Source organism: Bacteroides timonensis (assembly GCF_000513195.1).
Taxonomy (GTDB): domain Bacteria; phylum Bacteroidota; class Bacteroidia; order Bacteroidales; family Bacteroidaceae; genus Bacteroides; species Bacteroides timonensis.
The window spans coordinates 57672-115342 of record NZ_CBVI010000007.1 but is presented as its reverse complement, the minus strand read 5'-3'; the positions used below and the strand labels follow the sequence as shown (position 1 = coordinate 115342).

At 40.5% G+C, this 57671-nt stretch carries 37 protein-coding genes (2 of these 37 cut by a window edge); 19 read left to right on the top strand and 18 right to left on the bottom strand.

Annotated features, from left to right (window positions below; genetic code table 11):
- Together BN161_RS02520 and BN161_RS02515 are read right to left on the bottom strand one after the other, a co-directional pair.
- Positions 1-598 carry the 5' portion of a sensor histidine kinase gene (locus BN161_RS02520; protein ID WP_044262761.1) on the bottom strand. Its footprint begins 1628 nt before the window's first position, so only the first 598 of its 2226 coding nucleotides appear in the window; its start codon is at positions 596-598; the stop codon falls past the left edge of the window.
- A gap of 4 nt (positions 599-602) precedes the next feature.
- Entirely contained in the window at positions 603-1925 is a 1323-nt protein-coding gene (locus tag BN161_RS02515; RefSeq protein ID WP_044262759.1) for an ATP-binding protein, read from the bottom strand.
- A 306-nt stretch (positions 1926-2231) separates the two neighbouring features.
- On the opposite strand from BN161_RS02515, the gene BN161_RS02510 reads away from it, so the two are divergent.
- Complete coding sequence (locus BN161_RS02510; protein WP_081743614.1) at positions 2232-2717, top strand: DUF3836 domain-containing protein; 486 nt, start codon at positions 2232-2234, stop codon at positions 2715-2717.
- 22 nt (positions 2718-2739) lie between these two features.
- On the opposite strand, the gene BN161_RS02505 is transcribed toward BN161_RS02510, so the two are convergent.
- Complete coding sequence (locus tag BN161_RS02505) at positions 2740-3618, bottom strand: DMT family transporter (RefSeq protein ID WP_044262755.1); 879 nt, start codon at positions 3616-3618, stop codon at positions 2740-2742.
- A 656-nt stretch (positions 3619-4274) separates the two neighbouring features.
- Between BN161_RS02505 and leuS the strand changes: the two genes are divergently transcribed.
- Both leuS and BN161_RS02495 read left to right on the top strand, forming a co-directional pair.
- On the top strand, positions 4275-7112 hold the full coding sequence (leuS, locus tag BN161_RS02500; protein WP_044262753.1) for a leucine--tRNA ligase: 2838 nt from the start codon (positions 4275-4277) through the stop codon (positions 7110-7112).
- Positions 7113-7205: 93 nt separating this feature from the next.
- Complete coding sequence (locus BN161_RS02495) at positions 7206-8108, top strand: YitT family protein (RefSeq protein WP_044262751.1); 903 nt, start codon at positions 7206-7208, stop codon at positions 8106-8108.
- Positions 8109-8112: 4 nt separating this feature from the next.
- Here BN161_RS02495 and BN161_RS02490 read toward each other — a convergent pair whose 3' ends face one another.
- A complete protein-coding gene (locus tag BN161_RS02490; RefSeq protein WP_044262749.1) occupies positions 8113-9624 on the bottom strand; it encodes a phosphoethanolamine transferase in 1512 nt (503 codons plus the stop codon).
- A gap of 48 nt (positions 9625-9672) precedes the next feature.
- Here BN161_RS02490 and BN161_RS02485 point away from each other — a divergent pair, with 48 nt between their 5' ends.
- Positions 9673-10257: a non-canonical purine NTP diphosphatase gene (locus BN161_RS02485; RefSeq protein ID WP_044262747.1), complete on the top strand. Its 585-nt coding sequence runs from the start codon at positions 9673-9675 to the stop codon at positions 10255-10257.
- Between the two features lie 68 nt (positions 10258-10325).
- Positions 10326-12362 carry a type IX secretion system anionic LPS delivery protein PorZ gene (gene porZ, locus BN161_RS02480; RefSeq protein ID WP_044262745.1) on the top strand — a complete coding sequence of 679 codons (2037 nt, stop codon included), beginning with the start codon at positions 10326-10328 and terminating at the stop codon, positions 12360-12362.
- Positions 12363-12437: 75 nt separating this feature from the next.
- Here the strand turns inward: porZ and nadA are convergent, their stop codons facing one another.
- Positions 12438-13475: a quinolinate synthase NadA gene (gene nadA / locus BN161_RS02475; RefSeq protein WP_074435085.1), complete on the bottom strand. Its 1038-nt coding sequence runs from the start codon at positions 13473-13475 to the stop codon at positions 12438-12440.
- 383 nt (positions 13476-13858) lie between these two features.
- Between nadA and BN161_RS02470 the strand changes: the two genes are divergently transcribed.
- Together BN161_RS02470 and BN161_RS02465 are read left to right on the top strand one after the other, a co-directional pair.
- On the top strand, positions 13859-14386 hold the full coding sequence (locus BN161_RS02470) for an RNA methyltransferase (protein WP_044262743.1): 528 nt from the start codon (positions 13859-13861) through the stop codon (positions 14384-14386).
- 189 nt (positions 14387-14575) lie between these two features.
- The gene (locus BN161_RS02465) at positions 14576-15400 is read left to right on the top strand and encodes an alpha/beta hydrolase (protein WP_044262741.1); all 825 of its coding nucleotides are present in this window, start codon (positions 14576-14578) and stop codon (positions 15398-15400) included.
- Positions 15401-15415: 15 nt separating this feature from the next.
- Here the strand turns inward: BN161_RS02465 and BN161_RS02460 are convergent, their stop codons facing one another.
- Positions 15416-16015, bottom strand: a complete 600-nt coding sequence (locus BN161_RS02460) for a DUF4294 domain-containing protein (protein WP_007211410.1) — start codon at positions 16013-16015, stop codon at positions 15416-15418.
- Positions 16016-16123: 108 nt separating this feature from the next.
- On the opposite strand from BN161_RS02460, the gene BN161_RS02455 reads away from it, so the two are divergent.
- The 4 genes from BN161_RS02455 to BN161_RS02440 all read left to right on the top strand — a co-directional run bounded on the left by BN161_RS02455 (position 16124) and on the right by BN161_RS02440 (position 20975).
- Positions 16124-18130, top strand: coding sequence for a helix-hairpin-helix domain-containing protein (locus BN161_RS02455; protein ID WP_044262738.1), 2007 nt, complete (start codon positions 16124-16126; stop codon positions 18128-18130).
- Positions 18131-18212: 82 nt separating this feature from the next.
- A complete protein-coding gene (locus tag BN161_RS02450; protein WP_044262736.1) occupies positions 18213-18986 on the top strand; it encodes a radical SAM protein in 774 nt (257 codons plus the stop codon).
- Between the two features lie 173 nt (positions 18987-19159).
- On the top strand, positions 19160-20434 hold the full coding sequence (locus BN161_RS02445; protein ID WP_044262733.1) for an ATP-binding protein: 1275 nt from the start codon (positions 19160-19162) through the stop codon (positions 20432-20434).
- A 22-nt stretch (positions 20435-20456) separates the two neighbouring features.
- Positions 20457-20975, top strand: a complete 519-nt coding sequence (locus BN161_RS02440; protein WP_044262798.1) for a flavin reductase family protein — start codon at positions 20457-20459, stop codon at positions 20973-20975.
- On the opposite strand, the gene BN161_RS02435 is transcribed toward BN161_RS02440, so the two are convergent.
- Positions 20941-21828, bottom strand: a complete 888-nt coding sequence (locus BN161_RS02435; protein ID WP_044262732.1) for a DUF4384 domain-containing protein — start codon at positions 21826-21828, stop codon at positions 20941-20943. The genes BN161_RS02440 and BN161_RS02435 overlap by 35 nt on opposite strands.
- A gap of 525 nt (positions 21829-22353) precedes the next feature.
- Positions 22354-25236, bottom strand: a complete 2883-nt coding sequence (locus BN161_RS02430) for a DEAD/DEAH box helicase (protein WP_044262730.1) — start codon at positions 25234-25236, stop codon at positions 22354-22356.
- 165 nt (positions 25237-25401) lie between these two features.
- Here BN161_RS02430 and BN161_RS02425 point away from each other — a divergent pair, with 165 nt between their 5' ends.
- Entirely contained in the window at positions 25402-26265 is an 864-nt protein-coding gene (locus tag BN161_RS02425; protein WP_044262728.1) for an Rpn family recombination-promoting nuclease/putative transposase, read from the top strand.
- A 176-nt stretch (positions 26266-26441) separates the two neighbouring features.
- Here the strand turns inward: BN161_RS02425 and BN161_RS02420 are convergent, their stop codons facing one another.
- The 10 genes from BN161_RS02420 to BN161_RS02375 form a co-directional block, all read right to left on the bottom strand.
- The gene (locus BN161_RS02420) at positions 26442-27065 is read right to left on the bottom strand and encodes a hypothetical protein (RefSeq protein ID WP_125910729.1); all 624 of its coding nucleotides are present in this window, start codon (positions 27063-27065) and stop codon (positions 26442-26444) included.
- A gap of 1121 nt (positions 27066-28186) precedes the next feature.
- A complete protein-coding gene (locus BN161_RS02415; protein WP_044262725.1) occupies positions 28187-29728 on the bottom strand; it encodes a fimbrillin family protein in 1542 nt (513 codons plus the stop codon).
- A gap of 55 nt (positions 29729-29783) precedes the next feature.
- Complete coding sequence (locus BN161_RS27945) at positions 29784-31265, bottom strand: fimbrillin family protein (RefSeq protein WP_052356156.1); 1482 nt, start codon at positions 31263-31265, stop codon at positions 29784-29786.
- Between the two features lie 13 nt (positions 31266-31278).
- Positions 31279-32475, bottom strand: coding sequence for a fimbrillin family protein (locus BN161_RS02405; protein ID WP_125910728.1), 1197 nt, complete (start codon positions 32473-32475; stop codon positions 31279-31281).
- Between the two features lie 18 nt (positions 32476-32493).
- Positions 32494-33282, bottom strand: a complete 789-nt coding sequence (locus BN161_RS27940; RefSeq protein ID WP_052356155.1) for a carboxypeptidase-like regulatory domain-containing protein — start codon at positions 33280-33282, stop codon at positions 32494-32496.
- A 33-nt stretch (positions 33283-33315) separates the two neighbouring features.
- Positions 33316-35895, bottom strand: a complete 2580-nt coding sequence (locus tag BN161_RS27935; protein WP_052356154.1) for a caspase family protein — start codon at positions 35893-35895, stop codon at positions 33316-33318.
- A 14-nt stretch (positions 35896-35909) separates the two neighbouring features.
- Positions 35910-37973, bottom strand: coding sequence for a WD40 repeat domain-containing protein (locus tag BN161_RS02390; protein ID WP_125910727.1), 2064 nt, complete (start codon positions 37971-37973; stop codon positions 35910-35912).
- Positions 37974-38233: 260 nt separating this feature from the next.
- The gene (locus BN161_RS02385; protein ID WP_044262718.1) at positions 38234-38995 is read right to left on the bottom strand and encodes a LytR/AlgR family response regulator transcription factor; all 762 of its coding nucleotides are present in this window, start codon (positions 38993-38995) and stop codon (positions 38234-38236) included.
- A gap of 4 nt (positions 38996-38999) precedes the next feature.
- Entirely contained in the window at positions 39000-41027 is a 2028-nt protein-coding gene (locus BN161_RS02380; RefSeq protein ID WP_044262716.1) for a tetratricopeptide repeat-containing sensor histidine kinase, read from the bottom strand.
- Positions 41028-41285: 258 nt separating this feature from the next.
- Positions 41286-42965 carry a SulP family inorganic anion transporter gene (locus BN161_RS02375; RefSeq protein WP_044262714.1) on the bottom strand — a complete coding sequence of 560 codons (1680 nt, stop codon included), beginning with the start codon at positions 42963-42965 and terminating at the stop codon, positions 41286-41288.
- 109 nt (positions 42966-43074) lie between these two features.
- On the opposite strand from BN161_RS02375, the gene BN161_RS02370 reads away from it, so the two are divergent.
- The 7 genes from BN161_RS02370 to BN161_RS02340 all read left to right on the top strand — a co-directional run.
- Positions 43075-46941, top strand: coding sequence for a hybrid sensor histidine kinase/response regulator transcription factor (locus BN161_RS02370; RefSeq protein ID WP_044262789.1), 3867 nt, complete (start codon positions 43075-43077; stop codon positions 46939-46941).
- A gap of 368 nt (positions 46942-47309) precedes the next feature.
- On the top strand, positions 47310-48638 hold the full coding sequence (locus BN161_RS02365) for an NHL repeat-containing protein (RefSeq protein WP_244436385.1): 1329 nt from the start codon (positions 47310-47312) through the stop codon (positions 48636-48638).
- A 28-nt stretch (positions 48639-48666) separates the two neighbouring features.
- Positions 48667-51750, top strand: a complete 3084-nt coding sequence (locus BN161_RS02360; protein WP_044262710.1) for a SusC/RagA family TonB-linked outer membrane protein — start codon at positions 48667-48669, stop codon at positions 51748-51750.
- A 15-nt stretch (positions 51751-51765) separates the two neighbouring features.
- Positions 51766-53763 carry a RagB/SusD family nutrient uptake outer membrane protein gene (locus BN161_RS02355; RefSeq protein WP_044262709.1) on the top strand — a complete coding sequence of 666 codons (1998 nt, stop codon included), beginning with the start codon at positions 51766-51768 and terminating at the stop codon, positions 53761-53763.
- 25 nt (positions 53764-53788) lie between these two features.
- Complete coding sequence (locus BN161_RS02350; RefSeq protein WP_244436384.1) at positions 53789-54715, top strand: BT_3044 domain-containing protein; 927 nt, start codon at positions 53789-53791, stop codon at positions 54713-54715.
- A gap of 123 nt (positions 54716-54838) precedes the next feature.
- Complete coding sequence (locus BN161_RS02345) at positions 54839-55750, top strand: hypothetical protein (RefSeq protein WP_125910726.1); 912 nt, start codon at positions 54839-54841, stop codon at positions 55748-55750.
- A gap of 155 nt (positions 55751-55905) precedes the next feature.
- On the top strand, positions 55906-57671 hold the 5' portion of the coding sequence (locus BN161_RS02340; protein WP_244436383.1) for an MG2 domain-containing protein. 910 nt of this gene lie beyond the right edge of the window; only the first 1766 of its 2676 coding nucleotides appear in the window; its start codon is at positions 55906-55908; the stop codon falls past the right edge of the window.

Here is a 57671-nt window from a genome sequence, read left to right as displayed (position 1 = left end):
TATACTTCATCTGCTGTGCCCAGCTGTAAATGAGGAAAGCAGTCAATAACAAAGTAGGAAGGAACAGGAAAAACACATCCTTTACAAGTGGAAGGAAAGGAGAAATGATGGCAGCTTCTATCGCTTTCCCCTTACCCTCATTCAGCCATGCTTGCTCCGAAATAACCGTTTTGAAACGTCTGTAAGCGGAATATTTACTGTGATCTTCTACCGAATCAATCCATACGGTCCTATCAATGTTCTTCCATTTCAGCTTCTTTTCCAATACCTTCTCCATCTCATCCAAAGGTATCTCCACGTGATAAGCATCTTCCAGAAAAGAAGCCACTTGCTGATATCCAAGAAATACCAGTTCATCATAAGACATCTTTTCATCTCTGCGGATGTACGAATAACAAGGTATGGTATTGTCAGGAAAAGGCAGGTTATTCACCTGGTTATCTACCGTTTCTATAAAAGCCTGCCGGAAACATTCGTTCAGTGTACGCTTCGCCTCATTTTTATAGCTGTCATAAGCATATATCATGCCTCCCAATTGTATCACCACAACGAGAAATAATCCTATGATAGAGAGGATATAGAGTGAACGAAGCTTCATCTTGCTATTGTTTGGGGGACAAAGATAGCGTTTTCAACATCCACTTCCATACAGGAAGGACATGAATCGTATATTCATCGGCATTTATTTCTTCCTCTTCTTCAAGAGTCAGAATGAGTAATTCACGGCATCCCGTAGCTTGAGCCGCTTCCAAAAGGCCGTCTATTTCCCGCTGACGGGTATCTTCATCGTGCAAAGTATAGGTCACTTGAATCAAGTGAATCACTTCTTCATGATTAGTAATTACAAAATCACATTCTTTTTTACCCTTATAGTAATGTAAACCTCCTTGTATTGGCAAATTCCGGCGTAAATGAAGATAAACGGTATTCTCAAGCAATTTGCCATTATCTTCACTTTGAGGATTAAGCAACACAGAGCGTAAACCATTATCAATACAATAATATTTCTTATCTCCACTATTCTCTTTCATGAGTGAGGGTTCATATTTCGTTAACGGGAAAAACAGATAAATAGATTCAGTCTGTACAATTACGTCATACAAGGTATTCTTTCCGATACTGACTCCCTGCGATTTCAATTCGTTATAAATACGATTGATAGAGGTCGGTTTCGTCAAATTACTCATCACTCTCTTGATAAAGTAACGGACAGGCTCCGGATTCTTTATTTCATATCTTTCTACTAAATCCTTATAGAGCATTACAAAGAAATATTCCTGCAAAATACGATCCTTCAACATAGGAATGGCAAGACTAACTTCAGGAAAACCACCTTGATGCAGGTACTCTTTAAAGGCGTTTACAATACGTGCCCGATATTCGGGTACATAATAATTGGTATCTACGCCTACGAATGAACAATATTCCCGAAATGAAAGAGGAAACTCTTCGTACTGTAATGTACGGCCTCGCAAAGAAGTGGCAAGTTCCGACGAAAGCATATTCGAGTTACTGCCTGTTATAAAGATGTGCTTACACTCCTGTTCATACACCCTGCGCACAAATGGTTGCCAATCTTCTGTCATTTGTATTTCATCAAAGAACATATATACATCTTTCAGTGAAATATCAGGATATAGCTCCCGGTAAGCCTGCAGAATCTCATCCAAATTTTCAGCATTGAATTGCAAACGCTCATCATCGAAATTCAGAAAAAGTATCTGCTCCTTCCGGATGCCTTTCTCCGAAATCAATTGATTGATTGCCAACAAGAATAAAGAAGATTTGCCACAACGCCTTACACCCGGAACCGTAATTATCTTGTTACTATCTACGGGCAACGCCAATTCACGGGGATATACTTCCACAAGTAATCCTGCCTGGAAACCTGCAATCAACTGTTTTAGTAATTCCTTCTTTTTCATAAAGACAGTTTATTTAATTTCTTTCCTTCTTAAAAAGACAAAAATACAAAAAACTTTCTTTTTGAAAAAGAAATATCTGGTAAATTCTGAAAAAACATCTACTATCCCATCACTCCACCACCCTACCCTGGATGTATCCGGGACGTACTTACCAAGATACAAAGCTGCATTTGCAGTTGATAAAATCAACGGGACTTCTGCGTTAACCTAACGATAACGTTGTGATAACATTCATCCTCGCGCCCCTGCCCTATCTTTGCAACATCGAAAGAAACAAGAATGTATAACTTAAAAAATAAAATCATTATGAAAGCTTTAGTATTATCAGTAGTATTTGCATTGACATCAGTAGTAAACGCAGTAAGCGGAAACAATCTGGAAGGCTTCGCCTACAACACGGAAATGAACGAGGGTCGCATAAAGACGGAAACCGTATTCAAAGTAGAAAACAAGAAGTATCTGCATCATCATTTGCAGTATAACTATGCGTACAATGCCGAAGGACGTGTATCAGCCAAAGAGGTACTGAAATGGAACAAGGAGAACCAAAGTTTTGAGAAGCAATATTGCCTGAACTTCTCTTATGACGGAACGAATATAAACGTGGAATACGTAGCATGGAACAGCAAAACGAACGCTTACGCTGATGTAAAAGCAAAAGCTGTTTACCAGATAAACGCAATGGGTGCGAATTACCAAAGCTATAAATGGAACAAGAAAGACAATTCCTGGAACCTGACGGCAGAACACAGCACGCAACCGGAGAATATCATTCTATTTGCAAAAAAATAAATTCATGTGTTGCAAATACGCGTTACTTCTTTCCTGCAATATACACCCCACCCATAATACAGCCTGCCCCAATCAGTGCAATAATTGTGAGATGTTCATCCAACAGGATAGCCGATCCTACCAAAGTGAACAGCGGATTGAGATAAATATAGTTGGAAGCGCGTACCGTTCCCAGATTTTTCAGTACGATATTCCAAATTACAAAACAAATTAGGGAAGCAACCACACCCAGAAACAATAAATTCAACAGAACGGAAGGCTGAATGAGCAAAGAAAGATCAGCCTTCCAAGGTTGAAACATAAAGACGGGAAGCGTAGTCAATATGCCATAGAAAAATATCTTACGGGTAATAAAGATAGTATTGTACCTCCCTGTCATCTTCTTCATTATCAAACTATAGAATGCCCATGAAAGAGCAGCAACCAAAGTCAGAAAATCGCCCAACGGAGATATTTTCAAAACAAAACTCCCATTATAAACCACCATTGCCACCCCTACCAATGCCATCAGTGAACCGCCTATCAAAGTACGGGTAGCCTTTTCTTTCTTATAAATCATCAATGAAAAGATAGTGGTGAGCAGCGGAGCCGTACAAACAATAAACGCCACATTGGTAGCCAATGTAATGCCCAAAGCCATATTCTCCGTCAGAAAATAGACGGAACCGCCTGTGATGCCACCCAACAACAACCAAAGTTCATCCTTCCAGTTATTTGCAAACAGCTTGCGGGGAGATATAAACCAGATACCAATATAAGCAATCAGAAAACGAAGCAGAAATATTTCTTTCGGAGAAAGTCCATTGGCTATTAAAACTTTGGTGGAGATAAAAGTTAATCCCCACACTCCTACGGTGAAGATCGCTATCAGATGATAGGTGTAATTTTTCTTCTCATTCATATGTTCCCGATAAATTGGAGGCAAAGATATACCATTTCTACTTTTTGTACAATAAAACAAGGGATTTAATAGACACCGAAAACGTTTTTAATAAATAAGGGTGACGTTTTTAAAAAACTTTACCCACGTTTATTAACAATATGATTAGAGTGTTTTTCAGCAATCTGGCAGAAAAATAAACAAAAAGGGATTTAATCTTCTCAGACTTCATCCCTTGAAATATCCTAAAAACACTTTTGTGTAAAATCCTATTGAATTAACTTAGCCATTTTTTGTATTACATTACTTGAATTAGTTTTAATAAGCACTTCACAAATATAAGCAATAAAAATCACTTTGTCAAGTATTTATTTATATTTTTTCTACCTTTTCTGCTACTTTATCACTAAACAGGAAAAAATATATATTTTCATAATGTTCCGCTACCTGTCTGAAACATATCCGAGCCGCACTTGCTCCATACATTCTCCGGTCAAAAGTACCTCTACACGGAGAAAGTACGGCTTTGGTACGAAGCAAGTGCATCCCTGGTACGGTCCGGACAGATACTTTTTTATTGTACTAAGCTATGAATCTGAAAATAAACCTGTAAATTTGCACCGTTTAATAAAGTATATAACTAAGTATCAACCATAAAATAACGAAAGAAAAACATTATGGAGTACAATTTCAGGGAGATTGAAAAGAAGTGGCAGAAAAGGTGGGTGGAAGAGAAAACCTACCAAGTGAAGGAAGATGAGACGAAGCAGAAGTACTATGTACTAAACATGTTCCCCTACCCCTCCGGTGCGGGCCTACACGTAGGACACCCGCTGGGATACATCGCTTCGGACATTTATGCTCGTTACAAACGACTGCAGGGCTTCAATGTACTAAATCCCATGGGATATGATGCTTACGGACTTCCCGCCGAACAATATGCTATACAAACAGGACAACATCCTGCAATTACTACGATCAACAATATCGACCGCTACCGTGAGCAGTTGGATAAGATAGGTTTCTGTTTCGACTGGAGCCGCGAAATCCGTACGTGCGAACCGGAATATTATCATTGGACGCAATGGGCATTCCAGAAGATGTTCAACAGCTATTATTGCAATGATGAACAACAGGCCCGCCCTATCGAAGAGCTGATACAGGCTTTCGAGCAAGTAGGTACCAACGGCATGAATGTGGCTTGTGGCGAAGAACTCAGCTTCACTGCCGAAGAATGGAAAGCCAAGAACGAGAAAGAGAAACAGGAAATCCTGATGAACTATCGTATCGCCTATCTGGGTGAAACGATGGTAAACTGGTGTGCCCAATTGGGTACGGTTTTGGCCAACGATGAAGTGATAGACGGTGTATCCGAACGCGGAGGTTTCCCCGTAGTTCAGAAGAAGATGCGTCAATGGTGTCTTCGCGTTTCTGCCTATTCACAACGCTTGTTGGACGGACTGGATACTATCGATTGGACAGATTCTCTGAAAGAAACTCAAAGAAACTGGATCGGTCGCAGCGAAGGTGCCGAAGTGCAGTTCAAAGTAAAAGACAGCGATCTGGAATTTACCATCTTCACCACTCGTGCAGATACGATGTTCGGTGTTACTTTCATGGTGTTGGCCCCGGAAAGCGAATTGGTAGCCCAGCTGACTACTCCTGAGCAAAAGGACGAAGTTAACGCTTATCTGGAACGTACAAAGAAACGTACCGAACGTGATCGTATCACAGACCGCAGCGTGACGGGTGTATTCTCCGGAAGTTATGCCATTAATCCTTTCACAGGTGAGGCAGTGCCCATCTGGATCAGCGACTATGTACTTGCCGGTTATGGTACAGGTGCCATCATGGCTGTACCTGCACACGATAGCCGTGACTATGCTTTCGCCAAACATTTCGGATTGGAAATCCGTCCGTTGGTAGAAGGTTGCGATGTCAGCGAAGAAAGCTTTGATGCCAAAGAAGGGATCGTTTGCAACTCTCCGAGACCTGATGTAACTCCTTACTGTGATCTTACATTGAACGGACTGACCATCAAAGAAGCTATCGAAAAGACCAAGAGCTACGTAAAAGAACATAATCTGGGACGCGTAAAAGTGAATTATCGTCTTCGTGACGCTATCTTCTCCCGCCAGCGCTACTGGGGTGAACCGTTCCCGGTTTACTACAAGGATGGAATGCCTTATATGATCGATGAAAGCTGTCTGCCGCTTGAATTGCCGGAAGTTGCCAAATTCCTTCCTACCGAAACCGGAGAACCACCGTTGGGACATGCTACCAAATGGGCTTGGGATACCGTAAACAAATGTGTGGTAGAGAATGAAAAGATAGATAACGTTACTGTATTCCCTCTTGAACTGAATACCATGCCGGGCTTTGCAGGTTCCAGCGCTTACTATCTGCGCTATATGGACCCGCATAATAACAAAGCATTGGTTGATAAGAAAATAGATGAATACTGGAAAAGCGTCGACCTCTATGTAGGTGGTACGGAACATGCTACGGGGCACTTGATTTATTCACGTTTCTGGAATAAATTCCTGCACGATGTAGGAGTGTCTATCGTGGAAGAACCGTTCCAGAAGTTGGTGAACCAAGGCATGATACAGGGACGGAGTAACTTCGTTTACCGTATCAAAGATAGCAACAAGTTCGTTTCTCTGAATCTGAAGAATCAGTACGACACTACCCCACTCCATGTGGATGTAAATATCGTATCCAATGATATTTTGGACCTCGAAGCTTTCAAAGCATGGCGTCCTGAATTTGCCAACGCTGAATTTATCCTGGAAGACGGTAAATACATCTGCGGCTGGGCTGTGGAGAAGATGAGTAAATCCATGTTCAACGTCGTTAATCCCGATATGATTGTTGAGAAATACGGTGCGGATACATTGCGTATGTACGAGATGTTCCTCGGTCCGGTAGAGCAATCCAAGCCTTGGGATACGAACGGTATCGACGGTGTGTACCGCTTCATCAAGAAGTTCTGGTCACTGTTCTACGACCGTAACGGAAACTATATGGTGACGGATGAGCCTGCAACCAAGGAAGAACTGAAATCTTTGCATAAACTGATTAAGAAAGTAACGGGCGATATTGAACAGTTCTCTTACAATACTTCCGTCAGTGCTTTCATGATCTGTGTAAACGAGTTATTCAGCCTGAAATGCAGTAAGAAGGAGATATTGAATCAACTGGTTATCGTATTGGCTCCTTTCGCTCCGCACGTATGTGAAGAGTTGTGGGATACACTGGGCCATGCAGACTCAGTTTGCGATGCCAAGTGGCCTGCTTACAACGAAGAATATCTAGTGGAAGATACAATCAATTACACCATATCTTTCAATGGCAAGGCACGCTTCAATATGGAATTCCCTGCTGACGAAACATCAGAAGCCATTCAAAGCACCGTATTGGCAGATGAACGTTCGGCTAAATGGATGGAAGGCAAATCAGTAGTGAAAGTGATTGTCGTTCCGAAGAAGATCGTAAACATTGTTATTAAATAAATTAGTTACGAGCTACGGGCTACAAGAGACAAGTCAACTTGTCTCATTTACCTACACTTGTAGCTCGTAGCTCGTAGCTTGTAACTAACTAATATGCAAATTACAAAACCAACCAAAGCCGAAATGATGAGAGAGTTGCGGGACTATATCTTCATCACTGTCGGTCTTATCAGTTATGCCTTGGGATGGGCGTTGTTTCTGATTCCTTATCAGATAACGACGGGCGGTACTACAGGTATCGGTGCAATTATCTATTACGCCACGGGGTTTCCTATCCAATGGTCATACTTCATCATCAATGCTGTCTTAATGACATTTGCCATTAAAATACTGGGTCCTAAATTCAGTATTAAAACCACATTCGCCATCTTCGGGCTGACATTCTTTTTATGGTTTTTCCAAATGCTTGTAAACGGTCCAGACAATACACCACCACTTATACTGGGACCGGGACAGGACTTCATGGCTTGTATGATAGGTGCCGTGATGTGCGGTGCAGGTCTCGGAGTCGTATTCAATTGCAACGGAAGCACGGGAGGAACGGATATCATCGCCGCCATCATACATAAGTATAAAGACGTCACACTGGGACGTATGGTGATGCTTTGCGATGTGGTTATCATCAGTTCCTGTTACTTCGTATTCCATGACTGGAGACGTGTGATATTTGGTTTTGTAACTTTGTTTGTTATCGGTTTCGTATTAGACTATATCGTGAACAGTGCCCGCCAGTCCGTGCAATTCTTTATCTTCTCCAAAGAGTATGAAAAGATTGCCGACCGTATTACGAAGGAGACACACCGCGGCGTAACCGTTCTGGACGGTATAGGATGGTACAGTAAACACAATGTAAAAGTACTCGTTGTATTAGCTTATAAGCGCCAGTCAATTGATATTTTCCGTTTGGTGAAAGACATTGACCCGAACGCATTTATCTCTCAAAGTTCCGTTATCGGAGTCTATGGAGAAGGTTTCGACCGGTTGAAAGTGAAATAAGACTTTATCTGAATATGCTTTTTTCTTCATCCAGATAAACAGATGTAATGGAAGAAGCATCCAAAATGCTGTGGAACATGAAACTCGTAGTGACATGTTTCACAGCATTTCTTTTCATAGCTTCTATTTTCTGAGGAAACAAATTTTCATACTTAACCGAATACCATACAAAAGCTGCCGGATAATGAAGCGGTTCATTATCTTCCGCATGAAGATATTTTTCGTTTTCTCCCAAAGATTCTCCATGATCGGAAAGATAAATAAGAATAGCTGTTTTATCTCTCAATTCTTCAATCAGCTGATGCAAAAACCAATCAGTATATATGATAGTATTATCATAAGAATTTATAATAGCCTCCCGAGTACTTGAAGAGATATTTTTTGAACGGAGAATAGGAGAGAAAACTTCTTTGTCAAAATGAGAATTATACCACCAATGTGAACCTATCGTATGGAGAACAACCAACTTCCGTGGGTTTGAATATTCTAATTCTTTCAAATAAGAAGGCAATAAAGCTCCATCCAGCCATTTATCAAACATATACACATTCTTTCCCTCATTAGCATATATCAATGTATCGGCTTCATACATAAAATCCGAATAAGTATCTACAGGTTCCTGACTGGCAAGCCAGGATGTGCGAAAACCAGCCTTTTTGAAGAGAGAAATAAAAGATCGTTCTGTTTGTGCTCTTTTATCATCAATACTGTCTGCCCTTGTCAAGATAACCGGCAGACTGGTGTGCGTAAAAATCTCTTTAGTATAAACATTGGAGAAGGAACAGATTCGTATATCAGATGTAAGTAAAGGAGCGGTATTTCTTCTATATCCGTTCAGTTGCAAATGGTCGGCACGTAATGATTCCCCCAATACCACAATTGCAGTTAAAGTATCCACATCACAACGAATATCTTCCTTAAAGTCAATTCGTGTACCTTGTGTCTGGCGTTGCAACATATAATCTTTCAATACATAAAAGAAAGAAGCCGGCATACGCCGTGATACAGAACCGGATAATTTTTCCACACCATGAAACACAAACAATAGACATAAGGAAGATACTACAAAAAATTCCCATTTATTTACTTGTATTTTGCAGAAACGCCAATATACAGCAAACAAGGAATACAGTAAAGCAATCAGAACAAACAGAAACAACTTCAAAGTAATAAAGCCTATTCCAAAACCTGCATCATTTACTGCAATCAGATCAATCAGCATCGGAGTTAGCGTAATATGAAGCGAATAGCGAAAATAAGCAAAAATGCTACTAAGTAACACAATAGCAGGAAAAGAAACACAGAAAACATATCTGTTGACTCCTAACAAAAGAAATAAGGGAAAAGAAGCTAAGGTGATAATCCCCCATTGCAATACAAGTATCAGACAATCAGTAAAACCGGAACAAGGAATATCCAGAAATTCCCATATAACAAAGAGAAGTCCGTAACCTATAGTTAAAGACAATATGAACAAAGCATATTTTAGGTCCTTATTGAAAAATATTCCCTTCATCTTTTGTACTTTTGCACAAATATACAACGATAAATAATACCAATTATTATGAAAAGAAAATTTGTATTTGCCACAAACAATGCACACAAATTGGAGGAAGTTACTGCCATTTTAGGCAACAGGATAGAACTCCTTAGCCTGAAAGACATTCACTGCCACGTAGACATTCCCGAAACAGCAGATACCTTGGAAGGAAATGCCTTGCTGAAAGCTCAATACATTTTTGAAAACTACCAGATGGATTGCTTTGCCGATGACACCGGACTGGAAGTGGAAGCACTGAATGGAGAACCTGGAGTTTATTCTGCCCGCTATGCCGGAGACGGACACAATGCAGAAGCAAATATGCTGAAACTCCTGCACAACATGGAAGGAATAGAAAACCGGAAAGCACAATTCCGTACAGTATTTGCCCTGATTATTGACGGAAAAGAGCACTTGTTCGAGGGTTTTATAAAAGGAGAAATCATCAAAACCAGACAAGGTAATTCGGGTTTCGGATACGATCCGATATTTGTACCCGAAGGTTACTCGCAAACTTTTGCAGAGATGGGTAATGAATTGAAAAATAAAATAAGCCATCGCGCCATAGCCACAAACAAACTCTGCAAATTCCTCAATAGCATACAATAAACCCATAAATATAGAGTTATTAGTTTGTAAGTGTGTTGCTTACAAACTAATATAGCTCTGACCTTTTTATGAGATTTTTATATATACTTTTATTCAGCTTATGCATTCTATTGCCCGTTAATGCACAAAACGCAATAGGAGAGTGGCAAACTTACCTTTCTTATCACACCCCCACCCGCAGTGAAGTCATAGGAAGCAAACTCTTCATACTTGCAAACGGAGATTTGTATGCTTATGATAAAGAAGATACCAGTATACGAACTTATTCAAAATCTTTTTCGCTAAGCGATACGGAAATATCCTATATTGCTTACCAATCAGCCTATAAGTTATTAGTCATTATTTATTCCAATGCGAATATAGATTTATTAGTGAATGAGGAAGATATTTATAATCTTCCCGATTATAAAAACAAGAATATGACACAGGACAAGACAGTCAACCATGCTTGTTTTTATAAAGAATACACGTATTTATCCACTGCCTCGGGTATTCTTTGTATTAATCTGAAAAAGCGGGAAATCAGCAATTATTATCCCTTGAATAAAAACGTTCTGGCATGCAACGTATCGGAGAATTATCTTTATGCAGCTACTTCCGAAGGATTGTTCGCAGGACTATTAACTGAAAATCTATTAGATATTAACAACTGGAAAAAGGTTTCGGACGATACCTCTGAATTCCTTTCTAAATACAAGGACATTCCCTTTAAAGAAGAAATACCGGAAAATATAACGCCAAACAGTCCTATACGTAACTATCCATATTATATGAATTTTGCCGGAGAACGATTATTAATAACCGGGGGCGGACATATAGCAAACAGACTGGATCGTCCAGGTACTATCATGACATTTGAAAATAATACCTGGAACAGTTTTCAGGAAGAGGGTATCAGTGAACAAACCAAACAACGGTATGATGATATCAATTGTATCGTTCAAGATCCTCAGGACAATACTCATCATTTTGCGGCATCAGCAGGAGAGGGGATTTATGAATTTAAAGATGGGAAGTTCATTAATTGGTACAGTATGCATAATAGTCCGTTGGAAAGTGCACTGCCAAACAGTGATTCAAAACATAATTATGTACGCGTAAATGGACTTATCTATGATAAAGATAATAATCTCTGGATGGTAAGTTGCGGTGTTGCTAAAAATCCGGTACAGGTATTAAGAAAAGATGGAAGCTGGGTAAGTCTTCATTATCCGGAAGCCATGGAAAGAAGTAATTTCGGACGGACTATCTTTGATAAAAGAGGTTGGCTGTGGGCTACTTCTTCGCGTATAGAGTCGGGAGGATTGTTCTGCTTGAATTATAACGGCACTATTGCAGATACTTCGGACGACCAACACAGGTTCATTACCCGGTTCACTAACCAAGATGGAACCCTTTTAGAACAACTGGCGGTTTATTGCATTGCCGAAGATAAAGAGGGAGCTATCTGGATAGGTACTAACAAAGGTCCTTTGATACTGAATAACCCTTCTCGTTACTTTAATGATAACTTCTATTGTACACAAATTAAAGTTCCGCGCAATGATGACAGCGGCTTGGCTGATTTCTTATTGGTGAACGAAGCGATTAATGCCATTGCAATAGATGGTGCCAACAGAAAGTGGATAGGTACAGCGTCCAATGGAATTTACCTGATAAGTGCGGATGGAATGGAAACGATTCATCACTTTACGGAAGAGAATAGTCCGCTGCTTTCCAATAGCATCGTATCTATTGCCATACATCCCCGTACCGGCGAAGTCTTCATCGGAACAAGCAAGGGACTCGTTTCTTATCAAAGTGACGCTACAGAGGCTGAAAACAGCTTTAAAGAGAGTAATGTACGTGCTTATCCTAATCCGGTACGTCCGGACTACAGCGGAGTGATTACTATTACGGGAATGGTTTACGACAGTGATGTGAAGATTGTAGATACTGCCGGACATCTTATTTACCAAGGTACTTCCCTGGGAGGGCAATTCACCTGGGACGGAAGAAACAAACAAGGTAGGAGAGTGGCCACAGGAATATATATGGTGCTTGCCGCAGACAGTGAAGGAAAAGAGGGGATTGTTACGAAAATTGCATTTATAAGAGGAGAATAAGAGTGATAGAGGTGATAAAGTGGTAAGAGTAATGTTACCCTATCACTTTATCACCTCTATCACCTTACCACTTTATCAAAGCCCCAGCTTTGCCGAAATCTCCAGCATCCTCTTGATAGGCTTCACTGCTTTCTCAGCTATTTCAGGATCTACTGTTATTTCCGGAGATTCGTCTTTCAAGCAATTATAAAGCTTTTCCAGCGTATTTAATCTCATGAAGCTACATTCATTACAGGCACAGGTGCTATCGTTAGGAGGAGCCGGAATAAACGTCGTTTGCGGACATTTCTTCTGCATCTCATGAAGGATGCCCGATTCGGTAGCAACAATATACTCTTTCTCGGGATGATTCACTGCATACTTCAACAATGCTGCGGTTGAACCTACCACATCAGCCAACTTCAGAACTACACTCTTACATTCGGGATGTGCCAAAACCACTGCATCGGGATGCTGCGCCTTTAATTCAACAATCTTTTCAACCGAGAATTGTTCGTGTACATGGCATGCGCCGTCCCATAATAACATATTGCGCCCCGTGATAGAGTTAATATAATTCCCCAGGTTTCTGTCAGGACCAAAGATTATTTTCTCATCTTTGGGGAAACTTTCCACGATCTGCTTCGCATTGGTAGAAGTTACCACAACATCTGTCACTGCTTTCACGGCAGCTGTCGTATTTACGTAAGATATCACCGTATATCCGGGATGCTCTTTGACAAACTGACTGAACTTGTCCGCCGGACAACTGTCTGCCAACGAACAACCGGCTGCCATATCAGGAACCAGCACTTTCTTATTCGGACAAAGCACCTTGGCCGTTTCACCCATAAAGTGAACACCGCACATCACAATGATATCCGCTTCCGTTTTGGCTGCCCATTGAGCCAATGCCAGACTATCGCCGACGTAATCGGCTATATCCTGTATTTCCCCCTTCTGGTAATAGTGCCCCAGAATAATCGCGTTCTTCTCCTTTTTAAGTTGCTTGATAGCTTCTATGAGATTATTCATAATTATATTTTTTATTTCTCTTTCTAATTTAAAAATCCTTTGATGGTGATGATAGGCTGTTAATAGTGTCGACAAGTAAATACGATTTTTCTTGCCTATGAAGTTATTAGTATGAGATAAAACTTTATTCGTACGTTATCAACGGGCAAATAAAAGGTATATCTCTTGATAATAAGCCATCTATAAAACTCTTTCAACACCTTGTTGATAAAGTGCAAAGTTAATAACTTTATAGTTATAAACCGATGTAATAGGGCTGAAAAATGTGTTTATATAACCTCGGAAAGTTTCTCTTAACTTTTTTGGAATGTTCATTCTGGTGGGTGCATATACGTTGTTTTGAATATTGCAAGAATTATTTTTGAATTTCTTTCCCTACTCTTTTGACAGCTTTTCAACGGTTATTAACAGGGATGTGAACGGAAAGAAGTATCTTTGCAAATCAATCTATTAATAAAAGTCATTTAAAGAGTATAGCTGTCATGCGTAAACTGAAAATAACAGAACTGAATCGTATTAGTATAGAGGAGTTTAAGGAAGCGGAGAAGCTGCCCTTGGTGGTGGTATTGGATAATATCCGCAGTCTTCATAACATTGGTTCTGTATTTCGTACTTCGGATGCTTTCCGGGTGGAATGTATCTATCTGTGTGGCATTACAGCTACTCCGCCCCATCCTGAGATGCATAAAACAGCTTTAGGTGCTGAATTCACTGTCGACTGGAAGTATGTTAATAACTGTGTTGAAGCTGTTGATAACCTTAAAAAGGAAGGATATACTGTTTATTCTGTAGAGCAGGCGGAAGGCAGTATCATGCTGGATGAGCTGTCTTTAGACCGTACTAAGAAGTATGCGGTAGTTATGGGAAATGAGGTGAAAGGAGTTCAGCAGGAGGTTATTGACCATTCCGATGGATGTATTGAGATACCCCAATATGGTACGAAACACTCATTGAACGTATCTGTAACTGCCGGTATCGTTATCTGGGATTTATTCAAGAAACTGAAATAACAGAGTGTTGATAAGTTGTTTGAACCCTGTTCAAACAGTGGTTATTATGTCCTTATCAATAGAGAAATGAACAATGATTTATAGTAGTTTTCAACATAGGTAAGTGATTGAAATACATGGTTTTCTATAATGACTACTTTCCATTACTAACAGTGTTCTTAATATCATATCAACAGGAGGGTTCAAACTATGAAAAAGGTTTTATTAATTCTTTTATTCTGTATTTTCCATAGCTGGAATGGTAAAGCTCAAGCGGACTTTTATTCGTTGCAATCATTGGGCGACAGGTATATTTATGACTCTGAATATTTTGATGATTCACGTGAACTGCAAGTATACCGGAGTGGGGTAGATGCTACTTTGAAGAGTGATTCATTGTTGACTATCTATGTATTCGATGCTCAATATCCGCCTACTTTCAATTTGTTTTGTTCTACCTTTGAATTGTTGTATCCGGGTGTTCCCTGTATAATCGTTGGTATTTCGAATCCTAACAGGCAGAGTGAATTAACTCCTCCTTATACGGATGAAGAATCGGTAAAGGGGTATGATGATCCTGGGAAGGCGGATTCTTTATTGTTATCTCTGGAAAAAGAAATTATTCCTTTTATAAAGAGCAGATATAATACGGGTTCGCGGAATATATTGGTAGGACATTCGTTAGGCGGCACGTTTGTGACGTATGCTTTACTTAGCAACCCCGGTTTGTTTCAATGCATTCTGTCTGTATCTCCTAACTATATGTATAGCAAGAAGATGATGATTGATAAACTTTCAGAATTTACTAAAGAGTACAAAGGGGATAATCAACTTTATATGTATCTGGCAAGCGGGAAGAAGGATAAAATAGAAGAGTCATTTAAGCCTGCCACAGAGGAGGCAATAAAGATTTTATCCACTTGTCCGAAGATTGTTTTGAACTATGATTCTTTGAATATAGAAAAACACAGTCATACGATCTTTGAAGGTTATTACAGGGGGCTGTTGGGATTGAAAAGGTACGTAAATAAGTAGTAGGATATTTCTATTTTAAAGCTGTCCGCTTTCTACTAACAGAATAACCCGTTCGGTAAGCGCATCATCTCCTGTGGGATCATATTGCTTTTTCAGACTGGCACCGAACAGTGCGGCGAAAGTCTGATAGAAACCTGCTTTAAAAGGTCCCATGAAGGCTTTTACCAGTTCGTAACCCGTGGAATTGGTTTGGCGATCCACTAACTTGATTAGTAACTTTCCTTGAGAGAAAGAAAGCTTTTTCATGCGTGGAGTATATTGTTCTTTCAGGCTTTTTTCTACTGCTTTCATGTGTTTCTGACGACTCTTCTCATCAGGCAAAGTCATCATATATTCGTAAGTTTCAATAACTGCACGGTTGATTTCTTTGGAGATAGGCAATACCTTCTTTACATTATATACCAGTCGGTTATATTCATTCAATTGTTTTTTGTTCTTGAATTTGAGAGGTTTGAAAATATAAACGGTGGGTATCTTTATATACGGAATAGTGTCTCCTTCGTAAACGCACATAGGAACCAAGTATCCTTCGGTTTTCGTTTCCTGTGCCTGGCATAAGGAAGTCCCGAACAGAAGGAAGACTACGATGATGAATATGTTCAGTCGTGCGTTCATGCCACAAAATTAAGTGTTTATCTTTATATTTGGTCTGATTGTCGATGTTTTCCTTGTCGTGTTAACTTATTTATGGTAATTTCGCGACAATTAAACTTATTTACACGAATGAAATTACCCAAGTTGGGAGTTTTTCTGAGTATGCTGTTGATGACTCCTGTACTTGAAGCTCAAAATACAAGTGTGTCCCTATGGGAAGAGAACATAGAGCAACTCTCTATGGATGAAGAAGAAAAGAACTGGGAAGATGAACTTGAAGAGCTTTCCAATCGCCTGCGGGAACCTGTTAATATCAATGTTACTACTAAACGTGAATTAGAGCAATTTCCTTTTCTTTCGGATATTCAGATTGAAAATATCTTGGCTTATGTGTATATACACGGGCAGATGCAAACCATTTATGAACTGCAATTGGTGGAAGAGATGGATAAGCATACCATCGACCTGCTTCTTCCTTTTGTTTGTGTACATCCTATTCCTGAAAAGATAGGTTTTCCCCGGTTTAAAAGTCTGTTGAAATATGGTAAACAGGAGGTATTAACCCGGATGGATGTGCCTTTCTATACCCGTAAAGGTTACCAGAAGAATTATCTGGGACCTGCAATATACCACTCTCTAAGATATGGGTATCGTTACGGAGATTATCTCCAAATGGGAATTACGGCCGAAAAGGATGCAGGAGAACCTTTCTTTGCCCTGCATAATGAAAAAGGATATGATTATTATTCTATCTACTTTCTGCTTCGTAATCTGGGTAAGTTGAAAACGTTGGCATTGGGAAATTACAGATTAAGTTTCGGGCAAGGGCTAGTAGTCAGCACTGATTTCCGTTTCGGGAAAACTTATTCTCTCTCAACGGTGGATAACCGTAGTGGTGGCATCCGGAAGCACAGCTCAACGGATGAATATAATTATTTCAGGGGTGCTGCGGCAACAGTGGAGATTATTCCTGCACTTCAGTTATCTGGTTTTTATTCACATCGTTCTATGGATGGAGTCATAGAAGGGAGTGAAATTATCTCTATTTATAAAACCGGATTGCATCGTACGAAGAAGGAAGCGGATAAAGTAAATGCTTTCATTTTACAGTTGATGGGTGGGAATATCACCTATGAAAAGAACAATCTAAAAGTAGGAATGACAGGCATTTACTACTTTTTCAACCGTAGTTATCAACCAGAGTTAAGAACTTATGGTAAGTATAATTTGCAAGGGAATTACTTTCATAATGTAGGTGTAGATTATAAATATCGCTGGAATCGATTTACTCTGACAGGTGAAGCGGCTATGGGCAAACAAGGTTATTCACTGTTGAACCAATTGAAATATAATATATTAACCGGTTATCAACTGTTGATTGTTCATAGATATTATAGTCATGATTACTGGGCAATGTTTGCACGTTCGTTTGGTGAAAGTAGTACACCGCAAAATGAAAATGGCTGGTATCTGGCTGCCGAAGTATCGCCTTTGGCACATTGGAAATTCTTCGCTTCTCTGGATTTATTTTCTTTTCCCTGGTGGAAATACCGCATCAGTAAACCGTCGCAAGGTGTGGATGGCATGTTCCAGTCAATCTATTCTCCTAAGCGAAATTTATCTATGTATGTTAACTATCGCTATAAGCGAAAAGAGAGAGATGTGGCAGGAACGGATGGAAAAGTTATCCTCCCTACTTATCATCACCGCCTTCGTTACCGCCTGACTTATTCACCGGATCATCTACAGTTACGAACAACGGTGGATTATAATCATTTTCATTCGCAGGGGCAGGAGGGAAGCCAGGGATATCAGTTTACACAATCCTGTTCGTATGCTTTTTCTTTTCCGCTGAAGATATCTGTGCAGGGTACTTATTTCCATACGGATGATTACGATTCCCGCATTTATGCTTCCGAAAAAGGTCTGCTTTACACCTTCTATACGCCTTCGTTTTATGGACAAGGATTTCGCTTTTCTGCCTGTGCCCGGTATGATGTGAACAAAGCTCTGATGCTTCTTGTTAAATTCGGGCAAACCGTCTATCAGGACCGTGAAACCATTGGTTCGGGTAACGACCTGATACAAGGAAACAGAAAAGCCGACTTACAAATGCAGCTTCGTATAAAGTTTTAGATTGGAAATAGACGGTTATCTTATTTATTTCATATCTTTGTTTAATATAATAGTTCCATTTTAATTTAAAATAGTAAATACAATGACTGTTATCTATCCGTCTCCCATCTTCGGTCCTGTTCATTCCCGCCGTTTGGGAGTATCCTTAGGGATTAACTTATTGCCGGAAGATGGTAAGGTGTGTTCGTTCGACTGCATTTATTGTGAATGCGGTTTCAATGCAGACCATCGTCCCAAGAAGGCATTGCCTACCCGCGAAGAGGTACGCAATGCCCTTGAAGCCAGATTGCAGGATATGCAACAGAATGGCCCTCAACCGGATGTATTGACTTTTGCCGGAAACGGTGAACCTACAGCTCATCCGCATTTCCCTGAAATCATAGAAGATACGTTGATGCTTCGTGATAAGTATTTCCCGAATGCCAAAGTCAGTGTATTGAGTAATTCCACCTTTATTCACCGCCCTGCAGTGTTTGATGCGCTGAACAAGATAGATAACAACATACTGAAACTCGATACGGTAGATGAGGATTATATTCATACTGTGGATCGTCCTGCAGGGCATTATTCTGTGGGTGAAATCGTAGAACATATGAAAGCTTTTCAAGGCAACTGTATTATTCAGACTATGTTCATGAAAGGCAGTTATCAGGGGAAAGACGTGGATAATACTTCGGATAAGTACGTTCTTCCGTGGCTGGAGGTTGTGAAAGAGATAAAACCCTGTCAGGTGATGATTTATACTATTGATCGTGAAACGCCTGACCATGATCTTTGTAAGGCTACTCATGAGGAACTGGATCGTATTGCTGCTTTAATTAAGGAAGAAGGTATTCCGGTTAGTGTTTCTTATTAAACTACCTATAGGTGTGATGCAATTACCTATAGGTAAAATAAGTACAGGGTAACCGCATCTTGATTAAAACAATCGCTTTAAATAGTTTCGATTATAATCGAATTTTTAAATAAAGTCATCTAAAAATTCGATTATAATCGAAACTATTTATATTTTTGTGGAAAACTTAGCTTATGGACGATAAATGGAGTGCACTGGAAAAGTATAATCTTTGGAATGGAAATTCCTATAAATTAGGGTTACTACGTACATCTTACATTAATAAGATTCATGCTTTTGTAGGAAATAAATTAGTAAAGGTACTTATAGGTCAACGTCGTTCCGGGAAAAGCTATATTCTAAGGCAAATTGCTTCCGGTTTGATTTCTGACTTAGGTGTTCATCCTAATAATATTCTGTATATCAATAAGGAATATTTGGAATTTGATTTCATAGACAATTATCAGGAGTTAGAAAAACTATATCAACTTTATCGTGAAAAACTTAATCCTCAGGGAAAGGTTTATTTATTCTTCGATGAAATACAGAATGTGGATGGTTGGGAGCGGTTTGTCAATTCTCATTCTCAGGATTTTGTGGAAGAATGTGAGTTGTTTATCAGCGGTTCAAACTCAAAGATGCTTTCCAGTGAACTGGCTACTTTGCTTTCCGGTCGTTACGTTGAGTTTCATATTTTCCCATATAATTATATGGAATATATTCAAGTGACGGATACAGTGGCAGGACGTTCCTCTTATTTATCTTATTTACAACGTGGAGGGCTACCGGAATTGTATAATTTGCCTGATACGGAATCTCAGAAGCAATATGTTGCTTCGGTCAAAGATACCATATTATTGCGTGATATAGTGAAACGTAAACCCATTCGTGATGTCAGACTTCTGGATGATGTTTTTATTTATTTGGTGAATAATGCATCCAATTTGTTTTCGATTCAGAATGTAATAAATTTCTTTAAATCGAAGAACCGTAAAGTATCATACGATACGTTATCGAATTACTTAAGTTATATAGAAGAAGCCTTTTTGGCTTATAAAACAGAGCGTTACAACATTAAAGGAAAAGAAGTTCTGGCGGGTAATTGCAAATATTATCTGAATGATTTGGCATTTAAGAACTTTTTATATCCGGGCTTTGCATATGGTGTAGGATATTTATTGGAAAATGCGGTATATATCGAGCTTCGCAGGTTTGGTTTTCAAGTTTATGTGGGCACTATTCGTGATAAAGAGGTCGATTTTGTGGCTATGAAAGACGATCGTATTATTTATATTCAGGTTGCTTACATGATGGAAACGGAAGAAACAATGGAGCGTGAATATGCTTCTTTATTATCAATTGCTGATAGTTATGAGAAGTATGTTGTTTCAATGGACGAAGTTCAATTGCCTTCAAGAGAAGGTATACGTCATGTACAAGCATGGAATTTATCAGAAATATTAAAGTGACTAATTTTATAATATGTATACAATGAAACCTATTACAATTAAAGACCTTTCAGAGAACTTCTTTGAAGTTATCGGTAAAGAATGGATGCTGGTGACGGCAGGTAATAAAGATCATTTCAATACGATGACTGCCAGCTGGGGCGGTATAGGCTTCCTATGGAACAAACCGGTGGTCTATGTCTTTATCCGTCCGGAACGTTACACGTTTGAGTTTATTGAGAAGAGTGAATACTTCACGCTCTCTTTCCTGGGAGATGAGAACAGAGCTATCCATAAGATATGTGGAAGCAAATCGGGTAGGGAAGTGGATAAGGTGAAAGAGACGGGACTGAAACCGGTTGTTACGGAAAAAGGAAATATTCTTTTTGAACAAGGACGTCTTAGCCTGGAATGCCGCAAGCTCTATACGGATGTAATGAAAGAAGATTGTTTCATCGATCCAAGTGTTTGCAAGCAATGGTATGGTGGCGTCCATGGCGGTTTGCACCATATTTATGTGGCGGAGATTACCGGAGCGTGGATGAGGGAGTACTTATACTAATATTCTTTATAGCCACTCCCATTTGCGTATCTCTTTTCCTGCAATTACTCAACCATTTGCTAAATGCCTCGTAATCAAGTTCTCGTGGAATGGTTTCTTTCACTTGATTATCGAGAGCTTTAGTAAAAGGTTTAGGTGAGAAGATGACATAAATCTGGTTATGCTCTTCTTCTTTGCTACAAGTTAGAGTATATTCGTCTACTATATCGGGATGGTTGACATCGTGTTTAGGAGAAAAGAATATATATTTTTCTCCATGTTTTACCGGTTGTTGACCGGTGCCATCCTTTCTATAAGGAAGCAAACAGTAAGCAGTAGGTGTTTCGTCAATCAGATAAACAGCCAGAAATCCGTCTATGGGTGATTGAAACATCAGGAACATGTCGTCTCCATTGCGAAATAGTTCGCTTTCATTTCTTTCTTCAGTGCCATTTCTCAACACTTTAGCCATGAATTCTGTTTGGGCACTTGTGATTTCCCGTGCTTTGCCGCAAATGGAACAGGTAACAACCAGCGTTCCGTTTTCTTTATCAGTGTCATAGGTGTATTTGGGTTCATCTTTATCTTCAATCCATTCACCTTTTACCTCTGTGCCGCTGAGCGAGAAGAACCGGCTGTCTGCTTTCCCATTCTCATCTTTGACCACACTGGCATTTACTTGCGAAATTACTGTTCCAAACTCATCGGCAAGTGCTTGTAGCTTAGCACGTTCTAGTGCAATGCGTTTCGCTTCGCTGAGTGATACATTTTCGGGTGCATAGAATGTATATTCTCCACAGACGTTTTTTACCTTTTGGGCAAATGCGGTGGTGGGGAGAATAAATATGAAAAAGATAAAAATAAATTTATGCATAGCTATCAAGTATTTCTATTTCAAATTTAAAGGTTTATGTAATAATAGCCAACTGACGTACGGTTTGTTTACTGCCTTTTGAGTATTAAATCAGTTTATTTGGCTATAAATAATGACTAATTGGTAGAAATTGGTGATAGAGCTATTTTAATGTCTGTTCGCTAGTAGTGCTGTAAGAGCATGACTAAGCATATAGATATATTCTTGAACTGGAATATTTAGAGATAAAGGATTTGATGGATGTAAGTGGAATAAATTATTTACAATGGTGTTGTTCGAATACAAAAATATATTCTTGATAATCAAATATATACATACTGTTAATTTCTAGTCTGCAAAGAGTTAAGAGTTTGTCGACAAGAAGTTAACTCCTTGTCGACAAACTCTTAACTTCTTGTATGCAGTGAATTAGACTGTTTTCGGATTATTTTATATTACTAAGATCAAAATACTAATATGACCGGCATGTGATATATTCGATGCACAGCAAATTAACAAGTTTCCTTAGATGGCAAATCTTGCTTCCTATTTTTTATTGATAATCGGCAACACCGCTTCGACCAGCGACTGCTTCCGGTCTTGCAGACTGAGAATCTCCTCTTCGAGAGTGCCGCAGGAAATGAAGCGATAGACAAAAACCGAACGTTGCTGTCCGATGCGGTGCGCACGGCTGATGGCTTGTTCCTCTGCGGCACGGTTCCACCAAGGATCAAGCATAAAGACATAGTCCGCACTTGTGAGATTCAGTCCCACACCTCCTGCCTTCAGTGAAATTAAGAAGAATTGGCAGGAGGGATTATCCGCAAAACTATTTATCACCGTTTCGCGGTTGCGGGTTTCTCCTGTCAGCATTTCATACGTCCAATGTCGTTTTTCCATTTCCTCTCTCACTAGCAGGAGCAATGAAACATATTCAGAAAAAATAAGTACTTTATGATCTGTTTCATGCAATGTCTCCAAGCGTGAAAAAATTTCAGCAAACTTTCCCGAATCTATGTCTTCTTTATTGATAAGCCGGGGATGGCACGCTATTTGGCGCAAACGGTTGATGGCGGTCAGCACATGTGCGGATGTTGTGGCGGAATCACTTAGGGTTACACCGTTCTTGTCCGTGCGGCAAGACAGTAGTAAGTTGCGCGCGCACGACAATTCTTCATCATAAGCCTGTTGCTGTCCGGCGGTCATCTCGCATAATACAAGTTCGTCCAGACGCTCCGGCAAGTCCGGCAAAACGTCTTCTTTTGATCTTTTCAGAAAATACGGGAAGATTAAGGTACGGAGTATCGCAGACTTTCTGTCTTGCGTGTTTTGCGATATCGGATGGATGTAATTGCGTTGAAAAGTGGAGTGATCGCCCAGCAGCATAGGATTGAGCACGTTCATCAAACTCCATAAGTCGCTAAGCGAATTCTCAATGGGAGTGCCGCTAAGTGCTATGCGGTGGTGTGCCTGCAAGCGGATTACAGACTGGTATAACTGTGAAGTCCGGTTCTTGAAGCATTGCGATTCATCGAAAACGAGTATGCCGAAGGAGAAATGCGAAAGAGATTCGATGTCATTGCGTAGCGTCTGGTAAGTGGTCAGCACCACATCCCAACGCATGAGCGCTTGTCGCTTTTGCCGTCGCTCTTCGGCCGTTCCGGTATATTCGCAAACCGTCAGTCGCGGTGCAAACCGGTGAAGTTCATTTCGCCAATTGTATACTACTGAAGCGGGAGATATCACGAGTGTCGTTTTGTATGGCAAATCTGATTTGGCGTCTGATATTTTCTCCGCTTCACCTTTCATTGATTCAGTGGAGAAAAGGGTTGGAAGGCTGTCATTGATTGTGGCAGACTGTTCCGCGCTTTGTCGGTGAGTTTCCTTGTATTTCAGGAGGAGGGCAATGGTTTGGATGGTTTTTCCCAATCCCATGTCGTCAGACAGGCAACAGCCGGTCTGCGCAGCAAAATGACGGTAGAGCCATTCAAAGCCTGTTTGCTGGTAATGCCTCAGCTGTGCTTTCAATCCTTCGGGAACAGATAAATCGTCTGGAATTTCTTCATGCTTATTCACGTCTATTGCCGCTGTCAACGGCATTTGGCACCGATGGAGTGAAATTTGTTTTTTATCCACACGGCCAAACATCATGACGCCGCCATAGCGGGCAAACCATTCGTCGGGTATCAGGAATATGCTGCCGTCGTCCAGCATATATTCATGCTCCTCATTCAAGATGTTGTCTCTGAGCTTCAGGAATGGAATCACCGCGCCATTGTCCAGATGTATTTCGATGTGTATCCGGAGCCAGTCGCTATTCCATTGTGCGGATTGGCAGATTTTCGCGTCGCCCATATAATATCTGTTTACTGACGGTTGAAAGAATTCTATCCCTACTTTTTTCAAATCTTCTGCATGTATCTTCAGCCACTCGATAAGAACAGCGAGTGCCTCCTTTTCGGGCATACCCAATTCCTCTTTCAGTATTTTCTTCTTTTCCAGCTCCCAACTTTCATCCCGGGTGAATTTTTTGAAACAGAAGCTGCCTTCTTCCTCTTCCAAACGCACGAAGAGTTTCCGTTTGTCATTGGCTCCAAAAGTGACATCGCCATAGATAAACTGCACGCAAAGCAGTGCTTCGCCGTAAATGTCTCTTTCCAGAAGAATCCTGCATTTCCGTTCGCACTGTTCTTCTATAATGTCAAACCCTTCGGCCTGAATTTCAGTCTTATAAGTATTCTTAAGGATAAACCGTCGAAAATAATCGTTCTGCATCCTTTGGGGGATGAAGGTGGAGGGTTTGTTGAGAAAAGGCAACAATAGTTTTCCGCTGAATCCGTCAGGAAGAGCGTATATCCGGTTCCCTAAAAGGAACATGCCCGGAGTTTCGGAAAACACGAAAGGATGGTGCTCGCAAGGAACAATCACTTCTTCTTCGTTCAATTTCAGATGGAGGGTGTAGTCAATTCCCTCCTCTCCTTTGTTGAATATCATCTGCGGAACGGCTACGGATGAGGCCAAGGATAATTCATTTTTCTTAAGTAACTCGTTTTTGCTGTTTTCACGGAAAAACAGATGTATGCCCAGTCCGGATGCTTCCTCGATGAGTTTGTTCAGCTTCTTATCCGTTATTTGCTTTATGTAATGTTGCATCTTTGCGTCAGCCTTTTCCCGGAAGTTTTCTTCGGTTCTGAACTTCTTTTTGCCGAAAGATTCATAAAGGGCTTTGGGTTCGCACTGGGCGCACAACGTTACAAGTTCGCTCAATGCCTTGTCATTTGCCACTTCGACCGCTTCTACCTTTCCTGTTGTGATGAAATAAAACTCGTGTTCCTCTATGTGGAATAGCGTGGCGACATGAATATTCCAAATCTCTGATGGTCTGATGATAAGGGCGTAGTCGCTATTGTTACCGGATGACTGTGGCATGGATGTTTCTTTTTCGATTAGGGTGTAAAGGTAGTTTTTTTAATAGTAATCAATTACTGCTATTCAGTAAATTCTCACTAATGATTTCTTTCTTCATTCGCTTGTACTTTTACCTAAAAAGCGTAACTTTGTGAATAAGTAATTCATCTTCAATATAAAAGAAAAATGGAAGAACTGCAAGACAGATATATCCGCTTTGATTGGGCCATCAAGCGGCTTCTTCGCCAGAAGGCTAATTTCGACGTTCTGGAAGGTTTTCTCACTGTATTTCTGGGAGAAAAAATAACCATTATCGAGATACTGGAAAGCGAAGGTAACCAGCAATTCGCCGAAGATAAATTTAACCGTGTAGACATCAAGGCACGCAACAGCAAAGATGAAATCATCATCATTGAGATTCAGAATACCCGTGAATTATTCTATCTGGAGCGTATTCTTTATGGAGTGGCAAAAGCCATCACCGAACATATTTCTTTGGGTGAGACCTATTATAAAGTAAAGAAAATCTATTCCATAAGCATCCTTTATTTCGATATAGGTAAGGGGAGCGATTATCTGTATCACGGACAAAACCACTTTGTAGGTGTTCATACGGGCGACCGATTACAAGTAAATGTCAAGGAAAAGAATGCCATTATCCAACGTATGCCTGCTGAAATTTTTCCCGAATATATCCTTATTCGTGTGAATGAGTTTGATAAGGTAGCTCTTACTCCGCTGGAAGAATGGATGAAATATTTGAAAGATGGTACTATATGTCCCGATACCAGTGCTCCGGGTTTAAGCGAGGCAAGGGAAAAATTGAAATACTACTCCATGTCTCCTAAGGAACGGATGGCCTATGATGAGCACCTGAATGCCATGATGATTCAGAATGATGTGCTGGATTCCGCAAAATTGGAAAGTAAATTGGAAGGTAAAGCGGAGAGAAGCATAGAGATTGCTCAAAATTTGAAGCACATCAATATGCCTGTGGAGCAAATTGCAAATGTCACCGGATTATCAATAGAAGAGATAGAGAGGATTTAGACATATTACATTCTGCTACTTTCAGTCCATCCCGACACTTTATCAGTATAGCAGGGAGCTTGAGTAAATGTCCTTTTTTCCTATATCACATATTGTTGTTTTCAGTTCTATTTCCACATTATAAACTTCGTGAGTAGTCCGAATACTATGGAAGGATTTATATCTTTTTGTGGATTTTATTCTACTAAATTCTTACAACTTTTCAGATTCATCAAAGCATAAGTAGAAAGTAGGTCACTTTCACTATAATTATATTCCAAGAGAAGGTAATGCGCACGCCCGCCATCTATATCGAATACTATTCCCGCTGTGATATATTTATTTACATTTTTGTTGCTACGGAAAGAAAAGGATGCTAAACCCAAGTTTTTCAATTGATTAAATGTTAGATGCTCCATTGCTCCTTTCAATTTGTCCATTGTTGACCATCCATTTTCAATAACGTGCGTTAATAAAGCATACAATGCATTTTTAAACTCATCTTCGGGTACATTATTACGTTGATTATCGTAATTCTTCAATGTGTCGTATGACGTTGTGTATCCGTATATTTTGAGTATGCTGTTTTGCCATATAAAATATTTCCCTTCATTGTTCGCCTTTTTCATGTCGGCCCAGACATTCATGGAAAACTGATTGGAATCACTCATTTCCTTAATCATATTCGCAGGATTAGGATATTGTTTTTTCAGTTTATCTAAATACTCTATAAATAGTTCTTGTTGTTGTGCCAAGGTAGACAATGGTGCCAAAAACATTATGGTACATACACTGATAGCTATTACATAATACTTTTTCATAATCATATAATTTAATATTTATTTATAAATATAGAATCCAATCTATCTTGTTTGATACTTTTGATAATAACAAAAATACAATTAAATTAAGAATTTTGAAAAGTAAATTTAGCAGGAAAGTGTTTATGATATAGATATTAATGGTTATTCGGTCAAAAAATAGGATTACTCGGTCATAATCTTTTTAGAGATGAAGGGTTGGTTGCTTTATTTTGTTCTTTAGGTAGAATAAGTTACTTCTGTAGCTTTATAAGAAGTAATGTAGCGTTGTATCTGTGTTGCAACGTCGCTGCATATAGCTTTCAACACAGCTGCATATGTTTTTCAGTAATACTGCAAATGCTTTACAGTGATGCTGCAAACGCTTTGCAGTGATGCTGAAACTGCTTTGCAGTAACACTGCACCTGCCTTGCAGTGATGCTAAATCATTTAGTACAGGGAGATGAAGTGGCGATGACTGACTGTCAACGCTCATCCCGTCAATTGAAATATATCAGAATATGGGTTTCCGCTGCGATAAATATCATAAGGAAAGGCCTTTTATGCAAAAAACAGGGAGATTATTCCATAGTTGCAAAATATGAAGTATTCTTTTGACTGACAGTAGTATACATTCAAAAACGGTCTAAAATCCAGTGCTGACAAAACGTTTGTCGTCACTTATAATCACACTGTCAGCACTACCGTCAATCGCCGACCGGCAAAGGGTTTGACGGCTATCAGTGTTGAAGTGCTGACAACTTATCGAAAAACTATATTGAATAGAAATCTGTCGGAAAAAGAGATTGAAGAACTGTAAAGTAACAGAATAGGCGGGAACTGTCATTCCATTTTCGTCTTTAATATTTTTGTTCCGCCCGTCACCGTTTATATAGAGCGGTGACGGGCGGAACTTTTTATTTGCTTCCTTTCTATACAGTTTTTACACAATGATTACCCTCTTGTCTACTAAAGAAGTATTTCCTGAAAGCAAAAATGTTCTTTCAGGAGATACTTTCAGCCGGAAAGCCGATGAACAGGACGATTGATAAGGCTGAACGAACTGTAAGTTCTAAAAAGGATATTCATTACTTTTTGCATATAAGATGTGATATACCGTCGGAGCGTTCATAATAAATGCTTAGAATGAAGAGACGGGGCGGACATATAAAGGTGTTGTTTTTTCCTCATAAAATAAATGACATTCTCCAAATCCTGCTTCCCAAGCATACTTATCAGTATTTTCTGTAGAGGTCCAATAAAAAGCTACTATATCTACATTGTAAGTTTTTGTTAAATTTTTAAATATCGGATGCGTATCTTGGCTGATCTTTCCTGCTGCACATGCCATAAACAGCCGTGCCATTTCTCCGGCAGCGGGCAGATACCAAACTCCATTTTCCATATTATATAAAGAATATGAATGGCATATTGCTGCTGCTGACTGGGTATCTTCAATCAAGTGACTTGTATTTTTACGTCCGGCATAATCCGTCAATGCAAATTCCAGGTTTTTTTCTGTAGGCCAATTGATATAATTATATGGTAGATTCCAGATAGGCTCTTTACGGCTGTATCTTGAATATCCATCGATTGGTAAATATGAGGTGAGTACATCCCGGTCATCTCCTGCAAGTGCGGAATAATTAGGAATTCCTTCTATATCTTTTGATTTGTCAACCCACCTGCCTCCTTTGTCTGTATTTGTTAAAGCTACAATTCTTCCATGCAGAGATTCCTCTAAATTCACATCGATATCTCCATCTTTCTCTTTACTTAATGCAAATACAATTCCGATACAGTTCTTGTTTGTATTATATATTGTTGACCAAGTGCCGTCGCTATAATAATAATCGCCTACTTTAGCTTGTGTTATATGAGCGTCCGTTCTGTTTATCGTAATAGGATAAGTGTATTGCTGCCCTGCCTCCCATGTAGCGGCAGGCATCTTCACCATGTATTGCGAACCGTCAATAGTCAATGCCAATTCCGCCATCCCTTCCTTTTCCATTGCAATAGGGATTACAAGTATATCTATATTCTGAGCAGTTTCGTTGCTGAGTGTATAGTTCATATCGAATGAAATGGAACCGGTTCCACTGCTTGATATTTTTCCTGTAGTGACATCCATCCATCCGGAAGTTGAAATCACAGTGTTGTTTCCGGCATTTTGTAAGCAAACATTAGAAAGTACCCCGTAGCCCGCATCATCAGCGCTCCGTTTGATGGACAGAGTGATGCGTGCCAAAGCATGTTTGAAGCGGATAAGTGCTTCGGGAGAAGTGGCGCTTACATCTTCTACCGATTTTCCATAAAGATAATCAGCCTGACCTGTAACAATCGCATCAGGAGCAATATCGACTCTGACTGTTTGATAGTCACAATCAGTTGTATAAGGATAATAGGCATAGATTGGGGTAGGGGTCTCTGCCAGTGAAATATCACTTTCCAAATCCCACTTGTTGCCGTATGTTGCACGTACATTGGTGCTATTTGCATCAAAAGCAAACACACCTATCTGGTCGCCACTATTGAATGAAGTAGACTCAATCACTGAACGGGTGGCAATTTCGGTAGTGATACGAAGTGAGGAATTCCTGACCACTCCTTCATTCTCATCGCTACAGGAACAGAAAGCTATGATGCCTGTGCAAAGAAGTAATAGTGTTATATTTGATTTCATATATTTAATTTTCTATTTGTTTTCAATTTTCTTAATTCTGCCGTAGCATGGAATATTATTTTTCAGAAACAGGGCGGACAGAAAAACCATAACATGGTGATATGCATACGATTTCTGTGTAATTATCTCCGAAGTCTAAAAAAGTGGGGAGATGATTCCCTGTATTCCATGTACCTGATAAATACCATCCAGAATGATCACGGTTATTTAATTCTGTACCCTTTCGGTAGCCACTGGCCGGTAAGAAAATGGCATTACCATTCGTTCCCGTTATTCTATATCCGGTGATGTCATTTTGAGTGATCCATGTCCAACTACAATTTGTTCTTAGTTCTTCTAATTCTTCGGCAGAAGGTAGCCGCCAGTTTACTCCCCATTGCATACGGCATATATCATATTCTGTACCCCAAATATCTGTTTCTATGTTATAATCAGCTACGTCCATAGAAATCTTTTTGCCTGTAGGATCTGCCCAACCATACAATCCTCCATATTCTTCAGGGGAAGCAGCGCCTACATTCCAACTTGCCCATTTCACGCTGAGACCTAAGTCAACAGCGTTGGCGGTACTACCCCCTACAGCCATCATATAGTTATCATCTCCTACTTCAATTCCTCCCTGTTCCTTATTCTCCCACGGAGTAATCTCTGCTTGACTGATTTCCAGATTGTTTTTCTTTATCGTCACCATATACGTATACTGCTGCCCCGCCTGCCAGTTCGTCACCGGTACAGCGGCAGAAAGTCCATTTTCGAAACTGCTGATATTATCACTCATATTCAGCATGATCTTTTTCCCTTCCGTATTCCTCGGAATGACAAGGAAATCAGCGACAATTTCATTGTCAGAGTTCTCAAGCGCATAATCAGAAGGTTTCGCGGTAAGATTGGCAGTTCCTGAAGGATCAAGGATTGCACCGCCCTCCAACACATTTATGTAGGCGTTTTTATCCACATTCAAGAGATTGATATAAGGAAACTTATAAGTATTCTCATTATCTGCCGCTTTCTTAATTCTCATCGTCACGCGAGCCAGGGCATGCTTGAAGTAGATATTAGCCTTAGGTTGCTCTGTATTGACCTGTGTTAGTTTGTTATCGCTGTCGGCACTATAGCCGTATAGATAATCCGTTTGTGAATCGGTTTCAATACGCATGGCACCGATTAAAAAATCGGTACTGTCATATTCTTTATTAAAAGGATAGTATGCATAGATCGTTGAATTAACTCCATTTGGCAGGTAGATATTTTGGCTAAGAGTGCTTGCTCCTTTAATATAGTCTACCCGGGCATTGATGCCATCTGTTAAAGCTACATCTCCGCTACTTCCTTCCAAGGCAAAAATACCATACTGGCACTCTTCAGGCAGCTTGTTGCCTTCAATAATACTTCGGGTAGCCTGTACTCCTCCTACCTGTATTTCCAGCGGCACTTGTTTGTCGATAGAGTCAACTTCTTCCGCATTGTTACATGACGCAACGGACAGCATGCTGCCTATCATCGTTGCCAGATAAAATATAGATTGATTTTTTTTCATCTTCTTTCGTTTTTTAGTCGTTAACTGTGATATCACCGGCATTATTATTGTTCCACTCTTCCACAATTACATCACCTATAGTAACGTCTGTATCACCTATTATTATAGGATAAGTATATTGATAACCTGCCTTCCACTCGCTTGCGGGCAAATACACACTTTGGATTTTTCCACTATAATTACCAACTTCTCGTTCTATATAGTTAAAAAAGGCTTCTTTCTCTTTGAATGAAGTCGGTATAGCAAACATTTCGATTTGAGTTGCTTCACTACTTGGAACAAATTCCGTATAGTCTGTATGTGCTCCATCTTTGCTGTTATATGTTAGGTTGGTTATTTCTCCCGTAGTAATATCTAGTATACCACTACTATAAATGTTCTTATCCCCCCAAAGAGTAAATCGCAGAACTTCTTTATTATAGCTACTGTTCGATTTTTTTGTAACAGAAAGGATGACACGTGCCAAAGCGTGTTTTAGTTTGATATTTGCTTCTGAATGACTTTGTGTTAATTCTTCGCTACATCCATACAAATAGTCATAATTAGTATAATCTGTTACTACGGTAAGTTTCAAATTGGAATATTTGGTGTGGTTGTTATTGGGATAATAAGCGTAGGCTGTTATAGGGGTAGTTCCTAATGTAATGCCGCTTGTCTGATTCTCAAAACCCCACTTATTGGTTTCTTCATTATATACTAACCGCACGTTCTTCCATATAGAAATATCCCCATTTGATTTCTCCGTAAGCGCTATTGATACGCTTCCGGTACCATCATATTTGAATGGTGTGCTTTCCTCCCCGTCCCAAGACACTAAGGATATGGAGTTTATGCTGAATCCCAATAGGGTTGTGAATGATTTTACTTCACCGCGTATCTCAGTGATATCATCTGAAGCGCAAGCCACATAATAATAAGTTGTTTCAGGAGTCAAATTATTGACTGACATATATTCATTTATATTGTACAAATGATATTCTTCAGCATTGCTCATATCTGGAGAAGTAGACAATAAGATGTAATAGCGATGGTATCCCAAAAACATGTCTTCAATTTTATACCCAAAGGTAGCTTGAGTTGATGTTACGTTTATTACATCTTTTGTTTCTATTGTGGGTATACTCCTTTCCGGCTCAGTCATGTTCTGACATCCGCTTACCAGAAGGCAGACTCCCAGCATTATACCTAATATATATCGCATATTTTTCATATTTCTCTTTCCATTTAATTAAAAGTACATACCTACACCGAAATTACCTACGCCTTTTTTTGTGCTGTCATAGCCGCCGTCAAGCGGAAAGCCATAAGTAGCACCGGCATTGATAAAAAATCTCTTTATTTTCAGCATTACACCAAAATCAGCAGCTACACCACTATAAGTATCTGGAGAGTACTTATAATAATCACCATTGGCAAGTTGCCAGGCTGCTTCCCTGTCAAAATATCCTGCACCTGCATACAGATAAATCGGGCTCCACAGGCGGACAATGACACCCCCCGTTGCCGACACATAGCTGCATTTGCTTTTGCCGGTAGTCCAATAGTAATCTTCTTCACCCATACTGCCTGCTGTCGATTGCTTCTTGCTGTACACTCCTTTCACATACCAACCAATGTTCTTCACCCGTCCCAGCATCAATCCGAAAGAAGGCGTAAGTTCCAGGCAATCATCCGGAACAGCCATCTGCACGCCCACCAGCCACCGATACTTGTCCGGTTTTTCCCGCCACCAGCTGCTGTCCGACATTTTGATAAGCATATCCGGTTTCACCTTCTGTTCTTTCGCCTGCATACCCACATAGTAGACTTTCACCTTTTGCGCCGGAGTTTTTGTCTCCAGTGTAAACGTACCGTCCAGCTCTGTAATAGTTGATTCAGTCCCTCCCTTGATTTCAACTTTGGCTCCCGGAATAGGATTTCCCTTCTTGTCCGTAACAATTCCACTCACCGTGTTCTGTGCGGATAGATAAAAGCCGCCCAGCGAGAGGAAAAAGCCCAGTAATAGTAATTTCTTCATTTGTTCTGTATTTTTAGAGTTATGATTGTTCCGTTATGGCTTTAGCTTTAATTCTTTCCAGCTGTTACTTAACGTTGCCGAAGGAGATACTGTTGGCGTTTGTACTTTCCGGTTCACTACAACCGATTGCTGTTTAACCTTCTCCGTCAGATAACTGCCTAGCTCTTCCAGCGTTGTATTCCCTTTGCTTTCCTGTAACTTCTTTAGTAAGAAGTAAGTGAATAATCCATGTCCTTTGTCTTTATAAGGAAAAGCAGTTTCATCGCCCGAGGCGGCACTGAAGATAACCATGTTTCCTTTCGGATCTTCTTTCTTCGCTTTCAATGCTACGCCACGGGCGGAAGCAAGCATACCGCCATCACGTTGTGCACCACTGAAACAAGCATCCAAAAAGACCACTACATAATTGGCGTTCAGTCCGCCCAGTTCCGTATAGAGTTTGTTGAGCGAGTAGCATCCTTCTGTCTGCTGACCGTCGGCGTCAATAGGAAGCAGGAAAGCGTCTTTAGTGGCTTCGTTGGGGATGCCGTGGCCGGCATAGTAGAACACTACTTTTATTTGTCCCGCATAAGCATTGGATATATCTTTGATATCACGCATGGCACGTAGCATCGTTCCGTAGGAAGCATCGGGATAAAAACGGATATTATCTTTAGGTATTCCTAATGTCTTTTCACAGTAGCGGCTGAAGGTTTCTCCGTCGTTCAGTGCCATTGGAACTTTAGATACCATGGTATAATTCTCATTAGAAATAATGACGGCAAAGGTTTTGTCGTTGTTGGCACGTACTTCCGGTATGTTTATATCTACATCCGAACTTCCAACCTTGATTTCATTCTTTTGTATCCTTGAAGCAGGAGCAGTAGAGGCGTCTGCTTGTGCCAGTATACCATAGTCGATGGCATCGAAACGCACGTCTACCGTGGTTGCCGCATAATTTACCGCTTCCTTATTATCGTACCGGTAAGAGTTGCCGGTGGGGGTGACGAAAGTCAGACTTGCTAATGCCAACTTTCCATTGTTAATGCAAAATTGGGGATCTTTAAACTGCATTCCTTTCCAACTGCTCTCGAAGATACGGGCCTCATTATTCTCGCGGGGAACGGGAACCACCAGTTCGCCGAATTTAGATTCTACAAGGAAAGCGCGGTTGTCGGCATCGTATGGTTTCAACTCCATTTCGCTGAAGCGTATGCCCTGTGTATAAGTCCGGATATATTGTTTCTCGGCTTCCGCCAGGAGTTCTTTGACCTTGGCGTCGCGGGTGGTTTCGGTTACGCGTGCCTTATATTCGTCTACTGTTTCATAATCGTCCTTGAGCTGCCAGATTTTTATTTTCTCTTCTACGTAGCTTTTGGCAAAAGTCTGGTATTCGGGTACTTCTTCTGCAGAGGCGGTTGCCGCAGGGGTTGCAAAGAGCTGTGAGTTGTAGTTTTTTGCCGTTGTAGAGGTTCCCGTAGGGGGTGAAGTTGGGACATTGTTGTCCGAGAAAGCCATCAGTGAAGGTATGGAAGAAGCTGATACGGCATTTCCGCCCAATGAAGATATCTTATTGTTCAGGGCGCTCATTTCGCCCGAATTACCCAGACATTGGTAGGAGGTAGCCAGCGCTTCCATATATTTCAGAGAGGTGGGGTCTGATGCCAGTACGTCTTTGAAGATAGTCACGGCAGCCGAGAAGTACTCTTCGGATTGCTTTATGAGTTTTTTGGCAGCCGATGAATTCTTTTCCATGGTGCCTTTATTGTTGAAAAGCACTCCCAGATTATAATAATTCAGTCCCAGATGCTTGTATATGTCCAAGCTGCGCGGATTGGTGTTGCGCAGCGTGGTATAAACCTGCAGTGCTTTCTGGTATTCCTGCGTTTCTTCGTAGAGTTTCCCCTGGATGTTGAGCAAGGTGTTGTCGTTGGGTTTTATAATCAATGCTTTGGATACATATTTCTGCAAACCTTCATTATCCTTGAGGTCGATGCAACAGTTGATGCCCATAGACAGGAGGTTGAAGTCCGAAGGATAACTGTTTATCGCTTCATCGAGCACGGTTTTGGCCAAAGTATAGTTCTTAATATTTGAGCATGCCTTTGCCATGTAGCTGAATACGCTTTTCCTGTTCTTTGGATCCCCGGTCTTCAGGTACTCTTGGAAATAGACGATTGCTTTCGCATAATCCTTCACATTGTAAGTGCCGGATGCGGCAAAGTAAGCCATTGTGGCGTAGTAGTTGTCTTTCGGGAAAGACTCTGTCCGAAAGGCTTCCATCAGCGGAACATCTATATAAGCTTGCGCCATCAGCAATGCGTTTTGCTGGCTTCCCTTCTGCGAATTGTAGATGGCTCCGTTCTGAAGATACGGATGGATGTCGCGCAACGTGCTTTTTGCCTGCTCGTAGGAGGGGCTGCCGGGGGCAGCGGACTTCAGTACGGCTACATACTCTTTGTAACAGTCATACAGGGTTACGTAGAGCGTGCCTTTGTCCGCATTCTCATTATTCAGGCGGACAAAATTCTTGTATTCCGTATTAGCCTTATCAAGCGATTGTGCCTGCACCGGCTGATATGCGATGCAGGAACAAACCAACAAACCAATTGACAATAACTGTTTCTTCATCATATTATAGAGATTGATTAAAATGCATCTACAAAGGTGAATGCTACGCTGATTCTTCTGTATTCGCTGCCTTTCTCTTTGGTCACCTCGATATAATAGTTATAGTCGGAATTCATTTTAGAGAAGGCCGGAATGTTTTGCAGAAGATACTCTTTTACGCCTACGGCACGGAGGAAAGCGAGCTGGTCGTTCTGGGTGATACCGCTTTCTTTGGTGACTGTGATGTTCGATAAGTCATTATCTTTATATACGGGCTCGTTCGTGTATTCTCCGTAAACTCCGTTGTAGGCTATTTTTCCGTTAATAGGGCTTGCATCGGCCATTCCGGTGATTTTCACCCGCAGCTTTTTGCCTGCCTGCACATATTGGGCGAAGTCTTTCTCGAAGGCTGTCTTCATGATGGCCAACATGGACATGGCGGCACCCGATTGGTCGGTGGCATATTTCCCTGGTCCGAAGTCCTCTTGGGCAGAGAACCCCTGTTCCACTTCGTAAGAGAAGTTGATGTTGTAGTTCATGATTTTTTTTCCGTTGGCATCTGTTTCGGATGCAATCCCGGCATCCACTGATATTTTGGTATGGTCGGATATCGTCTTTTGTTGTTTAGCCATGTTCATGATGCTCTCCTTGATTTCCTGTAGTTTGATTTCGTCCATATTGGATTGCTGAACCAGATTGAGGGGGATGAAGTTGTCGTCGGACTTCATATAGTCGAATGACTCACGGTCCAGATTATCGTACTTGTAAGTTTTTCCGGAAGCCTTGTTGTATACGTCGGCGTAGATAAGTTCGAATTTGTCGTTCTTGGTCAGGCCGTACTTGGCGTTGCGGAATTCCAGGTCGCCGGGATTCATGAAGTCGGATACCTCTTCTGTGGGCACGTCCAGGTAGATGGTGGGCATGGTGTTGAATTCGAGTGCCAGCACATTGTCGGTGGGGTTATAGTTTCCTAAGGTTACTTCCGATTTTTCTACCAGATTGTCGGCCATGCGGGTAGCGATTTCTTGTTCAAACAGTTTCATTTGTTCGGCACGTGTCTCGTCGTTTACACGGAGGTTGTACTCTTCCAATGTTTCGCCGGGCATCATCTTCATCCAGGTGTTCATGCGGTCACTCAGTTCATCGCTCATCAGTTTGGTGTAGTTGGGCGACAGTTTGCTCATCAGCTCGTAAGTGATGGAATTTACCGTATTGTATGCCAGAAAGATTTCTCCTTTTCCGTTTTTCAGGAAACGTGCGTCTGTAATTCCGCCTTCGGCATTGTCAATGTATTCACGGTCTGTTTCGTCCATCAGGTTCAGGATGGAGATACGGTTGTCTCCGGTGATGATGGCTATGTATTTTCCTTCCGGGTGGAAGTAGCAGTATTTCGCTGTCCCCATGGCATCGTAGCTCTGGAGGATGAAGAAGGTGCGGGTGTCATAGGTATTCAGTTTGCCGTCGGCGGTCAATACGGCAAGCAGGTTGTTGTCGGCGGAGAAGGTGAAGCAGTTGATTTTATCGTCTGCCTCAATGCTTTTGCGCAATTCTTTGGTTTGCAGGTTCCAGATGTCCAGTGTGTTGCCATTGGATGCCGCAATGAAATAGTTGCTGCTGCTGATGGCTATGTTTTCCGCAACGAAGGGTATTTCCATCTTGCTTTGTAGGGCGTATTGCCGGGTATCGAAGAACAGCAGTTCTTTGTTGTCGCCGGATATCACGAGGCTTTTGGCATCGGGCGCGTAACAGAGGGATACGGGTGTCATGTCTTCTTCGAATTCGTGTTTCACCTTGTTGGCCATCCATAAATCATACACGGTAACGCTGCTTTTCTTGCCTTTCGTCTGCACGATGGCGAAGGAAGAGCCTGCCGGATTTATCTTCATGGCAGATATCATATCGGAATTGCTCAGCACCGAATTACGCAGATTGTATGTCTTCTTTCCGTTGTAGTAATAAGTTGAAAATAGATAGTTATCTATTCCTGTCGGAGACACTTTTTGAGGATAAACATATTTTTGTCTCTCTTCATTGTTTGTGGTTTGAGCAGATAACTGGGGAAGACACAAACTGCAAAGTAAAAATAGAATAAAGTTTTTCATGTTTCATATCCCTTACTCTACTTAGTTCCAGAAGTAGTTGTTAATACTTTATGGAGGGCGTGGAACTGTTTTCATATCTGTTCATTCAATTATCGTATGCTATTTTGTGTACTAAACGGACAAAATAAAAAACGCCTTCTTTTCTGTAAGCAAATTTAAATGAATATAAATTAACAGAAAAGAGGGCTTTGGAGGAAATCAGTTCAAGTCTTAAACAACTATGCTTAAGTGGTTCAAAAAAATGTTTGTACGGTATTTTTTTACAGGAAGTTCAATGCTTCCTTTATTTTGCTGTAATGGCGTCTGCTTGCCGAAATCTCCAGATGATTGAATGGAGCATAAAGTATGCAGCGCAGTGTATTGTTCTCTACAGAAGAAAGATAATCAATGTTCAGAATGTAATTCGTATTCACCCGGATGAAAGAAGGGCAGAAGTTCAATATATCCTTCGCCTTGGTACTGAGCCGCAATCTGTATTGTTCCATATTGGTCAGGGTCATTTGCCAACAGCGGGTTTCATCCGAATATTGAAAATACAGTATTTCGGACCGTCTCAGAAGTAACAAGCGGCTGATGGTTTGAACAGCGAATTTGCAATCGTTACTTAATAACTGACGCATGGCTTGGTCAAAATTGATGGAGTTGTTGCTCTTTTCCCGCTTGATTCTTTCTACAATTTGTTTGAGTTCGTTTGTCTGATAAGGCTTCAGTAGATAGTCAAAGGCAGAAGCTCGTAAGGCGTCGAGCATATACTTGTCAAAAGCGCTATAGAATATGACACGCATATTATTGCGCACATGCGGGCGTATCTCCTGTAAGAGTTCGATGCCGTTGATATATGGCATTTCCACGTCAAGAAACAGCAAGTCCGGTTGATATTGTATGATGCTTTTCTTTGCTTTCTGTGAAGAGGTGAACGTGTCCAGAATTTCTATTTCAGGATAGGTTTTCAAATCATCCTCTAAATTTTGGATAGAGTTGATTTCGTCGTCAACAATGATAGTTTTAATAGTATTTGCCATTATTTTAAATATTGAATTGATAATTGAAAGGGACAACCATTGTCACCAAAGTACCATGCTGGGAGGTGGAGGATGTAGCTAAGTTTTGAATATCGAATATGATTTTCTCAGAATTCTTGCTATTTAATAGCTCTATGGTACGGAACAAAACTTTCAATCCATTTCCCGTACCCCGTTTCGAGTCGGTATGTTTTCCCGGATCATATCCGCTGCCGTTATCCCGGATATGGATGGAGAGTCCTCTGATTTTGTTTGAAATTTGTATGGAAAGTACATTTTCCTGTTCACATTCTTCTCCGAATGCATATTTCAGTGCATTTTCTACCGGAATCTGTATACACATGGATGGAATGAGGGTTTGTATGGGAACTTGTTCGTCAATTTCCCATTCGATGTGTATATTATCCGGATTGGTTTCTTTGCGGAGGGCGATGTAGTTTTTCACCAGTTCTATCTCTTCCTGAAGTTCGACAGCTATTTTTTCAGATGCCAATAGGTTTCCACGCAATACTTGTATAAGCAGCTGGAGTGGTTGTGCTAATTCCGAATATTGCTTAAATGTCGGCATCACTGCATTTAGCACATTGAATACGTAGTGCGGTGATATGCGGTTTCTTATATTCTCCATACGTAGTTGTGTGGCTAATGCCATTTGGCGGTTATATCTCTGCTCGTTTTTCCGCCGGATATAGATGAAGATTAATATTGCCAGCAAAATGGATATGACTAACAATCCTACAAAAAACATGATTGCATTCTGCTGGCGAGACAGTCGGGTTTTATCGTTGCTGATAAGGATATCTTTTTTCAATAGGGTGGTGTCCTGGCTGTAGCGGTAATCTATCTCGTTGATATTATTGATATTCCGTACATTTCTCATGGAGTCATCATATTGTTCTACTATGTTTTTGTAGTTATAAGCCTTTTCAAAGTCTTTCTTTTGGGCATAATACTCCATCAGGCGTTTGTTGTGCAGATAGATGTAGGAGGGGCCGATACGCTGTGGGTTGTAAGGTTTGGAAAGATAACGGTTGGCTGCCTCCAGTTTATTTTCGCGCAACGCTAAAGCTCCTTGAAGGCTGTTCAGATAGAATAAGACTTCCTCATTGGCAGTGGAGTCATTCATTAATACGGAACAGGATTTATCCAGATAATAATGGGCTGAGTCATGCTTTCCCAGTAACATGTAAATCTCCCCTAAATTGGCTTCTACCAATGCGTTAAATGAAGGTTGGTTGAACGGTTTTACTACCTGATAGGCTTGCTGAAAATAGGGTAAGGCCTCTGCGTACTTTTCTTCATAGTAAAGACAGTTTCCTTTTGAATTCAGAAAATGATAGTTCTCATACTCCAGGCGTTGTTCGGGTACTTGTTCGGCCAAGTCAAAGTAGCGGTGTGCCAGTGTGAAGTTATGCAGGTCAGCATAAGTCTGTGCAAGCCCCATGTAAATGCTGAATTTGACATATTCGGATTTCAGCGAGTCTACCACCCATAATGCTTTTCTGTAATATTTGGAAGCTTGGACAAGCTCTCCTTTCTGGCGGTATGCGTCAGCTAGGTTTATACATATATTTTCCAGCTCCAGGCGGTCGTGCGAACGATACGTGGCATTGTAGGCATGGTGGAGGCAAGCTATGGAAGAATCTCGTTGGTTCATTCCCTGTAGTAGTGAAGAACGATGATTCCAGCACATGCCCTCTAAGGCGGATGTTTCGGGGTGTTGTTTGCAGAAAGTCAGAACCTTTTGATTGATGTGCAGAGCACTGTCCGGATATCCCTGAAGATAAAGGCAATATCCGGCAAAAAGTTCCAATTTATAGTAAGCTGCACTGTCAGATGTCTTTTTTTGTGCTTCTCTGAAGCATGTTTTCATCTTTTCCGGATAAGTGTATATCGAATCGAACTTACTGATTAGTAAAGCATCGACCTCACTTCGCACTCTTTTCCCATCTTTTTGTGAGTTACATGCCAGTAATGAAAATAGAGATATAATAATATATATGACTATTCTGCCGTATTTGTCCATTCCCATCGTCTTTGTTGTTTTGCTTTTAGGCAACAAATATAACCTTTTTTAGGGGCTTGGTAAAGATTTTGTAATAAGAATAGGGTGTAATATAGTAGTTTATATGCTTATCTGGTCGAAAAATGAGTTTATTTGGTTGTTATTTATGTCCTGTTTTTCAAAGATAGAATATGCTTATTTTTTGAATGAAAAAACGTTCCACAAATATATGAGACTACGCATATTTGTGAAACGTTAATATGTTGATAAAATCTGAGGAGAAAGTTATGCTAGAAGTGATTTTGCTCTTTCCAATGCCACATTGATATTCGGGCAGATATTCTTTTCACCCAGCAGTTCATAGAAGCCGGATTTCTCTAATGCTTTGTGCACCTTTTCATTCACACCGGAAAGTACGATTGTTGTCTTCTCCCGTTGCGCCATTTGGCAAAGATTAGTCAGGTTGTGAATACCTGTGGAATCGATGAAGGGTACTTTTCTCATACGGATAATGCGCACTTCGGGGCGATCACCCAGTCTGGACATGACTTCCTCGAACTTGGTGGCAATACCAAAGAAGTAAGGGCCGTTTATTTCATATACTTCCACACCTTTAGGGATAGACAGGTTTTCTTCATCTTCTTTACTGTTAGATTCTTCATTCAGATTAATCTCATCTTTAATAACAGAAATTTCAGTGGTTTCCATAACACGATGCATGAAGAGTACACAAGCTATGACAAGACCCACTTCAATAGCGATGGTTAAGTCGAAAATAACTGTCAGGAAGAAAGTGATCAGCAATACGGTTACGTCTGATTTCGGATTCTTCAGCAGTGCCTTGAACGTGCGCCAACCACTCATGTTATAAGAGACAATCACCAATACACCTGCCAGACAAGCCATTGGAATATATTGTGCCAACGGCATAAGGAACAGAAGGATAAGCAAAAGTACCATTGCATGTATCATACCTGCAACAGGAGTTTTACCACCATTGTTTATATTAGCCATTGTACGTGCAATAGCACCGGTGGCAGGAATACCACCAAACAGGGGTGTTATTAGGTTGGCAGCTCCTTGTGCTATCAATTCCGTATTGGAATCATGCTTATCGCCAATAACACCATCCGCTACCGTAGCGGAAAGCAGCGATTCGATGGCTCCTAATACCGCAATGGTAATGGCTACAGGGAATAAGTCCTGAATAGCCTCCCAGTTTAGTGAAGGCATTACTGCATCCGGCAGTTCCGCTTTGATACTGAAGCGGTCGCCAATGGTATCTATACAGTTGATTCCGGCATACGTCTTCATCAGATATACCGCTACCGTTACTACAATGATAGCAATCAGAGATCCCGGTATCTTCTTTGAGAATTTCGGGGTTATGGCAATAATTGCAATACTTACAATGCTGACAATTGTGTTCCACCAGTTGATGGTATCGAAATGCTGGAAATAGATCATCCATTTCCCGACAAAATCTCCGGGAACTTTTTCACCACCGAAACTAAGTCCGAAGATATCAGCTATCTGCGTAGTGAAGATAGTGACAGCAATACCACTGGTAAATCCCACGATGATAGGATAGGGTATAAACTTGATTACAGCACCCAACTTGAATATCCCTAACAGAATAAGAATGACTCCCGCCATTAGCGTGGCAACAATCAATCCCGCTTCTCCGTATTGCTGGATAATGCCATAAATAATAACGATAAAAGCTCCTGTAGGACCACCGATCTGTACTTTGCTACCTCCCAACATGGAGATAATGAATCCGGCAATGATTGCCGTGATAATACCTTTCTCGGGTGATACACCGGATGCAATACCAAATGCAATAGCAAGCGGGAGAGCAACGATACCTACTATGATACCGGCCATCAGGTCTGCCATGAATAATTCTTTCGAGTAGTTCTTCAAAGCCGTGAATAGCTTTGGTCTGAATTCGAACGCTTTCATAAATAATCTGTACTTTTTGTGAAACGAGGTGCAAAATTAGACAAAATAATGCATATATTGGTTGGTTGCTTTCAAATATATTATATTTGCAGCATCTAACAGTAATATTATGAAATCACGGCTGCTTATATTCTTTCTTTTTCTTTCTATTTTTAATATATATGCTTCAGATGTGAAGTTTTATAATATTAATACGATGTATGGAATTTCCATGCGGGAAATGGCTTCTGTCTGCAAAGATGAGAATGGCTTTATTTGGGCTTCTTCTAAAACGGGTATATTGAGAATTACGGAAAGTGATTATCGCATTTATCAACTTCCTTATAAAACTGCCAATATCATAAATGTCAAGCTGGCCTATAATAACTCGTTTTTAATAGCATATACGAATAATGGGCAATTCTTTCATTATAATGAACTGTATGACCGGTTTGATTTATTTCTGGATCTCAGAATATCTTTCAATAATACTTTTTTAAGTGTAGGTAAAATCATTATTGATGATGAACAGACTCTTTGGATTCCCACGTCCGGAGGATTGTGCAAATATAAAAATGGAATATTTACTCAAATAGGTGAGAAACAAAATCTGACACAGAACATAGCACCTTATGATCAGACACACTTACTTGTAACGTATCAGGATAGCATTAGTTTGCTGAATATGAATACATTGGAGCAAAAAAGTGTATGTGAAATAAATAATACTTTTCAGATAAACAGTCTTTTTTATGATAATAAAGGAGAGGTTTTATGGATAGGAACTTCTACTGACGGTCTTTTTTATCTGGATATGCAAAAAAAATCGTTATTGCCATTTTCTGATTTTCCAAAGCAGCCAATCGGAGTGATAACGGAAAGTTCTGATTCGACATTATTGGTTGGGATTGACGGACAGGGAGTATGGGAATTGGATAAGGATAAAAAAACGGTTCTGAACATTCTGAAAGAAGATATTGATAATCCTTTCTCTCTTCGCGGGGATGGAGTTTATGATATTTATTGCGATGGTAAGCAAAGAGTATGGGTCGCTACCTATACTGGCGGACTTTCTTTCTTCGACTGGAAATCTCCTTTAATTAATCAAATTACCCATCAGGTTAATAATCCGAATTCTTTAGGGAATAATAATGTAAACAAGATACTGGAAGATAGTAAAGGAGATATCTGGTTTGCTACGAATAATGGGATAAGCAGGTGGAGAGTAGCTACTAATGAATGGGATACTTATTATCAGAATAAACAGGAACAGGCGCAGGTCTTTCTGGCTTTATGTGAAGATGATGAAGGAAACATCTGGGCGGGTTCGTTCTCATCCGGATTTTATGTTTTAGATCGGAATACCGGAAAAGAATTGGTTCATTATCCACGGAATACATCGGATTTGAAGTCTGATGGTAAATTTATAATGAATATATATAAGGATAGCGAGGGTGATATCTGGATTGGAGGTATCCAAGATGTAATATGTTATTTAACGAAAGAAAAACGTTTTCATACGTATGGTGCACAGCCCATGCGTACGTTTATGGAGTTTTCTCCGGGAAAAATGTTGCTGGCTTGTACTTATTCTGTGCTTTTGTTAGACAAAGAAACGGGGAAAATCACTTTTTTACCGGAATGCCTTGCACAAGATCTTTTAGTAATGGAGGATGATATTTGGGTGGCTACTTCCGGAGACGGATTGCTACACTATAATTACACGAATCGTGAAACTCATAAAATAACAGTGGAATCCGGATTGCCATCTAATTATGTTAACAGTGTCATGTATGATAATGGGTATTTATGGTTAGGTACGGAAAATGGTTTGTGTCGTTATAATCCTGCCGACAGCACGGTGCATACTTATTATTCTACTTTAGCTCTTTCCAGTGCTTCGTTCAATGTGAATGCCAGCTGCAAATTACGCAATGGTGAATTAATGTGGGGTACAAATAATGGAGCGGTAATGTTTAACCCCGATAAATTATATCATACCCAGCTCAACGGGGAGATTTATTTCCAGAATATCACTATTTCCGGCAGTTCTATCAGAGAAAATCAAGATTTGTTACGTGGAATTCCGGTTAATAAGCAAACAGATATTTCATTCAAATATGATCAGAATACTCTGACACTTGAGGTATTGCCTATTGGGGTTTCTTCCAAAGAAATAAAATTTTCATGGAAAATGGAAGGTCTTGATGCGGAGTGGTCACATCCTTCCAGCCAGCAAATACTTACTTATACCAATATTCCTAATGGAAATTTCCGGCTTAAAGTAAGAATGTACAATAATTCACTTTCTCAGATAGTCGATGAACGTACATTGGATATACACGTTATACCGCTTTACTGGCAGACGTGGTGGTTCCGTCTAGTGATATTCATTATTATAATGAGCATCACATTCTTTGTGCTTAAGTTCTATATAAATCGTTTGAAACAGCGCCATGCCGAAGATAAAATCCGTTTTTTCACAAATACCGCTCATGATCTTCGTACATCGATAACGTTGATAAACGCGCCTATTCAGGAATTGAATAAAGAGAAAGAATTGTCAGAGAAAGGGCACTATTATCTGAATCTGGCTACGGAACAGTCTGAACGTTTATCTAATGTCGCAACCCAACTTTTGGATTTCCAGAAAGTGGATATGGGGAAAGGACAACTGTTTCTGGTAATGGTTGATATTGTTAATTTGGTGTACAGGCGGAAAACAATGTTCAAGTCTACAGCGGGAAAAAAGAATGTTGTATTGGAGTTTGTCTCTAACAGGGAATCTTATATGTCAGCTGTCGATGAATTGAAAATAGAGAAAGTCGTTGATAATTTGATATCTAATGCAATCAAATATTCCCATACGAATGGTAAAGTGGAGCTTACATTGAATTGTAATGAGTACTATTGGAGCTTGGAGGTAAGAGATTATGGATTGGGTATCTCGGATAATGCCCAGAAGAAACTGTTCAAAGAGTTTTATAGGGGAGATAATAAGGTTAATTCACGCATGGTAGGCTCTGGGATAGGCCTGTTATTGGTGAAGAATTACGTTTTGATGCATGAGGGAAAAGTCTCGCTTGAAAGTAAGGAGAATGAAGGTTCTTTATTCAAAATAAACATCCCTTATAAAGAAGTGGTTGAGGTTGCACCTGTTGAACATGAAGAACCGGGCAATATCATATCTGCCGATGGTCCGTCTGATCAGTCGGAATATAAACAGGAAGATGATAGATCCGGAAAGAAGAAATCTATATTAATCGTGGACGATAATAAGGATTTGCGGAACTTCCTGAAGTATTCTTTTGAAAATCAATATTACATTTTAGAAGCTGGCAATGGTAATGAAGCATGGGAATTGCTTCAGAAAGAATCTCCTGAATTGATTATTTCAGATGTGATGATGCCTGATATGGATGGGTTTGAGTTATGTAAATTGATCAAATCTACTTTTGAAACTTCGCATATTCCGGTAATCCTGTTAACTTCACTTTGTGATAAAAGTGACCAATTGGAAGGTTTAGGTCTGGGGGCAGAAGATTATATCACAAAGCCTTTTGATATATCACTTTTGGAGCAACGGATAAAGTCCCTTATGCGAAACAGGGAAATCGTCAGAGAGAAAGCTTTGAAATTGATAAAACCGGAGAATGATGAGCAACAGGTTATTCTGGCGAATGAGCTTAATGATCAGTTTGTGAAAAAAGCCGTGGAGGTGATTCATAATAATATGCAAAATCTGGATTTTGACAAAGAAAGCTTTGCTATGGAAATGCATGTGAGCGGTTCCCTGTTATATAAAAAAATAAAAGCATTGACAGGTCAATCGCCTATTGAGTTTATTAAATCCATTCGTTTAAACCGGGGTTTAGAATTGCTCCAATCTCATAAATACACTATCACGGAAGTTAGCGAACTTTGTGGTTATTCCAGTATCAGTTACTTTAGTACGGTGTTTAAAAAGTATTTTGGTAAGTCTCCTACAGAGGTGTGATTTACTTCTTTTTTCCTCTTTTTTATTATTTATTAGTTAGAATATCTAATATCTAAAATTATATATCTAATATCTAAAAGTGTATTGGGTACACTTCTGTAGCTTTGTGTATCGATGTACGGAATGTATATCGATGGAGTTATTGTTATGTTAAATCTAATCAAGTTAATCTTATGAAATGTATGTATGATAATGACGGTTAAGTCAGCTATTATGTAAAGATTGTAGAATCAGAGATAACCGTAGCGATACATATCACTTTCGGTAATCTGCAATGAGTTTTACGTAGCTTTGGTATTTAAAGGGGGGGCTGGTACCAATGACTACTATTAGTAATGAAAAACATAGAACCCCACTACTTATATATTATGAAGAACAACAAGCTTTATTTTGTTTTTCTTTTCTTAAGTATTTTGTTCGCAAGTTGTAATGGCGAAGAAGTAATTGAGAAATGGCCTGAAATAGGCAACTATTATGATTCGAGCAAGCCTATTGAGTTAAAATCCATGTCACCCGACTGGGGAAGAATCAACGATTCTTTTATTATCAAAGGAAACTTTCCAGTTGATACGACCGGAAAAGTCAAAGTTTTCTTTGCCGATAAGGAAGCGGTTATAGTAAACAACAACGGAAATGAATTGTATGGGCTTATCCCCAAGCAGTTGCCTGGCTATAACGAGATAACATTGGAAGTGGAAGGTAAAAGGTACACCTCTGACAATGTGAAGTTTAAGTATTATCAAACTCAATCTGTGAAAACAATATTGGGAAAATTTGGTGAAGACGGATGGACATCGTCAGATGACAGTAAAATAGAAGAATTCCGAATGAATGAGTGTACAGGAATTGTAGCTGTTGCAGGACAAAAGAGTGATAATTTCATTTTCGTTGGAGGAGGATGGGGCGACCGTACCTATTTTGTGTCATTAGAGGATAATACGGTGATTCGTCTGATTAATATTGGTTATATGGGTGCTGTTGCAGTTGATAGTTCAAGAGAAAAAGTGAGTATCATGCCCCGTAGTGGAGGTGCTTTATACACAGCTACTCGTGCGGATGGATGGATTTTAAACTCTCTTGGTCTCACAATACCTTTCCAAGGCGATTGCCAGGGGGCATTGGCTTATGCTGAAGATGACCGCTATTTGTATGCAATGTCCGGTGATGGTCTTTATGAAATAGATTTGGAAGATAAAGGTTATACAAAGTTATTTGCTACATCAGATTACCCGGCTTTTGATGGAGTGAACACCAGCCAGTGGAGGCATTATCTGACTTATAGTAAATACGATAAGTGCTTTTTCGCCTCTTATCCTGAGAGTAATGGCATTGTGAAGATATGGAAAGATACTTCGGGCGCATGGCAAGTGGAACGCTATGCCGGCTTCCAACCGGGATGGTTGGCTACAGCTTTTGGAGATAGATTGACGGATGCCGTATTGAAACAACCTTGCGGAATGGCGGTGAATAGTAACGGTGAACTCTATGTATGTTGCAAAAATAGCCATTGCATTGTGAAAATCAAAGGAAGGCTTGTCTCTTTGGTAGCGGGAGCTCCCGATCGGTCAGGAAGACTAAACGGATTCCCTACGGATGCATTGTTTGATAATCCATTGTGTATTGCTTTGGATTCGGAAGAGAACTTCTTCATTGGTGAAGAATCTTCAAAGGCAATCCGGAAAATGACAATTGAATAAAAGTAGAAATCATATAAAATGAATCAAGATGAAGATTAAACATATATTACTGTTTCTTATGGCATGGGTAAGTTCTATGAATTTGGCCTATGCGCAACAGACTGTGGTAGCTTCTGGTTCGGTTATGGACGAGAAAGGCGAGCTCTTAATCGGAGTATCGATTTCTGTAAAGGAAGTTCCTTCTATGGGTGCCATTACGGATATTGACGGCCGTTTCAAGATAGGGGGTATCAAAGCCGGGCATACGTTGGTCATATCTTATGTGGGGTATGATCCTCAGGAGATAAAGATGAACAAGAGCGACGAGCGCATGCGCGTGGTGTTGAAGGAGAGTTCGAATGTAATGGACGAGGTTGTGGTTACGGCATCGGGTAAGGTACAGAAGAAGATTAATGTGACAGGTGCCATTACCGGAGTTGAGGTGGCTACGTTGAAAACTCCTGCCACTTCCGTAAGTAACATGTTGGGCGGACGTGTTCCGGGCATCATTTCTGTTACACGTAGTGGAGAACCGGGTAAGGATTTCTCCGAGTTTTGGGTGCGTGGTATCAGTACCTTTGGTGCCGGACAGGGTGCTTTGGTGTTGATTGACGGTATCGAAGGTAACTTGAATACGCTCGACCCCGAAGACATCGAAAGTTTCTCTATCTTGAAGGATGCCTCTTCTACGGCGGTTTACGGTGTGCGTGGTGCCAACGGTGTAGTATTGGTAAGTACCAAGAAGGGTAAGGCGGGAAAGCTGAATTTGCAGGTGAAGGCAAATACTGGTATTTCTTATTCTCCTCGAATGCCCAAATATGTACGTGCTGCGGAATATGCGGCACTCGCCAATGAAGCTGCCGTGACACGTGGACGTATTCCTGTCTATTCCGATGTGGATGTGGATTTGTTCAGAAACCACATGGACCCTGATTTTCATCCGGATGTGGATTGGCGGGATGTTATCTTGAAAGACTATACCTGGAACCAACAATACTTCCTGAGTGCATCAGGAGGTGGTGAAGTGGCTCGTTATTATATCAGTGCCGGTTTTACGACAAAAGATGCTATTTTTAAGCAAGACAAAGGGGTAAACAAATACAATACGAACGTAAATTACAACAAGTTTAATTTCCGTGCTAATGTGGATGTGAATGTCACTTCCACTACTACGCTTTCGCTGAATGAAGAGACTGTAATTGTTACTCAGAATTATCCGGGATATGGAAACGACAGTAAGGTATTGTGGCAGGCACAATCCAATCTGACTCCGGTGACAGTACCGTTGATGTACACCACAGGGCAGGCACCTGGATATGGCACTGATAAATCGAATATCAGTCCGTATGTATTGTTGAATATGACGGGCTATCGCAAGTTCTATTCCAATGAAAATAAAATCACGATGCAGCTCAATCAGGATTTGAAGATGATAACTCCCGGACTGAGTATTGCAGGATTGGTTAACATTAATTCGATGGGTGCGAGAACCCAAGTTCGCGAAAAACTGCCGGCCATTTATTATGCTCATGGTTACAAGCGCGATGGAACACTTGATTTGGAGAAAATATCTGATGCAGTGGAGCCCTATTATTCAAATTGGAATGACACTGAGCGTAAAATTTATTGGGATTTCCGACTGAATTACGACCGGGTATTTAATAAAGTGCATAAGGTAGGTGCTTTGGTGAAGGCCGAATGGAGCGATTATGAAGCATCGAAATATAATCAATTGCTGACTGCTATCCCTAAACGTTATAATAGTTACTCAAGCCGTTTTTCTTATTCGTATGATGATACTTATATGGCCGAATTTAATATGGGTTACACCGGTTCGGAGGCTTTTGAGAAAGGTAAGAAATTTGGTTGGTTCCCCGCTGTTTCTATAGGTTGGGCTCCCACGCAATATCCCTTCTGGCGTGATAAGGACAAATTCATCAATTATCTCAAAATCAGGGCTTCGTATGGTATAGTAGGCAACGATCGCCTCACTTGGAACGACGCGGTACGTTTTCCCTATCTTACTTTGATTGGTCACACAGGTTCCGGCAGTTGGAATAACGGTGCAGGTTTGACCGAAACACAAGTGGGTTCCAGCAATCTGCGTTGGGAAAAGGCTATAAAGTATAACATCGGTATTGATACACGTTTCTTCCACGAACGTTTTGATATGACAGTCGATTTCTTCCAGGATATGCGTTCAGGTATTTATCAACAACGCCAGAGTGTACCCGAAGAGATGGGACTTCCGTCATTACCTTGGGCCAATGTAGGTGAAATGAAGAGCTGGGGTATGGATGGACATATCTCATATACGCAGCCTTTGGGTGACAATGACAAATACCTGATTATACGTGCCAACTACACACAGTCCATGAACAAAATCACCAATTTCGAGGAAGATCTTAAGAAATACGATTACCAATCAGCCGTAGGTTATCAACACAACATTAACCGAGGACTGATAGCTTTGGGCTTGTTTAAAGACCAGGCAGATATAGATAATAGTCCTCGTCAGGATTTTGGCAATTACTTGCCGGGTGACATCAAGTATAAGGATGTCAATGGCGATGGCATTGTCAATTGGGATGATATTGTACCTTTGAAGTATTCTTATGTGCCTCAGATACAGTATGGATTTGCCACAGAGTTTAACTGGAAGAACTTCAATGTAAGTGTCCTGTTCGAGGGGGTAAGCCGCGTGACTTATTTTAAAGGTGGAAATATGTATCAGCCATTCTCGGGTAGTACAGCTGGTAATGTGATTACAGACTTTGCCAATCCGGCAAACCGATGGATTTCACGTGAAATCTCAGGCGACCCTGCCACCGAGAATCCGAACGCCAAGTACCCTCGTCTTTATTATGGAGGTAGCAGTAATAATAGTCAATCATCTTCTTTTTGGTTGTCTGATGGTAGTTACTTGCGTCTGAAGAATGTGCAAGTCTCTTATACACTCAAGAACCAATTCCTGAAAAAGTTTGGTCTCCAGAAAGCAGTAATTAGTGTGATTGGAGACAATTTGGCAGTTTGGTCTAAAGAGAAGATGCTGGATCCTGCACAAGCGGGAGATAATGGAACAGTCTATCCTGTCCAGCGAGTGTATACTTTACAGCTTAATCTTTCATTCTAATATAACCTGACAATTATGATAAAATTTAGAAATTATAAAAGAGAATTCGGTTTTCTCGGCAGAATAGCCGCAATAACCGTTATTTTGGTCTCAAGCATTATGTTCGGTTCGTGCGAAAAATACTTGGACATTGACAAATATGTGTACGATCAGACCACGCTGGACTCCATTTTCCTTTCCCGCTCCAGAACGGAAGAGTATATCAATGGAGCGGCTGCACTGCTTCCCGATGAATCAATACTTATGAATGGTTGGGGAGCGTCTTCTACATTGCCCAGTGGATTGGGCTCAGATGAAGCAATCGTTCCGTTTGTAACGAATGGAAATGCTATACTTTATGATGAAGTGAAAGAAACGAACACATGGTTTAATCCGTGGGGCGATTGCTATAAAGGAATCCGTAAGGCCAACATCGTATTGGAGAATATATCCAAAAACCAGGAGCTTACCGAGATGGAAATGCGTGATTTCAAGGGAAGGGCTTATTTTCTGCGGGCTTACTTCTATTTCTATTTGGTAAGATTGTACGGGCCTGTGGTTGTACTTCCCGACCGTCCTTTCGATACGGACGAAGATGTAGCGTCAGTTTCATTCGAGCGTTCCACTTACGATGAGTGTGTAGAGAAAATCTGTGCCGACTTTGAAGAAGCAGCTAAATTGCTGCCTCCAAGTCGTATAGATGCATTGCAGTATATACCTACCAAGGGTGCTGCTTTGGCGTTCAAAGCTCGTATGCAGCTCTATGCTGCCAGCCCCCTTTTCAATGGTAACAGTTATTATTCCGATTGGAAAGACTCAGAAGGCAGGAATTTCATTGCCCAGACGGAAGACAAGGTTAAGTGGGGAAAAGCTGCCGCCACGTTCAAGCGGATTATTGATATGAATAAGTATGCCATCCATACTGTACCTAAAATAGTGAATGAAAAGGGTACAGGCACATTGCCTCTTCCCGAGACGGTATCCGATGCCAACTTCCCTGATGGAGCCGGAGGCATAGATCCCTATAAGTCATACAAGACGCTGTTTGATGGTACTTACCAGCCTGAGTTGGTTAAAGAATACATCTATTTTTCAAGAAATAATGGAAACTATATTCTTGTGACACCTTCCAAATTGGGGGGAATATCTTCATTTAGTGTTACTTTGGATATGATTGATGAATACCGGATGGCTGACGGTAGACCGTTTAGTGAAGCTACTCAGGCGGAAAAATCATGGCAGGCAGTGGGACAAGATAAAACATTCTCGTCAGATTATCTTCTTTCCGGAAATAGAGCTCATCGTGATGATGGTCGTGAGCCGCGTTTTTATGCGGCTATTGGTTTCAATGCTTGTATCTGGCCTACAACTTCTCACCGTGACGGTTTGTCAGCAGGTACCAGAAACTATGTTACCGACTATTATTACGGAGGTAGTGCATCTGATATGAATAATAATGATAACAGAACCAGAACCGGATATACCTGCCGGAAATATGTGCATCAGGATGATTGTATCTTTTGGAATGGAGTGGTAAAAGCGAAAACTTATCCGATATTCCGCTATGCCGAAGTATTGTTGGGGTATGTAGAAGCGATGAACGAAATGGAAGGTTCGTATACGGACGAAGATGGGCAGGTGACGGTTACTCGTGATGTGGATCAGATGGTGAAATACTTCAATCAGATTCGTTATCGTGCCGGTCAACCGGGAATCACAACTGTCGATGCAGCCGACCAAAGCAGGATGCGTGAACTGATTAAGCATGAAAGGTTGATTGAGTTTGCTTTCGAAAGTCATCGTTATTGGGATTTGCGCCGTTGGAAAGATGCCTATGACGCTTACAACAAACCCATCAGAGGATTGGATGTAAGTGCTCGCGAATCACAACGCGAACAGTTCTATACAGAAAGAATTTGGAATACAGAAAAAACCATGAAACGTATGTTTTCCAACAAGATGTATCTGTGGCCGCTTGACAGAAATGTGCTGAGAAAGAACGGTAAGTTGGTACAGAACCCAGGATGGAATTAAAATGAAAACACTAAAAGTTGATAATATGAAGAAAATAGCATTTTTTTCGATAACCTTGCTGTTGGCATGTATGGCGGGTTGCGACAATAAAATACCTATGGAAGAGAATTTATGGCCCGAAACGGTTTATCTGGTTGGGGCAAAAGATAAGATTATAAATAGAGATCTGAATATAGGTTATGAAAAAGATACCATATATGCATCGGTTGCCATCAGCGGTTCGCTGCCTACCAAGGAAGATATAACTGTTACTATTGAAGAATTTCCTTCTGGTATTGAAAGTTATAACCAGAAAGAACTCGGTTCGGATGATATAAAATATCGTACGTTGACAAATGGTATCTATAGTTTTCCGCAAGAAAATGTAGTTGTGAAAAAGGGTGAAACCTATGGCACGTATCCTGTTCACATTGACCCATCCACTTTGCATATAGATTCGCTCTATATGATGGCGTTTAAACTTAGTGGAACATCTCGTTTTGAATTGGCTAAAGAAGATACAGTGGTGCTAATCCGTCTGAATCTGATGAATGACTATTCAGGGCTTTATTATATGGACGGTGTGATTAAGCCTGCTGATAATCCGAAAGATTCCATTATCTATAAGTCGCCTCGCACGTTGCAAGCTGTAGTTGATGGTAACACTGTACGTATGTATCATCAAAAGAATGAGTGGTCAAAAGGGTCAACAGATTATAGACCGGATTTTTGTTTCAATATCACTGTTAATCCGGATAATTCAGTAACCTTGAAGTCTTGGGATAAGTTTAACCTTGTCAGTGGTGGCGGTAAGTATTACCCCGAAATGGAAGTGTACGATTTGTGGTATACTTTCCAAGAGGATGGTATGTTGAAGAAAACGCGGGGATTTGTGTATAAAGAGCGTAAGAACGATGATGAAGTACGCAAGATAAACGACTGGATGGAAGAAAATAGAAAGTACGATTATTAGAAAGGTGTTTTTAAGGTAAAAAACAGATTGTGACTTTTTTATTATCATTAGTTTAAGAATGGTGCTTCGTGAGAAACACCATTCTATAAGTAAATATTGTCAAATTTTTAAAGCTGAACCATTATGAAACATTTATTTTATTGTTTGTTTCTGATGCTATTATGTATCGGATGTAAAGGAGAAGATGATCCGATCACAGAAGAAAAAAATGACCCTTCGTCTGCAACGACAAGGGGGCCATCAGGCTCTCTTGATTTGTCATTGTCAGGGAATGTTGTTTCTATTTCTTGGAATGAGCCATTTGGTAAATATGTTGGCATCGAAGTAGGAGTATCTACTGGGTCTGGTATGTCATTGGGTTCATTTTCAAGTAGTGACGACTCTGGAAGTGAGAAGTTTTTTTTGTCCTCTATTGCATCGTACAGTGGACCTGTGGTAGCGACAGTAAGAGGTCGTTCTTCTAATGGATATGTTGGTCAACCAATAACTATTTCACTCGGTATTATGAATGATCCTGCTGCTCCACCAAATTGTAGCCATGGATATAACCCACGATATCCAGTATTAAGTATAGGCGTAGACTTGGAGCATAATTTCTATTTTTCGAGAGGAGAGTTTCCTAAAAGAGGGTTATTGTTATATATCTTGCATGTTCAGAGCTTCGATCATTATGAATCCCTTCCTTATTACCCTTATACCTCTAACCCTGTATATGATGTTGAAGATATTACGAATTGGGTTGATCTCCCGGTTCTTACTTCATCTATGTCCGAGGTAATAAAAATTAGCCATCCACAATTAGATAGATTTTGGGATCGTCCGGATGCGACTTTCACTTTAGATATTCGTCTTTACGATGGAGGGTGTCCCAAATTGTCTCCTGGTAATGGTTCATCATTACCAGCATGTACAAACTATTGTGTGTATAAAACAACTAATTTAGAGCCTTTGAGCCAAATAGTCCGTTCTGTAAAAATGAGTCAAGTTTTGGATGGAGTAGTTTATTATCCAGATTCTCCAATGCCTACTTACTAATAAGTACCTGTGAAATCTTTCCATTGCTTTCTTCCCTGTTTTCCATTGGAAAACAGGGAAGAAAGCAATCTGTTACTCTACAATGCTGATAATGAGAAAGTATTCGTGTTAATCTGTGTATTCTGTGGTGAATTAATAATTAAAAAGAAAAAATAATGAAGAACATTGCGAACAGTTCTGTCAAATACATGGTATGGTTGTGCTGCCTGATGCTGTCTCCCAGCCTTTGGGCAGATGGTACCGCTCCCCAGTCTGTACCGACAGATACCATTGAAAACCTGTTCAGAGAAGAGTTGTCACATTTCCCCCAGGAAAAGATTTATTTTCAGACAGACCGTGGCATCTACATGTCCGGTGAAACCCTTTGGTTCAGGGCGCACTTAGTAGATGCCCTTATGCTAAAACAAGCTAATGCCAGCCGATATGTATATGTAGAGTTGGTGAATCCGTTGGGCAATCTGGTGGAGAGAGTGAAAATAAGACCGGACTCTTTGGGATGTTTTTACGGACATATTCCATTGGGTGAAGACCTGCCGGAAGGTAACTATTTTCTCAGAGCCTACACTTGGTTCATGCAGAATATAGGTGAAGAGTATTTCTCCCATAAACTGATTTATATATCCGATCCCGTATCCGAAGCGATATCTCCGGAAATCAATTATTCTGTTGAGAACAATGACATTCATGCAGAAATACATTTTCTCAGTAAACCGGACAACCGATCCGTCACTCCCACACAAGCCATTCTTTTCCCCGATGGAGACAGGAACAAAAAAGGAAAAGTCTTATCATTGGAAGGAGAAAATATCCATTACACTTTCAAAAAGAAAGAAATTCCCGCTTCGCGTACATTTTTGTTGCAAACAGTGTATGATGGAAAAATATCCAACCGCTATTTCAGAATCCCCGAATTGAGTAAAAACTTTGATGTAGCTTTTTTTCCCGAAGGAGGTCATGCAGCTCAGTCCACCACAATCAAAATGGCATTTAAGGCTATTGATGCAGATGGTTTGTCTACAGAGATAGAAGGTCAGGTACTTGACGAAGAAGGTCAGGTATGTGCCGATTTCAAGAGCCAGCATTTGGGTATGGGGAGTTTCCGGATGTATTATGTTCCCGGAAAAAAGTATCATGCCGTTTGTAGTGACGGAACAGGCGTTTCCCAGCGTTTTGATTTGCCTGAGCCTTCTCCGGATGCTATCTCCCTGAATACACTTTGGTCTAAAGATTATTTGCGGGTAAGTCTTTCCAAATCACCTGATACCCCATTGGGGACTTCGCTGACGCTGGTGGCGCATTTACGCGGTATCGTTCTGTATGCACAGCCTTGGGATAACAAGCAAAGTTATGTTGACTTCGAAAAAAATTTCTTCCCGGCGGGTATCGTTCATTTTCTGCTGGTTGATGAAGGGAGAAACATTCTGAGCGAACGTTTAGTGTTTTCTCTGCAAAAAAGCGCGCTGGCGCAGACTGAAGTCCGGCTCGACCGCGAAAACTACTTGGCAAGAGAGAAGGTAGATATGGATATACAGATTAAAGATATAAACGGAAACCCCATGTCAGGCAACTTCGCACTTGCGGTTGTTGACAGAACAGACGTGAAGCCGGATACCGTTTCCAACATTGTTTCCACCTTATTGCTCACTTCCGATCTTAAAGGACACATTGAGTCACCGTTGAGTTACTTGCAGGACAACCGTAGTTCTTCTTATGCCTTGGATTTGCTGATGATGACACAAGGCTGGCGGAAATACAACATTCCGGAGATATTGAAAGGCAATGTAACCGGCACATTACCCTACAATTTGGAATTGGGCGACGAAGTTTCCGGTAAAGTAGAGGGCTTGTTTTCTGCATTGAAAGAGGGAAATATCTCTTTGCTTGCCCTTAAAGATTCGCTCATCGGGACAGAATTGGCGAA

What these genes read in the sequence shown, in the direction of transcription:
- BN161_RS02490 (WP_044262749.1), bottom strand. Translation starts at nt 9,624, where the DNA reads ATGAAGGGAATATTTTTCAATAAGGACCTAAAATATGCTTTGTTCATA.
- BN161_RS02470 (WP_044262743.1), top strand. Translation starts at nt 13,859, where the DNA reads ATGCGTAAACTGAAAATAACAGAACTGAATCGTATTAGTATAGAGGAG.
- BN161_RS02510 (WP_081743614.1), top strand. Translation starts at nt 2,232, where the DNA reads ATGAAAGCTTTAGTATTATCAGTAGTATTTGCATTGACATCAGTAGTA.
- BN161_RS02360 (WP_044262710.1), top strand. Translation starts at nt 48,667, where the DNA reads ATGAAGATTAAACATATATTACTGTTTCTTATGGCATGGGTAAGTTCT.
- porZ (WP_044262745.1), top strand. Translation starts at nt 10,326, where the DNA reads ATGAGATTTTTATATATACTTTTATTCAGCTTATGCATTCTATTGCCC.
- BN161_RS02430 (WP_044262730.1), bottom strand. Translation starts at nt 25,236, where the DNA reads ATGCCACAGTCATCCGGTAACAATAGCGACTACGCCCTTATCATCAGA.
- BN161_RS02505 (WP_044262755.1), bottom strand. Translation starts at nt 3,618, where the DNA reads ATGAATGAGAAGAAAAATTACACCTATCATCTGATAGCGATCTTCACC.
- BN161_RS02415 (WP_044262725.1), bottom strand. Translation starts at nt 29,728, where the DNA reads ATGAAATCAAATATAACACTATTACTTCTTTGCACAGGCATCATAGCT.
- BN161_RS02385 (WP_044262718.1), bottom strand. Translation starts at nt 38,995, where the DNA reads ATGGCAAATACTATTAAAACTATCATTGTTGACGACGAAATCAACTCT.
- BN161_RS02485 (WP_044262747.1), top strand. Translation starts at nt 9,673, where the DNA reads ATGAAAAGAAAATTTGTATTTGCCACAAACAATGCACACAAATTGGAG.
- BN161_RS02425 (WP_044262728.1), top strand. Translation starts at nt 25,402, where the DNA reads ATGGAAGAACTGCAAGACAGATATATCCGCTTTGATTGGGCCATCAAG.
- BN161_RS02355 (WP_044262709.1), top strand. Translation starts at nt 51,766, where the DNA reads ATGATAAAATTTAGAAATTATAAAAGAGAATTCGGTTTTCTCGGCAGA.
- BN161_RS02515 (WP_044262759.1), bottom strand. Translation starts at nt 1,925, where the DNA reads ATGAAAAAGAAGGAATTACTAAAACAGTTGATTGCAGGTTTCCAGGCA.
- BN161_RS02420 (WP_125910729.1), bottom strand. Translation starts at nt 27,065, where the DNA reads ATGAAAAAGTATTATGTAATAGCTATCAGTGTATGTACCATAATGTTT.
- BN161_RS02440 (WP_044262798.1), top strand. Translation starts at nt 20,457, where the DNA reads ATGAAACCTATTACAATTAAAGACCTTTCAGAGAACTTCTTTGAAGTT.
- BN161_RS02350 (WP_244436384.1), top strand. Translation starts at nt 53,789, where the DNA reads ATGAAGAAAATAGCATTTTTTTCGATAACCTTGCTGTTGGCATGTATG.
- BN161_RS02405 (WP_125910728.1), bottom strand. Translation starts at nt 32,475, where the DNA reads ATGAAAAATATGCGATATATATTAGGTATAATGCTGGGAGTCTGCCTT.
- BN161_RS02465 (WP_044262741.1), top strand. Translation starts at nt 14,576, where the DNA reads ATGAAAAAGGTTTTATTAATTCTTTTATTCTGTATTTTCCATAGCTGG.
- BN161_RS27940 (WP_052356155.1), bottom strand. Translation starts at nt 33,282, where the DNA reads ATGAAGAAATTACTATTACTGGGCTTTTTCCTCTCGCTGGGCGGCTTT.
- BN161_RS02375 (WP_044262714.1), bottom strand. Translation starts at nt 42,965, where the DNA reads ATGAAAGCGTTCGAATTCAGACCAAAGCTATTCACGGCTTTGAAGAAC.
- BN161_RS02460 (WP_007211410.1), bottom strand. Translation starts at nt 16,015, where the DNA reads ATGAACGCACGACTGAACATATTCATCATCGTAGTCTTCCTTCTGTTC.
- BN161_RS27935 (WP_052356154.1), bottom strand. Translation starts at nt 35,895, where the DNA reads ATGATGAAGAAACAGTTATTGTCAATTGGTTTGTTGGTTTGTTCCTGC.
- BN161_RS02450 (WP_044262736.1), top strand. Translation starts at nt 18,213, where the DNA reads ATGACTGTTATCTATCCGTCTCCCATCTTCGGTCCTGTTCATTCCCGC.
- BN161_RS02390 (WP_125910727.1), bottom strand. Translation starts at nt 37,973, where the DNA reads ATGAAAAACTTTATTCTATTTTTACTTTGCAGTTTGTGTCTTCCCCAG.
- leuS (WP_044262753.1), top strand. Translation starts at nt 4,275, where the DNA reads ATGGAGTACAATTTCAGGGAGATTGAAAAGAAGTGGCAGAAAAGGTGG.
- BN161_RS02495 (WP_044262751.1), top strand. Translation starts at nt 7,206, where the DNA reads ATGCAAATTACAAAACCAACCAAAGCCGAAATGATGAGAGAGTTGCGG.
- BN161_RS02365 (WP_244436385.1), top strand. Translation starts at nt 47,310, where the DNA reads ATGAAGAACAACAAGCTTTATTTTGTTTTTCTTTTCTTAAGTATTTTG.
- BN161_RS02455 (WP_044262738.1), top strand. Translation starts at nt 16,124, where the DNA reads ATGAAATTACCCAAGTTGGGAGTTTTTCTGAGTATGCTGTTGATGACT.
- BN161_RS02445 (WP_044262733.1), top strand. Translation starts at nt 19,160, where the DNA reads ATGGACGATAAATGGAGTGCACTGGAAAAGTATAATCTTTGGAATGGA.
- BN161_RS02435 (WP_044262732.1), bottom strand. Translation starts at nt 21,828, where the DNA reads ATGCATAAATTTATTTTTATCTTTTTCATATTTATTCTCCCCACCACC.
- BN161_RS27945 (WP_052356156.1), bottom strand. Translation starts at nt 31,265, where the DNA reads ATGAAAAAAAATCAATCTATATTTTATCTGGCAACGATGATAGGCAGC.
- BN161_RS02380 (WP_044262716.1), bottom strand. Translation starts at nt 41,027, where the DNA reads ATGGGAATGGACAAATACGGCAGAATAGTCATATATATTATTATATCT.
- BN161_RS02370 (WP_044262789.1), top strand. Translation starts at nt 43,075, where the DNA reads ATGAAATCACGGCTGCTTATATTCTTTCTTTTTCTTTCTATTTTTAAT.
- BN161_RS02345 (WP_125910726.1), top strand. Translation starts at nt 54,839, where the DNA reads ATGAAACATTTATTTTATTGTTTGTTTCTGATGCTATTATGTATCGGA.